Raw genomic sequence first — 57,671 nt, 5'->3', positions numbered from 1 at the left:
TAAAAGTGGTCACATGGAAAACAGACATTTCCGTGATATTCTGGAGTACTACGATGACAAAGACGTATTTGTAGTGAATAACACCAAAGTATTCCCTGCACGTATGTATGGTCGCAAAGAAAAGACCGGCGCCAAGATCGAAGTATTTTTGCTGCGTGAACTGAACAAACCCAATCGTCTTTGGGATGTGATCGTTGATCCCGCAAGAAAGATTCGCGTGGGCAACAAACTGTATTTCGGAGATAACGAAGAACTCGTTGCCGAAGTCATCGATAATACCACCAGTCGTGGACGAACCATTCGTTTCCTGTGGGATGATGATGATGAGAGCTTCAAAAAGATGCTGGAATTTTTAGGAGAAACCCCACTCCCGAAATATATCAAGCGCAAGCCTGATGAAGAAGATAAAGAACGCTATCAGACCGTTTATGCCAAGCATGAAGGTGCCGTAGCAGCTCCTACAGCTGGCTTACACTTCAGTAAAGAACTGATCAAGCGTTGTGAGATCCTGGGTATTCGCTTTGCAGAAGTGACCTTACATACCGGATTGGGAACTTTCCGTCCGATCGAAGTAGAGGATCTTAGCAAACACAAAATGGATGCTGAGTATTATGCTATTTCAGAAGAAGCATGTAAGATCGTAAACAAAGCAAAAGAAGGCGGACATCGTATCTGTTCTATCGGAACAACAACCATGCGTGCGATGGAAAGCAGCTTCACTGCTCAGAAATTATTGAAACCAAGCGAAGGTTGGACCAATCACTTTATCCATCCTCCTTACAATTTCAATGTTGCTGATAGTTTGGTTACTAATTTCCATTTACCAAAAACCAGTCTGCTGATCATGACCTGTGCATTTGCCGGTTATGACCTTGCGATGGAAGCATATAAAAAAGCAATAAAAGATAAATATCGATTCTTTAGTTATGGTGATGCATTACTGATCATCTAACAGTAAGGTCCATTTAAAGAGAAAGCCATCCCGCTAAAACGGAATGGCTTTTTTCATTTAACAACCAACAACTCCCATATACCCTAAATAAGAAGTTGTTTAACTGAATCTTGAACTCGCCTAAAACTAACAAACATTAGTTGTAACCCTTGTATAAAACTGCAACTTTTTTTCTAAAGACGCAAATAAACGCAAATAAAATTTGAAAATTGGGGATAAATCAGCAAAAAAATTCTACAAGCTGCGATTTTTTGCCTCTATTAGCTGTTTGAGTTGATCCAAATTCTTTTCCATCATCGGACCCATGATCTTATCGTTCATCATAGAGCCCAATCTTTCCCAGGGAAGCCAGCCAATAGATTGTTCAAACTGCCATTGCACGATGGTAACGTTTTGTTGAGGTTGATAGATGACACGTATGGTACTGATCTGTGGTTTGCCTTTAGCAGTGATCCAGGTACTAACAACCGTACTATCATTGTTTTCGATGATCGTTACTTCACTCTTACCGATATGAGCACTCACAGCAGACTCAATACGAACAGAAGGATCATTCATTCCTTCAACCCAATTCGGCCATTGTTGAATATCTTTTATTTGAGCAAGTACTGAATCTACCGGAGCGGATATATTCACGGCCCTTGATACCAATACTTTTGAAGGGAGCGCAATACCCATGATCGTTGCTAACAAAAACAAGATCACCAAACTTATCAATCCTAATTTTAGCAGTTTCATATTATTCCCATTTAAAGGTCTTGAACGCAACGGCATATACAACAACTGTCCATGCACCCAAAATCAACAGCTCTTGTCCACATGCAGCCAACCCGGCTCCTTCAAACGCAATGTTACGCATGGCATTATTGAAATGTGTCAGTGGCAATATTTTACACAATGGTTGTAACCAGGAAGGGAACGCATCGATAGAGAAAAATGTACCGGCCAACAAGAACTGGGGAAGCGTGATCAGGTTGGCAAATGGTGGAATACTACTTTCATTCTTAGCCAAGCTGCTCACAATAAAGCCAAATCCCATGAACAGGATAAGAGCAATAAAACTCAGTAACATGATCGTCAAAAAGGTTTCCATTCCATTGACGAGCGTGAATTTAAAAGCAAAATGTCCGACCCCGATAATGATCACAGCAGTCATCATTTGAAAGATGACCCTGCTCAAAGCCTCTCCTAACACTATATAGGGTCTTCTGATCGGCGTGGCGTAAAAGCGCTTCAAAACCAACTGTTGACGCAAATTGAAGAAGAGAAATGCTACCCCAAATACACCGGCACTCAACAATGAAAATCCCAATTGTCCGGGTAAAATAAAATCAATGGTGCGATACACCCTACCCGGGATCTTTTCTACTTCACTATTGACCATTGCAATGGTAGGCGTGTTGGAAAAAGTTTGTTGATTGATACCAGCGATCACCGCATTCAATATGGAGCGAAGCACTTGTAGATTCTGAGGATTGACCGCTTCTGAACTGGACAGTTGTATGGTGTAGGGCGGATTTTCCAAACCCGATTTCTGTATATTGACGATCGCAGTAAGCCTGCCTTTTTCAAGATCTTCCTTTAATTCCTGCGCTGATTTTTCAATGATACGGATACCGGATATCTTTTTCAATGAAGGATAAATCGGGTTGAGTGTATCGGTATTCTGCGCGAAAGCAATACTCAGCGAGACCTTTCCCCCGCCTCCTACAAATCCAAATACAAGAATGAATATCAAAGGGAATGCAATACTGAAGATAACGGCCGACGGACTCCTGAAGACCGCTTTCAGGCTAGCCCGTGTAATGGCAAACATGGCTTTGAACTGACTGTATTTAGCTGACATATCCGACTATTGACCACAAATCTATCCTTTTCTAGAGGAATCCAAAAAAAGAGCCGAGAAGATCATCTAAAAGACAAATGTCGTATATTTGTAAGACAAATGTTACCAAATGGCAAAAGCTAAAAAAATTAACCCGATCGGTACACCTAACCGCGTGGTGGAAGAATTTGCCATGCCCTATATTCCTGTACCCAAACAAGGATTACCCCAGGTTGCTGAGTTCACTTATCGCAAATTCAAAAAAATTGCAGATAAGGTTCCTTTCACCCAAACTGAATGGGCAGGTATTTTACACTTATCGGAACGCACTTTACAGCGGTATGCAAAAAACAATAGTTCTTTTGAAGGTATTTACACAGATCGTATTCTTCAATTACAAGAACTAATTGATATTGGCCTTGCCACTTTTACTTCTTCGGATAGTTTTTATCAATGGCTGAAAAAAGATAAAACCGTTATGGGGCAGGTACTGAATTTTCATTCGCTGTCTTCTGCACGTGGTATTCAAGAAACCATTCATCAATTGGCTCGTATCCAGCAAGGTATTTACGCATGATCGTTTATCGTTTTGCTCATTACCTATTTGCCGATGATCTAACTGGCACCGGTGCTAAGTTACATGGCGGACGATGGAATGCTATCGGCACGAACGTATTGTATACCAGTGGTACCATTTCTCTGTCTTTGTTGGAGATATTAGTGAACGCAGGAAGCTTTGAAGCACTTCAGCCATTCAGATTGATTCAATTAACCATTCCTGATACTGCCATCAAATATCAGATCAACACAAAGAATCTGAAAAAGAACTGGCACCAAGATATTGGTTATACCCAATGGATGGGCAGTGAAATTCTTCAGGAAAAAAAAGCATTGGTAATCGAATGCCCATCAGTGATCATTCCGCAAGAATCTAATTTTCTATTGAATCCTTTACACAAAGATTTCAATAAAATACGCATGAAAGAAGTGAGTGATTTTTCTTTTGATGAAAGACTTTTCCCTTTAGTGAACCGTTAAGAAATAAGGCATTCTTGTTTGGGGCTCTCCTACCATTTGTTTTACTTGTTTCAACTGTTTCAGGAAGTTCCATTGTTCCAGCCCAATTTCTTCACTGATCAGAGAAGACCTGATCGATTTTTTATAGCCCCCCATGATCTGTTGAAACAGATCTTTTTTCTCCGGATATTCTCTGACCCGATAATCATCCAGTTTAGCCAGCGCTGCGGCATGGTCAACCGCATCTTGCAATGTTCCTATTTTGTCTACCAAACCGATTTGTAAAGCCCGTGTACCGGTCCATACCCGGCCTTGTGCTATACTGTCTACATATTCCATACTTCTTTCACGACCTTCTGAAACCCTTGTTTTAAAGGTGGTGTAGATAGAATCGGTAGCGGATTGAAAAAATCTTTTTTCTGCTTCGGTGAGTGGACGATCACCCGCTCCCATATCAGCAAAGGGAGCTGTGCGTACGCGATCTGTAGTAATACCCAGTTTATTTTTCAGGAAAGATTCAAAATTGGGAACAATACTAAATACGCCAATAGAACCGGTGATTGTTGTTTCATTGGCAAATACAGCATCAGCATTACATGCAATATAATAACCACCTGATGCTGCCACATCACCCATACTTACTACTACGGGTTTTACTTTTTTAGCCAATGATATTTCACGCCATATCACATCACTGGCCAACGCACTACCGCCTGGTGAGTTCACACGAAGTACAATGGCTTTTACGTCTTTATCCAATCTTGCTTTACGCAATACATTTTTAAAGACATCACTACCCACTTGCTCCTCATCACCTTCGCCACTGACAATATCTCCTTGTGCAAAGATCACTGCTATCTTTCCTCCACTAGTATAGTTGCCCAATGAGGTTGCTTGTGCATATTCATTAATGGTCACAAAATTGATAGACGATTTGGGATCTTTTTTTAACCATTTCAGCATCTCACCTTTTACTTCGTCATCATATTTTAATCCATCTACCAGTTTGTATTGCAATGCATCTGCTGCTGTCTGAATTTTTCCATTGATGGCCAATTCATGTAAGGTAGCAGAGTCAATATTTCTGGATGTTGTAGTTGAACGTAAGAATGAAGCATACAGATCTCCCAGCCATACTGCAGTTTGTAAACGATTGGCTTCTGTCATTTTAGTTTCTCGAAGAGGCTCAGTTGCACTTTTGAATTTACCTGCATAGAATATTTGTGGTTCAATTTGCAACTTATCCAACATGCCTTTCAGAAAAAATAGATTAGACGAAAAACCTGACCACTCGAGTCCGCCTTGCGGGTGTACATATACTCTTTCCGCAGCATTGGCCACATAATAGGCTTTCTGTGTCATGGTTTCTCCGTATGCGAGAACAAACTTTCCTGACTTTTTGAAATCCAATACCGCTTTACGTATTTCTTCGCTGGAAGAAAATCCATTGGCATTATCGGCTGCTAAAATGTATAAACCTTTCACGGATGAATCCGACTTGGCTTCTTCCAATAATCTTACAACATCAAACAATGAAGGAACTTCAGATTCTGCATTGGAAATAAAAGACCCGAATGGATTTTCCTGAGCCTGTTCTTTGAAATTCACAGAAAGATCCAATACCAACACTGCTTTTGAGCCAACAACTGGTACTTCAGGTGAGGCAGCACTAGAGATAAACCCGATCAATAAAAAAATCCCAATTACTGTAAAAACGATCAATGCCAGTAATGATGCAAAGAATATTTTAAAAAAATTACGCATAATTCCGTTGTTTAATCACTGTCCACAGATACACCTATCATTTTACCGAAATAATCCTGTGCGACTTTGTGAATTTAAAGATATTTGGAGCTGTAAATATCTCCAATTTATGAATACAGCGTATTTGCTGACAGGCGGTAATATGGGAAACCGATTGAATAATCTGCAGCAAGCGGCTGAATTGATTCAACAGAACTGCGGAAAGATCGTTGCCCGTTCCTCGATCTATGAAACGGAAGCCTGGGGTAAGACAGATCAACCCGCCTTTTTGAATCAGGCACTTCAAATAACAACCAGCCTGTCTCCTGATGTGCTGATGCAGACACTGCTGGATATCGAAAGTACCATGGGACGTATCAGAACCGTTAAAATGGGACCGCGCATCATTGATTTGGATATTTTATTGATCAATGACCTGATACAGCATTCACCAATTTTGACCATCCCGCATCCCGCTCTCCCTTTACGCAGATTTGCATTATTGCCTTTGGCAGAAATCGCTCCTGAGTTGATACATCCTACCGAAAAGAAATCGATCCTTGAATTACTGCAAACTTGTCCGGACACCTTAAATGTGCAAAAAAAATAAGTGATCACTACTGTAGCACGGTTAATTTTGGGCGCTATTGCTTATAGGACATGAAGTATCAATACATTACAGTAGAAGGAAATATTGGCGCAGGCAAAACCACTTTGGCTCATTTGTTGTCGAAAAAACTAAATGCGAGACTGATCCTTGAAGAATTTGCGGATAACCCCTTTCTTCCGAAGTTTTATGATAACCCTCAACAATACGCTTTCCCATTGGAATTGTTTTTTATGGCTGAGCGTTATAAACAGTTGAAAGATCTTTTGCAGACCAAGGATATGTTTCAACATGTTACAGTCTCCGACTATCTCTTCACCAAATGTTTGTTGTTTGCCAAAGTGAATTTACCCGAAGAAGAGTTCAGGTTATATCAAAAGCTATTTGACATCATTCATCAACAGTTGGTGTTTCCGGATATACTCATTTATCTTCATGCACCTGTCAATAAATTACAGCAGAATATCAGGAAAAGAAATCGCGAGTATGAACAATCTATTCCTGATGAGTATTTGTTCAATATTCAAGAAACGTATACCAGTTATATCAAACAACACAATATCAAAACCATTTTCATTGATGCGAGTAATGCAGATTTTTTAGGCAATGAGAAACATTTGGATATTGTTTTAGATGCACTGGAGAAAGACTATGAAGGCGGACAACATTATTTCAGTTTACCCTGAGAACGTATAAAAGCATTACATGGACAAACCAGCATATGATCCATTCGCGGCCATGCGAATTCGTGAGTACAGGAATCTCATGATGGGCAGGTTTCTCTTTATCATGGGATTGCGAATGATGGGAACATTGGTTGGTTGGTGGATCTATGAACTCACGAATGACCCCTTTGCCATTGGATTGATCGGTCTTTCAGAAGTGATTCCCGCTGTATCACTTTCTTTATATGCGGGGCATATCATCGATATCAGTGAAAAAAGAAAACTCCTACTCAGAGGAGTCACCCTTTATCTGGTTTGTGCTTTATTTCTTTTACTATTATCAACCTCCTACACAACAGAGCAGTTGAGTAAACACTGGATCGCTTTTTCAATTTATATCATCATATTTTTTACAGGTATCATACGTGCATTCACCGGACCTACTTTTGGTACGATGGTAGCATCGATTGTACCGAGGGATCTATTACAAAATGCCACTACCTGGAACCAAGGTATTTGGTTATCGGCCTCGGTTACAGGACATGCTACCGTAGGATTTCTAATTGCTTTGATCGGAAATACCGGTTCGCTTGCTGTGATATCGACCCTTGTATTCATCGGATTTATGTTCATGTTTCAGATCAAGCCCAAACCATCACTCAATGAAAAGGGTGAGAAAAAAACAATGGAAAGTGTGAAGGAAGGGTTGAGTTTTGTTTTTAAAACAAAAGAATTACTAGGCGCATTAAGCCTTGACCTATTTGCTGTTTTATTTGGCGGTGCTGTTGCAATGATTCCGGTTTTTGCGAAAGACATTCTCAAAACAGGACCTATCGGATTTGGATGGTTAAATGCCGCATCAGATATCGGTTCCATACTCATTGTCATTTTGCTGACAGCATTCCCATTAAAAAGACAACAAGGCAAAAAACTATTACTTGCTGTAGCTGGCTTTGGGGTTTGCATCATCATTTTTGCTTTTTCAAGATTATTCTGGTTATCGTTTGCTGTATTGATGTTAAGCGGGATGCTGGATGGCATCAGTATGATCATACGAGGCACCATCGTTCAGTTGAAAACTCCTGACCAGATGAGAGGAAGAGTGATGAGCGTGAACTCTATGTTCATCAACAGCAGTAATGAATTAGGGCAATTTGAAAGTGGTGTGGCGGCGAAATTATTGGGTGTGATTCCTTCAGTGGTTTTTGGTGGATGTATGACCCTACTGGTTGTTGCTACAACATGGTTCAAAGCACCTAGCCTTCGGAAGATGGAATATTAAAAAAGCATCCCGAAGGATGCTTTCTGTAATTTCGATTAATCTGGTATTACCAATTTATTGTTGTTTCGATTGATATCCGCCATTCGCATCGATGGATCGATCTCTATGGATTTGATATCTTGTATTCCTCTGCTGATCGTGAATTTGTATTCTGGATGAGTCCAGCGCCATGGCTTTTCTACGATGCGTTCTGTTGCATCTTCCGCAGGCTTTGTTCCATACATCAGATCGAGTGGTATATTATGCATTTCCTGTTTACCATCTTTATACGTAATCAGAACATCTAATGGCATTGGCATTTTACCAACACGTTTTACGGCCAATGTTGCTTTTCCATCTACAACATTGATATCACCTACTGCATAATCAATTGTTTTTGTTGAGTTGATAAAATACTCTTTATACCAATCCAACTCCATCCCACTTCTTTTTTCTGCCACACGAATAAAATCATTGGGATTAGGATGTTTAAAGCGCCACTGATAATAATAATCCAATAAGATCTGATCACGCACTTTAGCACCAACAATGTATCCTAGTTGTTCCATGAATACAGCGCCCTTGCTATATGATGCTGCACCATATGCAAAATTGGTATTGTAGTGGTCTGCATGTGTACTTGCCGGTTCTTCAAAACCACTTCTTGCCAAATTGAAATAACTGCGATAAGATCCTTCAGCTGCAAATCCTTTACTACCACGCATTTCAGCCATAACTCTAGATGTTGCATAATCTGTGAATCCTTCATCCATCCAAGGATACAATGCTTCATTGGAACCCATCATCATTTGATACCAGCTGTGCATCCACTCATGTATGGCAGTACCGATGCTTGCATTTTTCATCAATGTTGCCATAGGATATTCCATACCGCCATCTCCTCCCTGTACAAATGTGTAGGTCTTATAAGGATAAGGTCCAAATGTTCTGGCAATGATCGGATATGCCACTACAGCTGTATCTAACACACGTTGCCAGCGAGCGTCATTCACTTCAGCTGCCGAGTCAGTACCTTTATATACCACACGCAATAATGGTCCATTGGCAGTTGCTTTTGTGATCATTTTATATTTAGGGTCAGCAGCCCACATGAAATCATGTACGTTATACGCCTGCCATTTCCAAGTAATGGTATTTTGTGTAGGAGCAACAGGCTTACTACCGGGAGTTTCATAACCACGACCAATTTCATTTCCGTTGATCAGATCACCACCCGCTGTAACAAAATAGTTTTTATCGATGGTGATATTCACATCAAAATCTCCCCATACGCCATAAAATTCGCGAGCGATATAAGGATTGGCATTCCATCCCTGATAATCATACTCAACCAATTTAGGATACCACTGACTCATGCTATAGCGAACTCCTTCTGCATTGTCTCTTCCACTTCTACGGATCTGCAATGGCACTTGTGCTTCAAATTGTACATCCATCTGGATCTTTGATTTGGGCATGATTGGCTTTGCCAATACAACTTCTAAAATGGTTTCATGTTCTTTGAGTTCCTGTGCTACACCATTGATCTTAACAGAAGCCACTCGCTGAAATCCGATTTGTTCAGGATTCAGTTTGCTGATCCTGTCTTTTACTCTTGCATCCCAGTCTAATCCATCACTTCCCCTGGATGGCTCACGTAACACTGTTTTTCCGAGTTCACGACTACGAACATCCATACTGCTATTCGGTTGAAAGGCATTCCAGTACAGGTGAAAGAAGATCCTTGTTAACGTATCCGGAGAATTATTCCAATAATCAATTTTTTCGACCCCTGTAAAACGGTTGGTATTTACATCCATGTTCACATTGATCTGGTATTTGATCTTTTGTTGCCAACGGTCAGATTGTGCAATCGTATCGGTTGATACAAGACAGATGACAGTTGACAGGAAGAAAATTTTCAAGAGTGATTGTTTCATGTCGTGCTAATCGTTTATGAGTGGCTAATTTCAGAAAAAAAAGTGAGCTGTGGCGCTATTTTATGGTTGAATTGAACACAGCGATGAGATTTATTAAAATAAAAGGGGATACAGGATCAAACAAAATGAGCCCTTGATCAGGAAGCGCCTGCAACCACGATCACGATCTCTCCTTTTACAGACTTCGATCTAAAATAATCAGCGACTTGCTGTAAAGTACCCCGATAATTTTCTTCAAACATTTTGGTAAGCTCCCTACTCACGCTGCAATATCTTTCAGCACCAAAGTAGCCTGCCATTTCATCCAACGTTTTTACCAGCCGCATTGGACTTTCATAGAATACCATTGTTCGCTCTTCTGTAGCTAGTTGTTTAAAAAGCGTTTGTCTTCCTTTTTTGATTGGCAAAAAGCCTTCAAATACGAAACGGTTGGAAGGTATGCCACTATTGACCAATGCAGGAACAAAAGCTGTAGTTCCCGGCAAGCATTCTACTTTGATACCTTCTTGAATACAAGCCCTTACCAATAAAAAAGCGGGATCAGAGATTCCCGGTGTACCTGCATCTGTGATCAATGCAAAGGTTTTCCCTGCTTTCATCTGATCGGTAAGATGTGCAACTACTTTATGTTCATTATGCTGGTGATAAGGAGAAAGTGGTTTCTGTATCTGGTAATGATTCAGGAATTTGGATGAAGTGCGTGTGTCCTCACATAAGATCACATCGACTTGCTGTAAAACTTCCAAAGAACGGAGTGTTACATCTTTTAGGTTACCGATGGGTGTGGGAACAAGATACAGCATGTAATGTCAGATGGTAGATATCAGATGTCAGATCTAGTAAATGATATAAGCACTCAAATTACTTTCTTCCTTACATCTGACATCTGCGATCTGAGATAATTAATTTATCATTTCAATCTCATAAAACTCCATCACCGGATTGGCAAGTAGTTTTTTGGATGCGTCTTCAGCTATTTGTTTGGCTTCTGCTTCAGAAGCCGCTTCGATCTGCAGTGTAATGTGTTTACCAACTCTAACATCACTCACAGCCCCTAAACCAAGGTTTTGGAGTCCGCCCAATACTGCTTTCCCTTGAGGATCGAGAAGGTCTTTTAATGGCATTACTTTGATCTGCACGTTATAGGTCATGATTCTTTTTGTTTAAGGAGCAAAGATAGAACTACATAAGCAATAAAAGTGACAGGAACTGATAACCATCCCCATAAGAAAGCAGTAATCACTGCAATGACGGCCATCAGCAGGAAAGGGAACAATTTCCGAAATGTCAGGTGCGTGAATTTTAGCGCCATCATGGGTAATGTAGATACCATCAGGTAACTGACCAATAAGATGATGCCATACCAAACCCATTTATTGAGTAATAATGAGATCACCCATGTCTCTTGCGTATTCCAATATATCAACGGAAAAGAAGCCAGCAACAAGCCTGCCGCGGGTATTGGCACCCCTTTGAACCCGTAGTGCTGAGTAGTATCAATATTGAATCTTGCGAGTCTGAATGCGCCTGCACATGGTAAAATGAATGCCGGTAATAACCATCCGATGGAGGCGTCCAATCCGTCGGCATCCTGAGCTACAGACAATCGGAGGAACTGCCAGGCAATCAACCCCGGAACCACACCAAAACTTACCAGATCCGCCAAAGAATCCAGTTGTTTTCCCATGTCTGAGGGCACTTTCAATAATCGCGCAAAAAAGCCGTCACAAAAATCGATAATCGCAGCACCGGCAAGTAGTACACTTGCCCATTGCATTTGTTCCGGTATTTCTACAATTGTTTCTCCATTTGATGAATAAGCCATGGTCAATCCTGTTTGCATCACCATCACAATAGCAATACAACCACACAACAAATTCAGAAGGGTAAAGAGATTGGGGATTTGTTTCATGTAATATTTTTAAGGTCAATAGACCATGGTCCATGGACCATGGTCTATTGACTACTTATTTATTTTTCTTCATCAACGCCTCGATGTCTTCCACTGTGATGGGAATGTTTTTCATGAGGTCTATATTTCCATTTTTAGTGATCCAGAAATTATTTTCGATACGGACACCCATTTGTTCTTCTTCAATATAAATACCGGGTTCTACCGTAAAGACCATTCCTGCTTGAATGGGCTCTGTTCTTGTTCCAAGATCATGTACATCAATCCCCAGATGATGGGATATGCCATGGTAAAGATATTTGCGATATGCCCTATTCTCCGGGTCTTCATTCTTTACTTGAGACTTTCGCAACAATCCGATTTTTAAAAATTGTTGTGTTGCTTCCTCTCCTACTTTTTCGGTATAGTCAACAATAGAAATGCCTGGCTTTAAAATGCTCTTCGCATAGTTGTGTAAATGTAGACAAGCATTATAAACAGTTTTTTGTCTGCGTGTGAATTTACCGTTAACAGGGACTGTTCTGGTAAGATCAGCGCAATAACCGCCGTACTCTGCTCCAAAATCCATCAATACCATTTCTCCATCTTTACATTCCTGATTGTTGGAAACATAATGAAGGGTTCTGGCTCTGTCGCCACTTGCAATAATGCTTCCGTAGGCAGTCCCGGTAGCGCGTTGACTATAAAAACTGTGAAAGATCTCTGCTTCGATCTCGTATTCAAAAACGCCGGGTTTAATAAATCCTAATAATCTGCGGAAAGTATTATCGGTAATATTGATGGCCTGTTGTATCACTGCCACTTCTTCTTTGGTCTTGATTGCCCGAAGTGATTTCATGATCTTGGCAGCGCGATGGTATTGATGTAATGGATAACGTTCTTTCATTTCATCAACAAAACGATAATCCCTGCTTCTGATCAGCGATGCTTTACGATCATTTTCATTGGTATCGAGGTAGATATTATCGGCTAAATGTACCCATGTTTGCAAAAAAGCATCCAGTGTATCGAGCCAAACGATGGTTTCTATTCCGGATATCGCTGTTGCCTCGTTTCTGCGTAGTCTTTTTCCATCCCATTTTTCTTTCAATTCATTTGGACGCACAAGTACCAATACTTCTTTATACTTCGGATCGGGACAGTCAGGAAAAAGAATTACCATGGAATCTTCCTGGGTGATACCGCTCAACCAATACAAATTGCTATTCTGTTTGAACTTGTGTAAGGCATCCCCATTCATAGGCCATTCATCATTGCTAACAAAAATGGCAATGCTGTTGGGCTGCATGGCTTTGGTAAAACGCTTACGATTGATTATGAATAGATTGGGATCGAGCGGCAAGTATTTCATCGGTTCATATTTGGAGTTTGCAATATAAAACTTTATGGTTCAGCTGACCCCAAAACTTGCGCATATCTGATGGACAATTGTTAAAAAAGAATCAATATCCACGAAATATTTCTTATTTACGAATTCACTCGTATATTTACTACGAAATCATTCGTTCAATAATAAAACAAACAGCATGAAAACGTTTATCAACAGCAGATGGATCGGCGCAGCCGTATTAGCATTATCAGTCATTGGTTTTAGTGCCTGGAAAGCAGCCGGCGAATCAGTGAATCCGCCCAAACCCTTTTCCTTCACATATGAAAATGAGGATACCACTAAAAGCAAAAAGAAATTCAAAGTATACTCAGATAACGACAGAGAATACAAAGTGGGTGATCTGGACAAAGCTTTGAAAGATCTTGATAAAGCCACACTTGAACTGGACCGTGAACTGAAAATGGATTTCAGCAAAATGGAAAAGGACATGAAGAAAGCGATGGAGGAAATGAAAAAGATCGATGTAGAAGGAATCAAACGTGAAATTGAAAGCGCTATGAAAGAAGTACAAGCTGCTTTACGTGAGATCGATTTTAAAGATATTCATAAAGAGGTTGAAAAAGAGATGGTCAAAGTGAAAGAAGAACTAAAGAGTGAAAAGATCAAACACAATATTGATGTTGAAGGCATCAGAAAAGAAGTAGAGAAAGGAATGGCAGAGGCTAAAGAAGGTATCCGCGAAGCTAAAAAGCAAATTGCAGAACTAAAAGCGTTTGTAGATGAACTGGATAAAGACGGATTGATCGACAAGGATAAATCTTACAAGATCCAGATCAAGAACAAAAAAATGTTCATCAATGGAAAAGAACAATCAGCTGAGGTGAATAAAAAGTATAGCAAATACTTAGACAAAGAAGACTATTCGATCGAGAGAGAGGAAGATTAATGAATAGTGAGTAGTGAGTATATTCTTGACTCACTACTCACAATTCACAATTCACTAAAATCTCACCGTAGGACATTTCACTGCATTACTGCTATTGGAGAAAATGCCGCTTTTGATGATGGATATTTCATAAGCACCACGTGCTCCATTGATACTACCTAAATTAGAGATTGTAGCATCGTAGTTGAATGTAAATCTTGTATCGTTTACCTGATACCCCACCATTGGAATAACCGCATCTTTGTGTCTGTAATACAAGCCTAAAATCATTTGTTGCTCGCCGTCACCAATAAGGTTACGATTTGCATTAAAGCCTACTACGGTTTCCCAGGCATTCCCCATTTTGCTGACATAAATATTGGGGTTGACGATCCACAGATCCTCAAATTTGATACTGGCATTCACAAAGCCGGTATAACGTCTATTCAATCTGGCATCCACTGCTGTAGGTGAAAAAAAACTTTCCCGTGGACGATTTACATGCTGTGCACTCACGCCTAAGTTGAAATAAAAATTATCGGATGCGAAATATGCATAGTTCATTCCCACCTGTAGATCTGCATATGTGGTTTGTGTAAAAGCAAAAGGCTCATTGGAAGGAACATTGATATCAAAGAATTGTCCATTCCACTGGTTATCAAAATTAAGCTTGCTAATATCAATGCGCTTATTGATGAATCCAACTGAGAAACCTCCGCTCAATAAACTATTGTATCCTAACATTTGATGATAGGCTATGCTGGCATAACCATTTGTAGATACAAGATTGCCACTACCTGCTCTGTCACTGTACAAAGAAGCCCCCACACCCATCCAGCCATTTTCAAATCGGTTACCGAATAATTTGGTATCGCCCCACAAACTCATGGTTCGAAAAGGATTGCCAACGCTTGCCCACTGATTACGATAATTACCTCCGATCCTATAATCAAAATCTGGATTGAACCCGGTATTCGCAGGATTCACCAGCATTGGTGTATTGAAATATTGAGAAAAATTCAAGCCCTGACCACTTGCATTCACAGCAAGCAGACAAAACGCAAAACCGACCAAAAAAACCTGTACACTACTTCTCATACGCGCTTTTATCTAAGTAAAGTAATATCTCCCTTCTTTGAAAGTTTATCACCATTCGTGAACTCGATTTGTAATGTATAATGATATACTTCCTGTGGTTGTAATTTTCCTTTGTAAGTTCCATCCCACCCTTCGGCCGGATTGTTGCTGATATATACCTGCACACCCCATCTGTTATAAATACGCCAGGTCATTTTTCCGATTCCGAATCCGCGTACAAATATTCGATCATTGTTGCCATCTCCATTTGGTGAAAACGCATTGGGTACATTTGCGGCTACATTGATCGTTACACTGATCGACTGACAGGTAGTATCGCTACAGCCTGCTGCATTGAACGCGATCAAACAAGCATTATAGGTTCCTGTTTGATTGTAGAGATGTCTCACAGGTGCATCAATATTATTTCCAACTGTACTATCGCCATCTCCAAATAACCACTTGAAAGAAGTAGCTCTGATAGAATTATTGGTAAAACTGATCGCTGTATTTGGCTCTGTCGGATTTGGAGAGTACGTGAATGCTGCGGTCGGACTTCCACTCACAGTAATGGTTTGAAATGCGGTATCACTGATATTACAGGTCGCATTATCGATCGCGATCAAACGAACGGTATACGTTCCCGGATTGGCATAGAGATGTGTTGGATTGGTAGCTGTTGAAGTACCACCATCACCGAAATCCCATTGAAATTGTTGTCCGGCCAAAGATGTGTTATTGAATACTGCATTATAAGGTGCACAACCCACTGCAGGTGTTACAAAACGAGCATCTACATTCGGTGCAATTCTAATTTGTTGTACCAAACTATCCGGATGATTACAATAATTTGTATCCAGTAATACCAACTTCACATCATAAGTTCCTCCTGCTGCATAAGTATGTGTCACAATTCCCGGGCCCGCTATTCGTGTATTTCCATCCCCAAAATCCCATCGGAAACTCTGATTGGTGAATGGTTTTCCCGCAGGCGCAATAGATGTATTGTTGAATTGAAAGGCTAACGATTCACAAGGTGGTAATTTAGTAGAAGTGAAAGCCAATGTTGCCTGATCGCCTCTCACGCGTAAAGTAATATAAGCTGTATCAGTTTGGTTACAGGTAGTAGAATCAACGGAAACCAAACGAACACGATAGATACCAATATTATTAAAAGTATGAGAGATGGTTGGTGTTGTAGTTCTTACTTCAGGTGAACCATCATTAAAGTTCCAATAGTAAGCAGTACCCTGTGCCAATGTATCGGTGAACTGAACCGTCATGGGAACACAACCTGCAGTATCTCTTACTCCGTTGATGGATGCGCTCAAACCAGCACCTACACCTGCAAGATTAAAGGCAATTTTTATTGCCATCAGATTACAACTGCCGCCCACGCTGGCAGGATTGGTAGGATTGGTAGGAGACCAAACACCTGCAGTACCTCTCAAATATCCAGCAGGTGGAGCACTCGAATTACCCTTACAGGAACAGATCGATTGATAGATCGTTCCATTGGCATCAAATCGACTGGTGCCTCCATCAACATGGTCTCCGAAGGGTTCACCTCCGGCACCTGTTGTTGCACCAAAGAATGAAGCGAATAAAATATTGGTAGCATCTCTTTCTAAAACATAGAAATAAAGATCTGCACCATCAGTTCCATTTTTCAATTGATCGCCGGTTGTAATCAATCCTCTTGTTCCGGAGCTAGGAAATCCATCTGCGATGGTTCCACCCCATCCTGATACATACACATTCTGACATCGATCGACCAAAAAAGCAGTCGGAGAAATATTGGGTGTATTACCCGTAGTGGTACCAAAATTTGTTGAGTAAATAAAAGCTGAAAGATCAGGTCTTAATTTCGAAATGAATTGTTTTCCTGTTACCTGACTCCCATTTGCATTTACCGGAGCATTGATCACAGGCCAGGCAACAGTAGTAGTTCCCATGATGTATGGAAATCCAAAACGATCAAATTGTATTCCATAAATCACATCCACTCCATTCGTACCAAAGTAACTGGTTCGAATGATTTGTGTACCATCGGGACTGATCTGGCTCACAAAGCCATCAACATTTCCCTGATTGGTTCCAAAAAGAACACCTGTTTTATTACCGGGAAAATCAGTACTAGCAGTAGCTCCTGCAACATAGATATTTCCATTTTGCGGATGCGTTGCCACAACAAAAGCTGCGTCATCACCATTGCCTCCTAAATAGCTGCTGAATAACATCCTATCGAGGTTGGGTGTCAGTTTCATGACCACGCCATCCTGAAAACGATTATTAGAGGCAGCTCCTGCTGTTGATTGAAAAACACCGGCAGTCACCGGAAAGTCTATGGATTGTGTAACAGATGCAAGAATGGGGTTACCACCGGCATCTAAGATGATCTCACTGCGGGCATCATCTCCATAATTTCTTCGTGTAGTTTCTGCAGATTGCGGAAGGATATAATTCGCTCTCACATTCACACCGTCATTACCCGATCCTCCTATTCGAACAGAGTTGAGTAATGTACTACCATTGGCGCTTAATTTCGAAATGATGATATCAAACAGTCCGCCACCCGGACCATATGAACCAGGACCACGAACCGGATATGTTGCTCCGGATGAAGTTCTACCGGCAATGAATAAATTACCCGATGCATCTGCAACCAGACTATGCGGCTGTTCATTTCCTGCTCCTCCTAAATACGTACCATATATCCGGTTAGCGCCGCTTGGATCAAATTTTATGATCACGATATCTGTTCCTGAAATCTGTCCTTCTGTAACACCACCCTGAAAAGTTGTTTGAAAAGCTCCATTATTGGCAGGGAATTGTCCGGACCGAAATACGATCCCTCCTCCATAAAAATTTCCCTGACCATCATAGGTAGCTGTAAAACCCCAGTTATCAGCAGTACTTCCTGTGTATCCATAGAAGACGATCGATGGATCTACGACCAACATCGCATCTTTATTATAAGCACCATTCAATTTGAAGCGAACGATATTTCCGCGCACTTCAAAATTACAGGGGATCTCATTTTTTGTATTTCGAAGTAATTGATACGTATAAGGTGATTCTTCCTGTACTTCTACAACAGAAGTTTTGATACTCAGCTTGCCTTCTTTGATCTTTAATCCATCTACTCCATCAAAGTAAAGTGCAACATTATTGATATCACCACCTGGGTGCACGATCACATCATACTTTAATTTTCCGTCGGCAGTGTAGTATCGAATATCAATGTTCGGATACACATTTTTAAAAGTGATACCCTGATAGATTTTGACATTCGTCGCCCATTTGCTTGAATCATTTCCTAAAAAATAATTATTGTAAGTGGGTAATGCTTTATCTGGAACGATCTGTGGATTGGGATTGGCATTCAAGAAACGTACCTGATACGCATGTGATCTCAGTATCAGGTTCTCATCTGCACCGCTACCTCCTTCTCCACCGCGAGAAGGATCAATGGCTGCTGTTTGCTTAGTGGCTTCCGTTTTATGTTGGTGAACTCCCGGATGAGGATGCGGATTGATCTTTTGAAGATCTTGTTCATTGTGCACTAAAACACGATATCCATCTGATTGTAAGGCTACAGAACCGATACCTGTATTGGTAAGATAGAGGATCTTTTTATCCCACTGTCCCTTATTCTCCACAAATTCCAAATAGTTCTGAGCCATCACCTGGAATCCTGTCATCAGTATCAAAACCAATCCTATTATTTTCTTCAGTGCTGCCAAGCCGTTAAATTTTTAATAAGTTACTATAATATACGTTTCCGTCGCTGTTAAAGTTGTCATTAGGATATGCGACTCCAGGCATTTTTACCTTTCTGTGACCTTAGGTATTTTTTTAATAGCAAATTCTTTGCCATATCCAGTGTCGGGTCCTCTTCACAGCATTGCTCAGCAGTAGTTTTAGCAAGTTCTAGCAGATCTTTATCGTTAACAATACTGGCCACTTTAAAGTTCAGTTCTCCACTCTGCCGGGTACCCTCAATATCACCCGGACCTCGTAATTCCAAGTCTTTCTCCGCGATCTTGAAACCATCATTGGTAGCGCACATGGTATTGATCCGCTCTTTGGCATCTTTGCTTACTTTAGACCCCGTTAATAAAATGCAAAAACTTTTTTCGCTTCCTCTTCCTACCCTTCCACGCAACTGATGCAACTGTGATAATCCAAATTTTTCAGAGCTTTCGATCACCATTACAGTAGCATTGGGAACATTCACACCAACTTCGATCACTGTTGTGCTCACCATGATATGTGTATCATGTTGAACAAAGCGTTGCATATTGGTCTCCTTTTCTTCCGCAGATTGTCTTCCATGAACCATACTGATTCGGTAAGTGGGCTCAGGAAAAAAACTTTTCACTTGCTCATAACCTTGCATCAGGTCTTCATAACTCAGCTTCTCACTTTCCTCGATCAAGGGATAGATAAAATATGCCTGTCTTCCTTTATTGATCTCAGTACGCACAAATTCCATCACACTGGCCCTCGCCATTTCATTACGATGAACTGTGGTAATAGGTTGTCTGCCCGGTGGTAATTCATCCATTACACTATAATCCAGATCACCATAAGCGGTCATCGCCAATGTTCTTGGGATCGGTGTGGCTGTCATCACCAGTACATGGGGTGGTACCGCTGCTTTCTCCCATAATCTCGCCCGCTGAGCTACCCCGAAACGATGTTGTTCATCTACAATAACCAATCCAAGATTTTTAAACTGAACCACATCTTCAATTACCGCATGGGTACCTACTACAAAATGGATACTATCATCCAACAATCCATTCAATATTCGCTTTCTTTCCTTCCCTTTGATACTTCCGGTTAGTAATGCGATCTCAACCGGCATATCCTTGAGTAATTGTTTCAATCCATTGTAATGCTGTTGTGCCAATATTTCTGTTGGCGCCATCATACAACTTTGATACCCATTATCAGCTGCCAATAACATACTTAAGAGCGCTACAATGGTCTTGCCGCTGCCTACATCACCCTGTAACAACCGATTCATTTGATGCCCTCTGCCAGTGTCAGTTCTGATTTCCCGAATCACTCTTTTTTGGGCACCCGTTAATTCAAACGGCAGGTGATGATTGTAAAAGTCATTGAAGAGATCCCCCACTTTTTCAAACACCACTCCTTTACTACTATGGTGTCTTTGCAACCGAACCAGATTTAAACGAATCTGAGCAATAAAGAACTCCTCAAATTTCAATCGCCGCAACGCCAACTGATACGCTTCTTGTGATACCGGAAAATGCAGGTTTGAAAAAGCCTCATACCGATTCATCAGTTGTAGCTTTTTGAAAATAGCATCTGGTATATTCTCAGGGATATCGGTGGGTTTGATCTGTGAGAAAAGTTGGAAGGTCAACTTGGCTAGTTGTCTGCCATTTAATCCTCTTGCCTTGAGTTTTTCTGTTGCAGGATAAACAGGCTCCAAATAATCTTTTCCATCTGCTTTCGCCAGCACAAAAGGTTCGATCTCAGGATGCACCATTTGTGGCCTTCCATTAAAAAAACCGGTACGCCCAAAGACCAGGTATTTTTGTCCGGGCACCAGGTTTTTCTGTACCCAATTGATTCCCTGAAACCAGGTCAATTCCACGGCTCCGGTATCATCTTTCAGATATGCCACCAACCTCTTCGCTCTTTTCTCACCCACAATATCAAACTGTTGTAAAACACCGGCTATCTGAATAAAGTCGGTTTGATAGTTGATCATATTGATCTTACTGACTTTGGTTTTATCAATATGCCGATGTGGAAAATGATGCAATAGGTCTTCGAAAGTGAAGATCTCTAATTCCTTTTTCAATAAGTCACCCCTTAATGGCCCAACGCCTTTAAGGTATTCAATGGGTGAGGATAATATGGTGGGTGAATCTTTGATTTGTTGATCTTTGATTTGTTAATCAGAAGAAGAGCTCTCTCTTGGGTCTTGTATTACAAATATCCTTTCTGGGAACCATATAGAAAATTCAATCTTAGCAGAGCTGCAAGCCAAAAGCTTTGGGTGAGATAAACCGAACCCACTTAATTAAGTGCCTAAAAGCTTGCACCCTGCAGCTTGCAGCTTGTAGCTTCTCTTTCTTATCTTCGCCCCATGAATAAAGAGGTTGTTTTAAGTGGAATCCGTCCGACCGGATTCCTGCATCTGGGAAACTATTTTGGTGCCATGCGAAATTATGTGCGCATGCAAGACGAATTCAATTGCTATTTTTTTGTTGCGAACTGGCATAGTCTGACTACACATCCTGATACAAAAGAATTAAAGAATAGTGTACATAGAGTGATCGCAGAGAATATTGCCTGTGGATTAGATCCTGATAAAGTTGCATTATACATACAGAGTGATGTTCCGGAAATTGCAGAGTTATATCTCTACCTGAACATGATGGCTTACAAGGGAGAGTTGGAAAAAACGGTCACTTTCAAAGAGAAGGTAAGACTACAACCCGACAATGTAAATGCCGGTTTATTAACGTATCCGGTGTTACAAGCTGCGGATATCCTTATTCATCGAGCAGTCAAAGTACCGGTAGGAAAAGACCAGGAACAACACCTTGAAATGGCACGTAATTATGCGGAGCGATTTAATCATAGGTATGGTGATGTACTTCCTCTGCCTTATGCATTCAACTACGGCGGAGAATTGGTGAAAATCTTGAGTCTGGATGGTGTTGGAAAAATGAGTAAGAGTGAAAACCAAATGAACACGTTGTATTTAGCTGATGAAGATGAAAGCATCCGTAAAAAGATCATGAAAGCAAAGACTGACCAAGGTCCGGCCGAGCCCAACTCAGTAAAACCGGATTATATCGAAAATCTCTTTACCCTGATGAAATTGGTGAGCACAGCGGATACCGTTCAGAAGTTTGAAGACGATTTTAATAACAGTAGTGCAGGTAACTGTATCATTCGTTATGGGGATATGAAAAAACAACTGGCAGAAGATATGATTCGTTTCATCCAACCGATCAGATCCAAAGCTGCAGATATTCAGCAAAATCACGATTTATTAAAAAAAATCATCCAACAAGGAGCAGATAAAGCCCGAGCCAGTGCCAGTAAGACCCTTACCTTGGTACGGACAGCAGTGGGGATGGATTATTAGTCCATAGACCATGGTCCATGGACTATGGTCTATCGTTTCCAAAATTCTCCCTTCAATTCTCTCAACTTTCGTATTTTCATTTTTATGGCGAAACCTAAGAAACCAAAACATGTAGCCGTTGCCGGCAATATCGGCGCGGGTAAAACAACGCTTACTGAGATGTTAAGTAAGCACTACCGCTGGATTCCTCAGTTTGAAGATGTTGATCACAACCCTTATCTGATGGATTTTTACGAGGATATGCCTCGCTGGAGTTTTAATCTGCAGATTTACTTTTTGAATAGTCGACTGAACCAGCTTTTGGATATTCATCATGGAACTGAAACAGTAATACAGGACAGAACCATTTATGAAGATGCGAACATTTTCGCTCCCAATTTGCATGAAATGGGTTTGATGAGTAAACGTGATTTTGATAACTACTATCAATTCTTCCAAACATTAAAAACCATGGTACAACCTCCGGATCTGTTGATCTACTTGAAAGCATCTGTACCTACCTTGGTTGCGCAGATTCAAAAAAGAGGGAGGGAATATGAAGAAAATATCCGTCTGGATTATTTGAAACGCCTGAATGAATATTACAATAAATGGATCGATGGTTATAAAGAAGGTCAATTGCTGGTGATCGATTGTGATAAAAACAAATTCGCTGAAAGTGAAGAACATTTTGGAGAGATCATTAGCAAAGTAGACGGTATGTTATTTGGCTTATTTTAAAAGCTGATTTTTTTATACGGCCACAAATGCGCTTGCCCTCGGCAAATGTATCTGTGGCTTTTTCTTTTGTGGGATGCAGCACTTCCATTGATTGAATGTCTATCTGATACCCACCCATTGAAACCCCACTTTAAACTTATTGTTTCAATCATTCAATTTTTATGAAATCCATCTATCTATTCATGACACTCTGTTTGATGAGTGTTGTATGTTTTGCACAAAAAAATACGCTCCCTAAAAGAGCTCTTCGTTTCAACATTGGAGAAAGTACGCATGGTACCGGTGATTTAAAGGGTCTTAGCTTTGGTACTGCTTACACACATTATTTGAAGAAAAAATTATCACTTGAATATCATTTCAAGGGAACAATACATGATGATCAGGACAGGTACTTACTTTTTATCAATGGTAATTTAGAACAGGATGGTTCTGTGCGTACCACAACAGCAGGTTTCCAACTTGGATCATTGATCAGGTACAGTCCATTAAGAACTTCAAATCATGAATTCACGCTTGCAGCAGGTCCTTATGGGAGATATGAATCCTCTTCATTAGGAAGTAACGGATATGCAGCGAGATATCCATCACCGGCAAGTCCTATACCTAGAATATTGATAGAATATGATCATAGCTTTCCGCAACGTATTTATAATATCGGATACATGGCAGAACTGTCTTACAATTACACGTTTAAAAAACAGTTATTTGTAGGTGTGAATGCTGCTTTTCAAAATGATACTAATGGGGATGCTATTACACATTTAGGATTCCTGATCGGGAAAAGATTTTAGTGGATAAAAATGCCACTGGAGGCACTGACATGCACGGAATAATTCTGTGTATTTCAGTGATCGCTGTGGTAATTAATAAATAACTTAGGAAGTAAAACCAAAGAGATGAAACGCCTCCTTCCTTTTTTGTTCATCATTGCCTGCCAATCGCCCTCCAGTAAACTCCCTGAGTTTACGTTGACAGTTACAGACACTTTTCACTTCAATAATTTTGTGGATTGCAATATGGCAGAAGCCTGGATCGGCGATACACTGCGCATATTCCCCGGCAAATATGGAGAAGATCCTGTATGGGGTGAAGCGCATGATTTGAAATTCGCTTCAGGAAAAAATGCAGATGAGGTTTTTAGAAGTCCGGCATCTGCATACATCGCACCCACGATGCCTTTGAATGCGATAAAAGGCGCACCCGGATTACACGGAGCTGTCTGGTTTGAAACTGTGTATCAGGATCAAAAAGATCCATCAGGAAAAACATTATATGCCGTTTATCACAATGAAAATTATCCCGAAACATTGCCCTATGACAGTGTTACCAAAGAGGGATATATTGATCATAAATGGCCATTGGGTTTAACGGATCGCATCACACCTGCAGCCGTTTGTAGGATTGGCATCATGAAGTCAACGAATGGTGGATGGAGTTGGGAGAATAAAGGTTTGTTTCTGGAAGATAAACAACCGCGCATGATCCTGAAACCACATAATACATCCAAAACATTTGCGGGTGGCGTAGGTGATCCATCAGCAGTGGCAGTGGGGGATCATCTTTATTTGTTTTATGGTGAATATGGTTATCCTGATCAATATGATTCATCTAAGTATGATGCAAAGAAAGAATGGAGCGCGCAATGTATCAGCATTGCCAGGATCGCACTTGCTGATCTGGATGATCCACAAGGCAAAGCCAAACGCTGGGATGGCAAAGGTTTTAATGCTCCATGGGATGGAACGGGTAAACCCATCGCATCTCTACAAATACCCATAGAAAAAGGAGGTGGCGCTGCTTCTTCACCCAAAGGAGGTTTTCATTGGGGACCATCTGTCAGCTGGAATGAATACTTGGAATGTTGGGTGATGTTGATGGGAAGGGTTGAAGGGCAATCATGGGTCGGTGATAAACTGTATATATCATTCAATTCAAACAAAGATCTCGGAAAAGCAGATCAATCACAGCAGTGGAGTACACCTCAACTATTGGTACAAAAACCCGGACATGTATTATGGTATCCATCATTACAACCTTTGAATACACCGGAGGATATTGCTGCAAAACGAACCAGTATGAGCTTAGGAAAAAAAGCAAGATTATTTTACAAATATTCTGATCTCGGAAAGTATATGTCTGAATATACCATTGAATTCAAAAAGTAGTGTTGACCTGGCACGATCTTGAACAACGGATTACACAATAAAAATGGTATAATCATTAAGCGCTAATTTTGTGAATACCTGCATGAAAAAACTATTCCTTGTTTTGTTCCTTTTTATCACAGTTGTAGCTCTAAGAGCACAAGGTGTAGACATTGGCACATGGAATATCTTGAATCTTCGTTATCAGATCAATCAAAAATGGAGTGCATTTGGCGAAGGGCAGATCCGTTCTTTGAAACTGTATGATCAGTTTCATTATTACGAATACAAAGGTGGAATCAATTATCGTGCAAACAATAATTTAATGATCTCACTCGCCGCAGGTTCCTATCAAACTTATAAAGAGGGTGGAAATTTTCTGAAACCTAAGAACAATGATGAATTCAGGATATGGCCGCAGATCTTACTGACACAATCCTTAGGCAGATTCAGAATAGAACAACGTTATCGAGCTGAGTTGAGATTTACGTCCAATGGCTATCGAAACAGGTTTCGGTATCGCGTAGGACTCTCTTATCCATTGGGAGCCCCATCATCAGCGAACAAACCATGGCAACTGTATCTCAACAATGAGCTTTTCTTCACAGATGGCGAACCATTTTTTGAAAGAAACAGAATGGCTTTTGGTGTGCAATACAAAACCTCTGCAACCACTACTCTTCAGCTGGGTTTTCTCCATCAATTTGATTACAAGATCAATGACGAAACCGGAAGAGATTTTATTCAGATCGGTTATTTCTTCGAATTACAGAGAAGAGGGCATTGACTATTGACTATAGACTATGGACCATGGACCATGGTCCATAGTCAATGGGGTGTAGCGAGTGGTGCTTGGTAAAACTTATTTATCATTATTGATCGTCTATTCGCCATGAACCATTTGCTATTAACAATGGTCCATGGACTATGGACTATCCCCAAAACAGAAATCCCGCCACGAGGACGGGATTTCACTCAAACAGACAAAGCAATCGAAGAGACCGAGTTTAGTGTTTTTATAGTTTTCTCATTAGCAGTTAACATTAGGAGCGGCCTTTAAAATTTCATCGCTAACGCCTGCAGCATATTTTGAAAAATTATTGATAAACTGTTGTGCCAGATCTTTTGCTTTAGCATCATATGCATTTACATCAGCCCAAGTATTACGTGGATTCAGAATTTCTGAAGGAACGTTTGGACATGTAACAGGCATCATCATACCAAATACCGGATGTGCTTCAAATTGAACATGATCCAGATCTCCATTCAATGCAGCAGTGATCATCGCTCTGGTATAGCTAAGCTTCATTCGGCTTCCGACACCATATGAACCACCGCTCCAGCCGGTATTGATCATCCACACATTTACTTTGTTTTCTCTCATTTTGTTACCCAACATCTCTGCATATTTACCGGGATGTAAAGGCAGGAAAGGAGCTCCAAAACATGCGCTGAAAGTAGACTTAGGTTCAGTAACCCCCGCTTCTGTTCCCGCAACTTTAGCAGTATAGCCGCTGATGAATTGGTACATGGCCTGACCAGGCGTTAATTTGCTGATCGGAGGCAATACGCCATATGCATCACATGTAAGGAAGAAAATATTTTTTGGTAATCCACCGATACTTGGCTCAGCTGCATTACTGATAAAATGAAGCGGATAACTTACACGTGTATTTTCAGTGATCTTTTTACTTGCAAAATCAATTTTAGAACTACCATTCTCAAAACCAACATTCTCAACCAATGCACCCGGACGAATTGCGTGATAGATCTCAGGTTCTTTATCCTCACTCAAGTCAATGGTTTTCGCATAACAGCCACCTTCAAAATTGAAGACACTGTTGGCTGTCCATCCATGTTCATCATCACCAATCAATTTACGATTCGGATCAGCACTCAATGTTGTCTTTCCGGTTCCACTCAATCCAAAGAAAATAGCAACATCACCATCTTTACCCATATTGGCACTGCAATGCATGCTCAATACATTTTTTTGCTGGGGTAATACATAATTGAGAATGGTGAAAATACCTTTCTTCATTTCACCCGTATATCCTGTACCACCAATAAGAATGGTTTTATGTGTAAAAGAAACGATCGCGAAATTATGTTGACGCGTTCCATCTACGGCAGGATCTGCTTTGAAACCAGGTGCCTGAATAATATGCCACTCAGGTTGAAAGTTCTCCAATTCCTGTTCTGTTGGACGCAGGAACATGTTGTAAGCAAATAAATTACTCCATGGATTTTCATTGATCACACGGATATTCATACGATAAGCAGGATCTGCACAAGCATACGCATCACGAACCCATATCTCATCTTTTCCATTGAGATAATGGAGCATTTTTTCTTTTAACTGAAAAAAGTATTTCTCCTCGATGGCGATATTGAAATTATTCCAATGAACAGTATCTGCTGTAATACTGTCTTTCACAATGAACTTATCCTGAGGAGAACGACCGGTGAACTCGCCGGTATTGATACAGAGGGCACCAGTATCATTCAATATTCCCTGGTTTCTCAGTACCGTTTGCTCAGTCAATACTTCCGGACTTAGCTGATAATGAAGCTGATGGGCGCCGGTTAAACCTAATGCTGTGATTTGTTGCAGATTCAATTGGGTCATAGATTCAGTCATATACGAACAATCGTTAGTTAGTTGGGCAAAATTAACCGTTTAATCATTTCACCAATTTTTTTATGTAATATCTACACGTTATAGTTCATCAATCGTTTGCAGAAATCATTGTAGGATATTCAAAAAATCCAACAGACTCTGGCGAATTTTATGGCCCGTTGATCGAAAAATTGAAGTTTTTATAAAAAAATCAGCGTAAAAGCGCAGATTCCTGCATACTTGTGCCTGACAGGAATTATTTTTACTAAAATTATTCAGATATGGAGGTTCTTGACGGAAAAGGATTGATTACAGCCGCACATTTAGAAAAATTCAAATCTATCATTGGAGATGCTTATGTATTGGCAGACGAAGAAAATCTGAATCATTATGGGCATGATGAAACTGAACGACTTCTGTATTTACCGGAAGTGGTATTAAAACCCAGAACAGCAGAAGAGATCGCTGCGATCATGTGTATCTGTAACCAAGATCGCATTCCCGTTACACCCAGAGGTGCCGGTACCGGTTTAAGTGGTGGCGCATTACCTCATTTGGGCGGGGTTTTATTATCAACAGAAAGAATGAACAGCATTCTATCGATTGATGAAAGAAACCTGCAAGTAATGACCGAACCCGGTGTGATCACCGAAGTATTACAAAATGCAGTGAAGGAAAAAGGTTTATTCTATCCTCCCGATCCCAGCAGCCGAGGCAGTTGTTTTATCGGTGGTAATATCGCAGAAAACAGTGGCGGACCAAAAGCCGTAAAATATGGAGTGGTTAAAGATTATGTATTGAATCTGGAAGTGGTGCTTCCGAATGGCGAGATCATCTGGACAGGGGCCAATGTTTTAAAAAATTCAACCGGTTATAATCTCACCCAATTAATGGTAGGTAGTGAAGGCACATTGGGCATTGTTACAAAAATTGTATTGAAGCTCATCCCCTTCCCTAAATATGACCTGCTGATGCTGGTACCATTTGCCTCTTTGGAAAAAGCAAGTGAAGCCGTGAGTGCCATTTTCCGTGCGGGTTTTGTACCAAGTGCGCTGGAGTTAGTTGAGATAGATGCATTAAAGATCGTGAGTCAAATGGTGGATAGTACCGCTGTTCCTGTTGATGATTCTATTGCTGCACATCTCATTATAGAAGTAGATGGAAATAACATGGATGTTTTGATGAGTGAAATGGAATCCATCGCAGAACTATTGACTCAATTTGATGCAGGTGAAATATTTTTTGCTGATGACGCACAACAAAAGGCTGAGCTCTGGAAACTTCGTCGTCGTGTAGCAGAAGCTGTAAAGACCAGTGGATATACCATTGAAGAAGATACCGTTGTTCCACGTGCTGAATTACCTGCATTGATCAAAGGTGTGAAAGAACTTGGCAAACAGTATGGCTTCCATGCTGTTTGTTATGGACATGCCGGGGATGGTAATTTACACATCAGGATCAATCACCCGACCATCAAAAATAGTCATGGTAATGAAGAAATGACCACTGCCCTTCGAGCGCTTTTTGAACTGGTACAACGTTTAGGAGGTACGATCAGTGGAGAGCATGGTATCGGACTTATTCAAAAGCCATACCTGTCAACCGTTTTCCGTGATGCAAATATGCACCTGATGAGAGAGATCAAAAAGGCATTTGATCCTAACAATATTTTAAATGCCGGAAAGATTTTTGACCTCAACTAGTGCCGTATTTTTGTTGAAACACCTGCAACTATGAAAAACAGTATACTCTATACATCTTTATGTCTGCTTCTTTGTGTCTCTTCCATCGCACAAAGCAATGATGCAGATGAAAAAAAAGGGAAATTTAAAAGAGAAAATACATTTTTAGGTGCCGCTGTGAATCTCTCACTCGGTAATCGTTTTTTTAACGTAGGTGTTAATCCGGAAGTCGGATATAGCTTCAATAACTGGCTGGATGCAGGCGTGGCACTCAACGTCAATTATTTTTCACAAAATGCATCAGACTTTAGCAGCACACGCTTTCGCAATTTCAACTATGGTGCCGGTACTTTTCTGCGTATTTGGCCGGTGAATTTTTTACATCTGCAAGTTCAACCTGAATATAACTGGATCAACTCCTCACAAAAGAATGTGATATCAGGACAAACCTTCAAATACAACTACAGTTCAGAAAGCTTACTGGTAGGAATAGGTTATGGATCCAGAATGATCGGCTCACAATATTCTTATGTAACACTGATGATCGACGTATTGCAGAATATCAATTCTCCTTATCGTGATCAGTTCAATGATCCGCTGCCGGTATTCAGAGCAGGATTTGGAATGTACCTTAATCGAAAGAAGTAAGAGCTTCATCAACGCTGTCGGCCACGATCAAACGTTTCCGCCAGTCTTCATACAGAAAACCTTCTTCGGTCATTTTCTCAATATGATTGATCAATGATGCATAATAGCCTGCTGAATTCAGCAGGATAATTTTTTTATTGTGGATGTTCAGTGTATTCCAGGTAAGCATTTCAAACAATTCATCCAATGTACCATTACCACCGGGTAGTACAATAGCGGCATCACACAGTTCATACATCATCTTTTTTCGGATATGCATATCCTTCACCACATGAAGCTCTGTAATTCCTTCATGCTGATGTTCCCATTCCAGTAATACTTCGGGAATCACACCAATGGCTTTACCGCCATGCTCCATCACCGCATTGGCGATCGCACCCATCAATCCTTTATTCCCTCCACCATAGATCAATGTCAATCCACTCTCTGCCATCAATTTTCCCAAACGGGATGCATCTGCAATAAAGACCGGATTGTTCCCATTTTTTGAACCGCAAAAAACTGCAACATGTTTAAACTGCATCAAACTAATTTTACGTTGCAATGTAAGCAGGATTATGATTACACTGATTGAGACCCTATTTTTTATTTATGAATTTTAGTTCCTGATTCCTGCAATAAACCGCAAACAACCCCTATCTTTATCGGGAACGATCGTATTAACGCCATAAACCCTTTGGATATGTCCCCACTCCTGTTGTTCTCTTTTGTTATCATTTACTTCTTGATCTTATTGGTAGTTGCCTGGTATACCGGAAGAAACAGTAACAACGATTCTTTCTTTATCGGTAACAGAAATAGTAATTGGATGCTGGTGGCATTTGGTATGATCGGCACCTCTTTGAGTGGTGTCACTTTTGTTAGTGTACCCGGTGCTGTTGCCAAAGAATCCTTTGCCTATATGCAGATCACACTCGGCTATTTGATCGGTTATATGGTCATTGCTTTTGTATTACTACCGCTGTATTATAAGCTGAATCTAACTTCCATATACAACTACCTGAGTACAAGACTGGGTGTTAATTCGTACAAAACAGGTGCATCATTTTTTATTCTTTCGAGAACACTCGGTGCTACAGCAAGATTGTATCTGGTCGTTCGCATTTTGCAAGATGCGATTCTTGAAAGTTTTCATGTGCCTTTTTGGGTAACTACACTCATCATTCTGGCCATGATCTTATTGTACACTTATGAGGGAGGTGTTAAAACCATTGTCTGGACCGATACCTTACAAACATCATGCATGCTCATTGGTCTGGTGATCTGCGTGGTCTATATCTTAAGTCAATTGGATATGGGTATCTCTGAAAGCTTTGCTGCCATGGGGGATAAAGGCTATTCAAAAATCTTCTTCACAGAACCCGAAAGCCGCTTCTTTTTCCTCAAACAAATTCTTGCAGGTGCTTTCGTAACCATTACCATGACGGGCATGGATCAGGAAATGATGCAAAAGAATATTTCGGTAAAGACCTTAAAAGATTCACAGAAAAATGTGGTGACATTAGGATTTATCATGTTGGCTGTAATTGGTCTGTTTCTGTTTTTAGGTGGACTCTTACACTTGTATGCAGATGCACAGGGAATTGCTGCTACCGGCGATAAACTCTTCCCTACGATCGCGTTAAACCACATGCCAAGCTTGGTTTCAGTGATATTCATCATTGCATTGATCTCTGCATTGTTTCCAAGTGCTGATGGAGCCATCACTGCATTAACTTCATCTTTCTGTATTGATATCATTGGCTTACAAAGAAGGGATGACTGGACAGATGCACAAAAGAAAAAGATCAGACAAAGGGTACACTTAGTATTTGCAGGGATCTTCCTGTTATTTGTAATGGTTTATAAATGGATCGATAGCAGCAGTATGATCGGCGTGATCTTGAAAGTAGCTGCTTATACTTACGGCCCCCTATTAGGACTTTTTACTTTCGGCATTTTAATGAAGCGATCCGTAAACGACAAATTAGTCCCCCTCATCTGTATAGCATCTCCTTTGATCTGTCTGATGTTGGACAAATTCCAAAAACAGATTTTCGGTTCATTCGAGATCGGTCTTGAACTCCTGATCATCAATGGCGCGATCACTTTCGTAGGACTGATGCTGATTTCGAAGAAAAAGTAGGTAGTCGATAGACCATAGTCCATGGTCCATGGTCTATGGTCTATGGACTATCGACTATCCTTATCTTTGCAGCATGTCTGCCCCCCTCATCATTTCCCCTCAAGCGGAAGCATATGCACAGCTGTTTACCTCGGCTGATCATGCGCTTTTGATGGAGATCGAGGAGTATACAAATGCTCATCACCCTCATGCACATATGTTAAGCGGACAGGTACAGGGAAAATTCCTGGCCTTCTTAAGTACTATTCTACGCCCTAAATACGTTTTAGAGATAGGAACTTTTACCGGTTATAGTGCACTTTGTCTGGCAGAAGGCCTGCAAAACGAGGGAGAGTTACATACCATAGAGTGCAGAGAGGAAGATGCCCAAACAGCCAGGAACTATTTTAGCAAAAGCTACAGAAAGGATCAAATACATTTGCACGTCGGAAATGCAGGAGAAATCATTCCCACGCTCAATCATACATGGGATCTGATTTTTATTGATGCAGATAAGACCGGTTATATTGGTTATTATGAACAACTAATACCTCGCTTGGCTGAGAATGGTATCATTCTTGCAGACAATGTGCTGTTTCACGGACAGGTATTAGAAGAGCCCATCAATGGTAAGAATGCCAAAGCAATACATGCATTCAATGAACACGTGAAACAAGACAATCGAACTGAACAGGTTTTACTCACCATCAGAGATGGATTACTGATGGTCAAAAAGAAAACGATATGAAGAAAATCATATTACTGATCACATTCTTAGGTACTGTAATGCTAGCAGCAGTTGCACAGACCATTAGTGTGAAAGAAAGAACCGAAGCTTATATCAATAGCTATAAAGATCTTGCTATTCAGGAGATGCTACGTACAGGTGTGCCCGCTTCCATTAAACTGGCACAAGGCATTCTGGAATCACAGTTTGGTGAAAGCCCGTTAGCGAAAACTGCAAATAATCATTTTGGTATCAAATGTAAAACAGAATGGACCGGCGAGAAGACATACCAGGATGATGATGCAAAAGGTGAATGTTTCCGAGTGTATAAATCTCCGGAAGAGTCTTACCGCGATCATTCTGATTTCTTAAAGACACGTCCGCATTATTCCTTTCTTTTCAAATTAGAACCTACGGATATCACAGGTTGGGCTTATGGATTGAAAAGAGCCGGCTATGCAACAAATAAAACTTATCCGGAAAGATTATTACGTGTGATCGAAGATTACCAGTTGAATCAATATACCATTCAGGGTATTGCCATGATGGAAAATAAAACTGCTCCAGTCACAACGCCTACACAGAATGTAACAGCAGCTAATACAGTCACAGAACAACCTTTAACAGTTGCCACTAAAAATGAACCTGCAGTAAAAAATGAGATCCTGAAATCAACTACTGTAAAAGAAGAAACAGATACGCCTCAAACCGAATTACAGACTGCTAATACAAGTATTGAAAAAGTAAAATCGACAGAAGAGGCGGAGAAAAAAACTACCCCTGTTACTGAAGAAAAGAAAACAGCTGCTTATCCAGAAGGTGTCTTTACGATCAATCATACAAAAGCCATACACGCCAAAGCGGGAACTTCTTTATTGGCATTGGCACATCAATACGATATCAGTTTAAGCAAACTTTTTGAGTTCAATGAATTGTCTGAATTGGATATCCTCGACATAGACCGTGTACTCTTCATCGAGAAAAAACAAAAGAAAGGTGCTTCTGATTATCACGAAGTAACTGCAGGTGAAAACATACATGAGATTTGTCAGAAAGAAGGCATCCGAATGGAAAGTTTATTGGAGTATAATAAATTGAAAAAAGATAGTCAGCTTTCTGCGGGACAAAAATTATTTTTACGCTCCCCTGCAGAGATCAATAAAGCGGCAGGAAACAATAAAAGAAAATCTACAAAATAGCAGATCCATGCAGGTAATAAAAGTTCACGACAAAGAGTTTGTTCCCTATTTACCAGAAACATTGATCCGCGAAAAGATCAAAGAACTGGCGGCTCAATTAGACCAGGATTATCAGGGTAAAAAACCTTTGTTCATTTCTATTCTGAACGGATCTTTTATGTTCTCCGCAGATTTGTTCAAGGAGTTATCCATTGAAGCTGAGATCTGCTTTATTAAATTAGCCTCATATAAAGGAACCAAATCAACCGGACATGTTATTACTGCAATAGGACTAGATACCGAGATCAATAACAGACATGTGGTGATATTGGAAGATATCATTGATACCGGAAAAACACTGAGTGAATTCCTTCCACAGCTGATCAATCAACAACCACTCTCTTTGAAAGTCGCTGTATTATTACATAAGCCGGATGCTATGAAATATCCGGTGCAGATCGACTATTGTTGCTTTACCATCCCTAATCGTTTTGTACTTGGCTATGGACTGGATTATGATGGTTTAGGAAGAAATATTCGTGAGATCTATCAGCTTAAAGACGAAGCATAACAAGGCTTTAACGGACTAAGTTTAGACAACAGCAGCATTTATATTAACTTGTAGTGTAAACCCCTAGCCAAATGCGCTTATTCATTTGGATATTGCTGCTATTGCTTGTCAGTCAATCTACGTTCAGTCAATATTATTTACGTGGAGAGATCAGAAATGAGCAAGGCACGCTATTGAGTGGTGTCAAGATAAAACTCAGCACTAAACCAGGTCTCATTTTTTATTCCGGCAGCACAGGTTCTTTTGGAATTCCTGTCCCTTTTGAAAAAGATAGTATCCTCTTGAGCTTTGATGGATATGAACCACTAAGTCTATATGCAGACAGCCGGCAGTTTCAAATGATTCAGATGAAATCAAGTTCCGGCGCCGCAAAACTGTACAAGAACTATAAAGCTTCTGTTGTAAAAGATCTAACACAAGGCGCGGGAATATATAGTGTAGGACCAGGTGAAAGCTATACAAGTATCATAGAAAATGAATTCATCAAAACCTCAACATTTCCCGAAACAGGATTTTCGTTGAACATTGATAATGCTTCTTACAGCAATATCAGAAGATTCATAAACAATGGAATGATGATTCCACAAGATGCAGTACGTATTGAAGAAATGTTGAACTATTTTAGTTTATCACTTCCCTCCAATAAGATACAGTCTGATAGCCATTTCTCTTATGCGTATGAGCATAGTACTTGCCCGTGGAATCCTAAACATCAGTTACTATTCTTACAATTGCAAGCACCTACCATCCCACTTCATGAAGTACCTCCTTCCAATCTGGTTTTCTTGATAGACGTATCCGGCTCAATGGATAAGCCCAATCGATTACCGCTATTACAATCAGCCTTTCGGTTACTCATCAATAATCTCAGATCCGTTGATACCGTTTCTGTGATAACGTATGGTGGTGGAGTAGCGATGGTGTTGGCGCCTACCGGAGGACAACATAAAGAACTGATCAAAAAAGCCATTGACTCTTTATCTGCCGGCGGAGATACCCCTGGCTCAGGAGCAATTCAGTTAGCTTATGAAACAGCCAAGAAAAACTTTATTAAAGGAGGGAACAATCGAGTAATCATTGCGACGGATGGAGATTTTAATGTCGGTCAATCTTCTGAAAAAGAATTGGAAGAGTTGATCAGCCGTTATCAAATGAGTGGGATCTATCTGACCTGTTTGGGTGTGGGTATGGGTAATTATAAAGACAGCAAACTGGAAACCTTATCAAAAAAAGGCAATGGCAACTTTGCCTACATTGATCAAATCAGAGAAGCTGAAAAGGTATTGGTAACAGAGTTTACAAAAAATATTTTCACTGTTGCCAATGACGCATCGATCACACTTCAGTTCGATCCGCAAACAGTTGCTGCATATCGCCTTATCGGATTCGATAATAAAAGAACTGCATTAGCTGACAGCACGAGCAGTCTGGAAGGTGGAGAAATAGGAAGTGGGCATGCGGTAATGGCCATTGCAGAAATCATTCCAGCGAAAGACAGTATCAGCTCTGTCAATAAACCATTAGCAAAAGTATCATTACATTATAAAGACCCTACGAGTGGTACTCGGCGTGAACAAAGTTTTACGGCTACCTATCACGGACAAAAGATCGAACAATCGGATAGTACCTATCGGTTTGCCGCTGCAGTTGCGATGTTTGGCAATATCTTGCGTCAATCAAAATTCACACATGGATTTCAGCTGGAAGATGTAGCCCTTCTCATCAAAAATGCTGTTTCACCGAATAATATGCTCCAACAAGAATTTCAACAACTATTGGAGAAAGCCATACGGCTGTATGATCCACCAAAGAAAAAAAGAAAATCAGATTAACTGAACGCCTCTTTTACCCGATCAAAGAAACTCTTATCGCTTTTGGTAGGTTGTGGTTTGAAGTTTGGACTTTCTCCCAACTTTTCCAGCATTTGACGTTCTTCATCACTTACTTGTTGTGGTGTCCAAACATTTACATAGATCAATTGATCTCCTTTATTGTAGCCTTGCACCTCAGGAAATCCTTTTCCTTTCAGTCTGAATATTTTACCACTTTGTGTACCGGCCGGAATTTTGATCTTTGCTCTTCCGTCAATGGTAGGTACTTCTACCTGTGTTCCGAAAACAGCATCCGAAAAAGAGATGTGAAGATCATAAGCAACATTCAACCCATCGCGCTGTAACTCAGGATGTGTTTCTTCTTCTATTTGGATGATCAGATCCCCGGCAAAACCACCACGCTCTCCTGCATTTCCTTTTCCACTCATGCTCAGTTGCATGCCTTCTGAAACACCTGCCGGTATATCAATACTGATGGTTTCTTCACCATACACTCTTCCTTCACCTTTACAACTACCACATTTGGATGTAACAGTAGAACCTTCTCCATTACAGGTTGGACAAGTACTTACAGTCTGCATTTGTCCAAGGAAAGTATTTGTCACCCTTCTCACTTGTCCACTACCGCCGCAAGTGCCACAATTCTGGACACTGTTTTTATCTTTAGCACCATTACCGCCACAGGTATTACACAAGACATGTTTTTTCACTTTCACATTCTTGGTAACTCCTTTTGCGATCTCTTCAAAATTCAGTTTCAGTTTGATTCGCAGGTTACTCCCTTTTTGTCCACGAGCTCTTCCGGCGCCACCACTACTTCTTCTGCCACCTCCAAAGAAACTACCGAACATATCATCACCGAAAATATCTCCAAACTGGCTGAAGATATCATCCATATTGCTGTACCCACCGGCGCCACCACCAGTGCCCGGACCGAAAGCAGCATGTCCATAACGATCATACTTGGCTTTCTTATCCGCATCACTCAATACTTCATATGCTTCTGCAGCTTCCTTGAATTTTTCTTCTGCTTCTTTATCATTCGGATTACGATCAGGATGATATTGCATAGCGACTTTGCGATAAGCTTTTTTGATCTCATCTGCAGATGCCGATTTACTCACTCCTAATATTTCGTAAAAATCTCTTTTAGCCATTTTGATCTTTGATTTTTTGATCTTTGATTTTTTGATTCGTATTTCTTGATCTACCAGATTGCATCGAAAAATCAAGAAATCAAAAAATCATAGTTTATTTCCCTACCACCACCTTTGCAAAACGAATGATCTTATCATTGAGATAATAGCCTTTCATGACTTCATCCAATACTTTGCCTTTTAACTCCTCACTTGGAGCAGGAATTTCTGTAATGGCTTCATGCTTTTCTACATCAAACTCTGCATGAATACTTTCCATGGCTTTAACGCCTTTTGATTGCAGATTAGAACGCAGTTTATTGAAGACCAGTTGAATACCTTCTTTCTGAACCGCAATATCATCATTGCTTTGCAATTGTTTTTCAGCACGATCACAATCATCCAACACATCCAGTAACGAAACAATTACATCCTTACCAGCAGTTTGAATTAAATCAATGCGCTCTTTTGCAGTACGACGTCTGAAATTGTCGAACTCCGCCATCAAACGCAGGTACTTATCTTTCTGCTCCTGTAATTCTGCCTGCAGCTTTTCCAATTGATCCTCTTCCGCTACGGGTTCATTCAAATGAGAGGTGCCCGCAGCATTCTCATCGGCATTGATATCAATATTGGCTTGTGTTTCCTCTTGCGCTTGTGTCTGTGTTGTTGCCTGCTCTTCCATAATAGATTTATTGAATACTTTTCGGGACAAACCTGTCAAAAATTTTGCCGATGCAAAGAAACGGGAAAAATTGACAGTCCACCCTATGAATCGGGGCTTCCTGTCAGTCAACAGGCCTGTTTTTCAGGTTTTTAGCTGCCAAAAAACAGGGCTTGGGGGGTGATAGACTATCTTCGCGGCATGACGAAAGTATATCTCAGAAAAAAAATCGCTCAGCGTATTGCCAATGGGCATCCCTGGATATTTGGAAACGAGGTGGACAGAGTAACCGGTCCCGTTGAAGCCGGAGATATTGTAGATGTATATTATGCCGATGGGAAATTAGCAGGCCGGGGATATGTAAACCCAAAGTCGCAGATCATGGTGAGACTCCTCACCCGCAAACAGGAAGAGATCAATGAGCAGTTTTTTCATGATCGTATTGCCGGTGCATGGCAATACAGACAAAAGATCGGTTATACGGAGAATTGTAGATTGATCTTTGGAGAAGCCGATCAAATGCCAGCACTCATCATTGATAAATTCAATGACTATTTTGTTCTGCAAACCCTGGCTTTTGGTATGGATAAATGGAAGCCTGCGATTGTAAAAGCATTGGAATCTATCTTCTCTCCTAAAGGCATCTATGAAAGAAATGACGTTCCGGTTCGTGAGCTCGAAGGATTGCCACAGCAAAAAGGATTTTTATCTGCTCCTTTTAATACCAATATCATCATCCATGAAAATGGATTGAAATTTCATGTTGATATTGAAAACGGTCAGAAAACAGGATATTTTTTAGATCAACAAGATAACAGAAGAGCTATTCAGCATATTGTAAAAGATGCAGAAGTATTAGGCGCTTTCACTTATACCGGAACATTCGAAATACATGCTGCACACTATGGCGCTAAATCTGTTTTAGGATTGGATATATCTGAGAATGCAGTTGCACAAGCCAACAGAAATGCGGCTCTGAATGGGCTCGATAAAATATGCAAGTTTGAAGCGATGAATGCTTTTGATGTGTTAAAACAATGGGGTAAAGATGGCAGACAATACGATGTGGTTATGCTTGATCCGCCTGCATTTACAAAGAGCAGAGAAAATATTCAAAAAGCGATCACGGGATATAAAGAGATCAATCTGAGAGGCATGAAATTAATTCGCAACGGAGGTTTTCTGGTGACTTCCAGTTGTACTAACCTTGTTCAACCGGATCTGTTTTTACAAACCATCGAAATGGCTGCAAAAGATGCGCGTAAAAAGATCAGACAAGTAACTTTTCAGGCTCAGGCCAGCGACCACCCTATTATATGGGGAATGGAGAACACTAATTATTTGAAATTTTTGATCGTAGAAGTAACAGATAGATAGAACAGATAGCAGATGTCTAATTTCTGATGTAGGAGTGATAAAAAAAGTGTGTGAAGCGCTATGGCAAATTAGCCACAGAGTTCCACACACTTTTTATTTTCACTTCCTCCTTACCACTCAGGCCATCTACCCGGTGTATACGGCGCTTTATTGATATCCAATTCTTTTTCCAATGCCGTGATCGCAGTATCCAGCTTGCGCATCGCTGCGATAATCGCTGTCAACCCTTTAGAAGCAATTGCATAATCGTTTTTATGTGTTTCCGTAATTGCAGAAGTAGAATTCCATACACCACCCTCTACATCTCCAATTCTACCAGTAACAGATGGAGCTGTTTCAAATTCTCTTCTCGCACGTGATTGATCACCGTTGAGTTGTATACCGATTGCATTTAACTCCTGCATCAATGCATAAGATTTTTCCAATATCGATTTGGGTGCTGCAAGCATATCTTGTGTAGCAGCATTGATATTGTTCAATCGACTGCGCATGTTTCCATAAAGATCTGTAGTTGCACTTGCTGCTTTTCTCAATGCAGATACCTGCTTATAGAATTTTACATTCTCTTCCATATTTACAGGTAAACTACTTTGCTGTAACAATTTGCAGCTAAAGGTTACCGGACCCGCAAGCTCTGTGAGTTTACCATCTGCATATCTAGATAATGAAACAGTATATTCACCCGGCATTGCCAGATGTCCTTTCTCTTCGCCACCAAATAATTGATCCGGAGCAAGTGTCACTCTACCTAATACAGGAGCAGGTGTTGCGTATCGGAAATCCCAGACAATAGTTTGTAAGCCTTTCTTCGCTGGCGCTTTTAAATGACGAACCACCTCTCCTGCTTTATCCCGGATCGTGAATAACAAATATGGATCAGGCTGGTTATCTTCCATGCGTAAACTATCCAAAGAAGGATAATAAACTTTCTCACCTTTTTCTCCTTTTGCTTTCTCTTGTTCCAATCGAAGGTCACGTAGTTTTTTGCTGTCATCTTTGATATAGTAAGTAAACACTGCACCTACCGGCGGATTAGGCGTACTAAAATAGCTGCTGCCTAAATGCCCCTTATCACGCAAGCCTAATGGATACCTTTCAATGAACATCAAACTCTCTTTCACAGGAAAGATCACAGCATCTTTATTGAGTGTTTCTTTTTTAAAATTTCGTAGAACGCTGTAATCATCCAGAATGTAAAATCCGCGGCCAAATGTTGCAATTACCAGATCGTTTTCTCTACGCTGAATTTCCATATCACGTACCGCTGCTACCGGTAAACCACCCTTCAAGGCTATCCATTCCTGTCCACCATTATTTGAAAAAAATACACCGAATTCAGTACCAACAAATAACAGATCACGATCTATATGATCCTCAGCAATGGTATATACACTTCCACGTTGTGGCAAATTGGAATGAATGGGTTTCCATGTTTTACCTGCATCTGTTGTCTTTAGAACATAAGGCTTGAAATCACCATTACGATGCTGATTAAAACATATATAAGCCGTGTTCACATCGTGTAATGAAGCAATAACCTGATGAACATAACTCATAGATGGCACACCTGGAAGATTATCAAATTTTGTCCAGTTCTTTCCTCCATCGATGGTCAGTTGAATCAGACCATCATCTGTACCTACCCAGATCATATCCGGATTTAATTTTGATTCCGCAATACTGGTAAGTTGTCCGAATATATCTGTACTACCATTTTTTGCGATAGCATCTACTGACCATACTTTACCCATCACTTCAAATTTATTCCTATCCACCTGTCGTGTAAGATCAGGACTGATCACTTTCCAGCTATTCCCTCTGTCATCTGTTCTGAATAATTTATTGGCACCAAAATATAATCTGGCATTATCATGCTGACTGATCAGCAATGGCGCATCCCAGTTCCAACGATAGGCTGGCTCATTTTCACCTTCAGAAGGTTTGATGGACAGATATTCACCACTCTTTCGATCAAAACGAACAATGCCTCCATATTGGCTTTGTGCATAGATGATATCAGGATTGGATTGATCTACCTGTGTTTCAAAACCATCACCGATAGAAGTGATATACCAATCTGCATTTACAATACCATTTGCAGATGTGGTACGACTAGGACCGCCTAAGCTCAGGTTATCTTGCGTGCCACCATGTACGCTATAAAATGGATACGCATTATCCGTAGCTACTTTATAAAACTGCGTTACCGGTAAGTTGGATTTAAAATCCCAACTTCTGGCAAAATCCCATGTTTCATAAATTCCGCCATCACAACCTACCATTAAATGATCGGTGTCATTTGGATCGATCCAAATGGCGTGATTATCGATATGTTTATTGATCTCACCAAGATTGTATACAGACTTACCAGCATCATCACTCACTTTATAATATACATCCGTAATGAAAATGCGATTCACATCAACAGGATCGCAAACAATCTCCTGATAGTAGTTACCTGAGGTAGCATAACCACTTCTTTTTTCCCAACTCACTCCTTTATCTTTTGATAAATAAATTCCTGCTTTATTATCCTTTGCCTCTATAACGGTATACAACACATCTGGGTTTACCGGACTGATCGCTAACCCGATTCTTCCCAATTCACCTCCCGGGAAACCACCTTCTACTTTTTTCCAAGTTGTGCCACCATCTGTTGTTTTATACAATGCAGACTCAGGACCACCACCGATATAAGTAAATACCTTTCTCATGCGCTGATGAAAAGAAGCATACAAGACATTGGGGTTACGTGGATCCATCACCAGATCATTACAACCGGTATACGCACTGATTGATTTTACAACATTCCATGTTTGTCCACCATCAGTAGATTTATATACACCTCTCTCACCTCCTTCACTCCAAACAGGACCATAAGCGGCTACATAAATTATATTAGAGTTGGTAGGATCTACAATGATCTCAGCAATATGCTCGGAGTTTTTTAAACCCATATTCTTCCAAGTCTTACCACCATCTTCCGACTTATAGACACCATCACCATAAGAAACAGATCGTTGGTTATTGTTCTCTCCTGAACCAACCCACACAACATTACTATTATTAGGATCGATGGTGACGCAACCTATCGAATAAGAGCCCTGCGCATCAAATACTGGTTGGAATGTAACACCATGATTGGTTGTTTTCCAAACACCTCCTGCCGCGGTGGCTACATAGTACTCACTAGTATTAGCAGGGTTAACCGCAAAATCTGCGATACGACCAGAAGTTACTGCAGGACCGATCGATCTGAATTTCAGACTGGAAAATGTTCCTGCATTCCACTCAACTCCTGCAGTCTTGTTTTGAGCAGAGACTGTCGTGAAAAGAAAAGAAATAAACAATAGCGATAAGCTACGGATAAGCAGTTTCATATGGCTTTGGTATTGATAAAAAAAATAACCCGAAGGTTAGATTAAATATAAGAAAAATAAAAAGAGGAATGCCCCAACAACAGCTTATTTGACTACCTGAAACCTTCCGGATTCCACGATGCGATTGCTTTGATCTCTTAATTGATAGATGTATAAGCCACGATAATACTGATCGTCAAGTGATATGGTGATCTTTGACTCATTGATCCTTACTTCTGTCATGCGCTTACCCAAAAAATTCGTGATCAGTAGTGTATAGGTCTTATCAACAGTTTTATCAAACTCAAAATTAATGACTGTAGTAGCCGGGTTGGGATAATAACGGGTGACTTTTGAGGAGGTCTCACCAAACGTTATTTCTGTATTTTTTGTAAAGGGAATTGGGTCGGGAGCAAAGCTGCTTCCGAGAATCATACAAATCAGTAAGATGATTGTGTAACGATTTCCCATAGGTTAATATTACTCTAAATTAGTCAATGAAGCTCATTTTTACAAAAAGCACTGTTAAAATGACCCCATAAATGACAAATCCGCTGTCTGGAAGCAGCTTTTTTAAGCTAAACTGCATCGACAGCGGACTCATCTTAGGGTCAGAATATCTTAATTCAGACTATTGAGCGTTTGTTGGATGGCTTCAAAGTTAGGGAGGTCACCCGGAGTCGGACATACTTCTGCATAACGAACCACACCTTCTTTATCGATCACAAATGCTGCGCGCTTGCTTACACCTTGCATTTCAAAAGCAGGGAAAGTTTCGTACAGAACGCCATAAGCACTAGCTGCTTCTTTATTGAAATCACTCAACAATTGAAAATTCAATTTTTGCTCTTCACGGAATTTACCCAGAGAGAATAATGAATCAACAGATACGCCAAATACAACAGCATTGGCATTATTATACAAAGAGATATTATCCCTTACATTACAAAGTTCGGTTGTACACACACCGGTAAATGCCAATGGGAAAAACAGTACTACTACATTTTTTCCTTTTTGATCAGCTAGTGATACTTTGTTTTTATCGGTATCAAAAAGAGAGAACTGAGGTGCTACTGCACCAGCCTGAATACTCATACGTTGAATTTTTATTGATGATGATTAGATAGTTAACTAAACAAGATTCTTTGAAAAAAGTTGCAGTGATGCTTTATTTATAATTGCATTTCCGGTACATGATTCGGAACGATGAGTTTTCCTGCAGTTTTTGCAATGATCTCTTCTACCGAAACACCGGGTGCTCTTTCGAGCAATACAAAACCTTGATCCGTGATGTCCAATACTGCGAGTTCTGTAACAACTTTTTTAACGCATCCAACACCTGTCAAAGGAAGTGTGCAAGCCGGTAACAACTTACTTTCTCCTTTAGGGTTGGTATGCATCATGGCTACAATGATATTTCTGGCACTTGCTACAAGATCCATCGCTCCACCCATTCCTTTCACCATCTTACCAGGTATTTTCCAGTTGGCGATATCTCCTTTCTCACTTACCTCCATAGCACCTAATACCGTCAAATCTATTTTTCCGGCACGGATCATTCCAAAACTTTCTGCACTATCAAAAAATGCCCCGCCGGGTATCACGGTTACTGTTTCTTTACCAGCATTGATCAGATCTGCATCTACCTGTTCTTCTGTAGGATAAGGTCCCATCCCCAGAATACCATTTTCACTCTGAAAAATAACGGTCATCCCTTCGGGTATGAAATTAGATACCAAGGTAGGAATACCGATCCCCAGATTTACATACATACCATCCCGCAATTCCTGCGCGATCCTTTTTGCAATTCCGAATTTATCTAGAGCCATAAGAGATTTTTTATGATTACGTTTTTTGGTCCATGGACCATGGTCTATGAACTATAATCCCTACAACAACTTCACTGTTTTTCTTTCCACTCTTTTTTCATAGCCATTCCCTTCGAATATTCGATGTACATATACACCTGCTACATGAATTTCATCAGGATCCAATTCGCCGGGTTGAACCAGGTGTTCTACTTCTGCGATCGTGATATTTCCGGCTTTAGCCATAGAGGTAGAAAAATTACGTGTCGTTTTCCTGAATACGAGATTCCCTAAAGCATCTCCTTTCCATGCTTTTACAATTGCAAAATCTGCGTGCAATGCCATTTCCATCAGATGCGGTTTACCATTGAAGACCCTTATTTCTTTTCCTTCCGCGATCTCGGTTCCATATCCTGCCGGTGTAAAAAATGCGGGAATACCCATTCCTGCCATTTGAATACGTGTAGCCAGTGTTCCTTGTGGTATCAGATCCACCTCAAGTTCTCCACTTAACAATTGTCTTTCAAACTCTGCATTCTCTCCTACATAACTGCTCATCATTTTTTTGATCTGCCTAGTTTTTAATAATAAACCCAGACCAAAATCATCTACACCCGCATTATTAGAAATGCAGGTAAGATTCTTCACCCCTTTTTTTACTAATGCAGCAATGGTGTTCTCCGGAATACCATTTAAACCAAAACCACCCAGCATCAACGTTGCACCATCTTGTATATCTTGTATAGCTGCTTCTGCACTTGCAAATACTTTATTCATAGCCTGCAATATTAAGGTTTGTTTCTTTTACCACTATAACGCTCAATACGTTCACGATTTGATTTGGAATCGATCGAATCAATGATCTCTTTGAGTAAGATCGGATGCGCTTCATAATAACGGTAACTTTCAAAAAAACGATCCTTATTTATTTTATGGATCCTAAAAACTGTTTCATACAGTTTCACATCTTCTTTATTCTTGGCTGCATTCGAATCCGCTACCAATTTTCTGATGAAGACCTCATCTGCTTTCATCATATCCCACATGATCGCCTGCATACTATCTTTTGGAATGATATGAGCATCTGTATCATTCGAACAAGCTGCTATCATACCAATAAAATAACAAAGCAATAATTTCTTCATCATCTCAATTCCTCTTTATATTTTGCTGCATTGATCACATCCAACTCACTCAGTAACTCCGCTGCTTTTGCCTTTTCTGCAGGCGGCGCTTTCTTGAAGATCCCTACCAACTCCTGGTATTTTCCCTGCATGAAAAACTGCTGGATCATGGTATTGGGATTCTCTTTTCCGAAAGCCTGTAATTGAACCAACGCATCTAAAATTCCGGCTCTGGCTTCTGCTTCTTTATCGTACAAATTATCTAGTCCATTTCTGTAATAACTATAGATCACATCGTGTATCCTGTTATAGCGGGTATTGATCAGGTTTTCATTCAACCAATAACGATTACGCAATCCATCAAAGATTCTCCATCCTGAAATGCCTCTTCCTTCCGGTGAATTCACTACAATATTTTGTGCTTTCCTGAAATAAGGATCACCGGCTTTAGGAGCAAATGAATCATAATCCAACCCTAGTATTGTATATACATAAAAAGCAAAGACAGCCGTTAAATTAGCCACTGTTGCATCTGTACCCTGAACACGATTCTCATTGAATTCTACGGGCTGAAATTCGAGATACTTGAATGTTACGTCAGGGTCCTGAAAATTTACCAATGCAGCCTGATAAGAAGAATGATACACCGGACGAGCCGCCTGAATGTTCAAAGCCGCTTTATAAATGTTAGGCTCTACCACACTTTCAATATTCAGGATAAAACTACATTCTATCTTTTCATTTTGTTTATAGGCATCATTTGTCCACTTGCGATTATTCAGCAGATTGGTCAATTGATTTTGAAGTGTTGTGAATATTTTACGATCGATATTTGTTGTTACCCTGTTTGATAACACCGTAACCCTCGCCTGTAACTCCTGTGCTTTAACACCCAGACCAATACAGGAAAACAAGACCGCTATCATCCAATTTTTAAGCATGCAAATGTTTTATGATGAATGAAACTATATCTGTCGCTACTTCCTTTTTAGATTTCACACCGGTCGTTACTTCTGCTCCATTGCTATGAAAAATAGTTACGGCATTGGTATCGATACTAAATCCAGCATCCTTATCATTTAAAGAATTCAGAACGATCGCATCTGCATTTTTCGATTGAAGCTTGATCAGTGCATTTTCCTTTTCATTATTTGTCTCCAATGCAAAGCCTACCAAAAACTGTCCTTTCTTTTTATCTTTTCCTAATTGTAATAAAATGTCTTTGTTCTTGATCAATGTAATCTCCCATTCATCTAGTTTCTTTTTGATCTTATCGGTTGCAGCGCTGATCGGTTTATAATCAGCCACTGCGGCAGACATAACTGCAATATCCGCATCATTGAATTCGCGGGTAGCGATATCATACATCTGATCGCCGGAAACAACAGCTCTTACCTGTATGCCATTATAATTTGTCTTTTGATGAGTAGGTCCAGTGATCAATACCACATCTGCACCACGCAAATACAGTTCTTCTGCAATGGCAAAACCCATTTTCCCGGAAGAGTGGTTACCAATAAAACGAACCGGATCAATGGCTTCATAAGTGGGCCCGGCAGTTACAATTGCTTTTTTTCCTTTCAACTCACTTGAGCGAAAAAAATGTTCGATGAGGTATTGGCAAATTTCTTCAGGCTCTGCCATTCTTCCTTCGCCAAACAAACCACTTGCTAATTCTCCATTCCCAACTTTGATCAAATGATTCCCATCTTTTACTAATTGTTCTAAGTTTCGTTGTGTAGATGGGTGATGCCACATGTCTTCATCCATGGCAGGAGCGATCACAACCGGACAAGTAGCAGATAAATACACCGCTAATAAAACATTATCACATAATCCATTTGCCATTTTAGCCATGGTATTGCAGCTAAGTGGAGCAATGACGAATACATCTGCCCAGCGTCCGAGCATGACATGGTTAGACCAATCGTCGCCTTCTACAAGATCATAAGTGACTTTATTTTTGGATAGGGTTGAGAGCACAACCGGTGAAGCAAATTCTTTAGCGGCATTCGTCATCACCACTTTGACTTCTGCACCTGCCTTGATAAGCAAACGCACCAGTGTTATGGTTTTATATGCAGCGATACTGCCTGTAATGCCAACGAGTATTTTTTTTCCTTTAAGCATGGGGTGATAGTGAATAGTGAGTAGTCGGTAGTGAGTAATATGAAAGTTGACGGCATTTATTTGTCATCCTTACATTCATAAAGTCAGTCCCACTCACTACTCTTCCTCAAAGTAACAAAAAACGACAGTTAAATAACTGTCGCTTTTCATAAAATTATAGTCGGATACGATCTTATCTAAACAGATCGTTATCGTTGTTCTTTCTGTGGTAGATTTTGTCTTCCATGAATTCCTGCGTTGCAAGAATAGCCGGGTTTGGCATTTTCTCATAGGCTCTAGAGATCTCGATCTGCTCCTTGTTCTCATGGATCTCTTCCAGACTGTCTGTATGACTAGCAAACTCTTCCAGTTTATTGTGCAACTCTTCTCTCAATGAAACATTGATCTGATTAGCTCTGCGCGCAATAATGGCGATTGATTCATACAGATTACCTGTTTTTCCTTTGATAGAAATCAGGCTTTTGGTTTCAACCACACTAGCGGTATTAGCGCTCATTTGCCTTCTTAGCTTGCTCATTTTTCTGGTTTTTAATATAGTTTGTTGATTGTAATTTATACTTGTTGACCTCTTCCAGATACTTACTATCTGCATAACGGTCTGAAAAATCCTGACATTCTTCGATCACTTTCTGAAAACGCTCTATCTGCTTTTCTTCATAACTCATTTCAGCATAACGGAAATAAGACTTGATCACCTGGAGTTTGTATTCATCTGCTTTTTTAGAATCCGGAAAATTATCGGATACATTTCCAAAAGCGATAGCGGCAGCTTTATAAAAACCAAGGTTATAATATAACTGTGCGCTTTTGAATTCTTTTGCTTCCAGTTTCTCTCTGCACTTATCAATGATATCGGTTGCTTCCTGTACGCGACTGGAAGTAGGATGTGTATTAATAAACGCCTGCATCAACTGCATGGTCTTATTCGTACTGGTCTGATCCAAATCGATCTTTGGCGATTGTCTGAAATAACAATACGCACGCATGTAATCACACTCCTCACCTTTTGTACTGTTCGGGAAATTCTCTACAAAACTCTTGAACAGATTTTCAGCATTCATGAAATCGTTCTGGTAATAATAAGAGTATGCGAACTTATAGTACATATCCTCATAACGAGCAGTACCTTTTACGTAAGGAAAAATGTCTTCAAAGAGCACTTGTGCTTTCGTGTAATCTTTCTTGGCATAATACTGTTCTGCCATTTTGTATTTGTACTCGTAGTCCTTGCTCTTCAAAACTTTGGAGAACTTATTAGAACACGATACCAGTAAAACAGACGCCAATAAAAAGATTCCGATCCTATTCATACAAGTTGGCAAAATTAGTTAATTATAAGCAATTTAGAAACTTGAATTGGAGAATTGATTATCAGGGAGTTAAGAAAAGCATAAAACAGAGAAATAAGGAATAAGAAACAGGAAATAGGAAATGAAGAGAATTGAAACTATAAAAAGTTTCAAGAATACGTATAAATAGCCGGTATAAATACCTGATTGTTAGGTGATTGCAAGGTTTTAATTTGTAGCATAAAGAAATGACATGGAGCCTAAACAAAAATTTTATCTAGAAGAAAGACTGATACTATTTGCAGTGAACTGTATTCAGATAGCTGAGAAACTTCCCAGAACATTTGCCGGAACCCATTTAGGAGGTCAATTAACAAGAAGCGGGTCTTCACCAGCTTTATAATATGGTGAAGCTCAATCAGCAGAATCCAGAACAGATTTTATCCATAAAATGAAAATAGCACTTAAAGAGTTACGTGAAACAAGGAATTGTCTAGCTATTATTGAAAAATTGAATTGGGATATTTCTATCAACCTATCAGAAATTAGAAAAGAGTGTACAGAGCTTATTTATATTTTCCTCAAAAGCATCGATACTGCCAGAAAAAACAATAATCGCCCCTCATCCTCTAACTAATCCATCCTAACCACTACTCCCCCCTCATTTCTTATTTCTCATTTTTTATTTCTTATTTCTTATTTCCTATTTCTTATTCCTCTGTTAAAAGAAAAAGCTGCTCTGCTTAGCAGAACAGCTTTTTTCTTTACCTATTCAAACGAAGGCGTTATTAGTTCTCGCCTTCTCCTTCCTTCAGTTTAGCTTTGATCTCAGCTAAAGCTCCCAGGTCACCCAGGGTTGCTTTTTCTACCTTGCTCTGGATATTCTTCACTGCTTTCTTGGTACTGTCAGCTTCCGCTTTCGCTTCTTTCTTGGCAATTTCCTTTTCTTCAGCTACTACTTTCTCCCAGATACGGGCATGGCTCAGAACGATGCGTTTTTCATTACGATCGAATTCGATCACGATGAATTGTGCAGTTTCATCAGCTTTCACCTGTGTGCCATCTTCCTTGTTCAGGTGACGGTTAGGTGCAAAACCTTCTAAACCATAAGGCAATTGTACGAGGGCACCTTTGTCATCCTTACGGGTAACAGTTCCTTCGTGCTGACTACCCACAGCGAAAGTTTCTTCCAGGGCATTCCAAGGATCTTCTTCCAACTGTTTGTGTCCTAATTGCAGTTTGCGGTTTTCTTTATCGATGCTGAGGATGATGATATCGATGTGCTCACCAACTTTGGTATAATCAGTTGGGTGATTGAAACGCTTCAACCAGCTCAGATCGCTGATGTGGATCATACCACCGATACCTGGCTCCAATTCAACGAATACGCCATATGGAGTGATGTTTTTCACCAATCCTTTGTGCTTACTGTTTTCAGGGAACTTGTTCTCGATTGTGCTCCATGGGTCTTCGCTCATTTGTTTGATGCTCAGACTCATCTTACGAGCATCTTTATCTAAGGTTACCACTTTTGCTTCGTACTCATCGCCCAACTTGAAGAATTCCTTCGCGTTGATCGGAGTATTTGCCCAAGTGATCTCAGATACGTGTACCAGTCCTTCAACACCCGGCTGAATTTCCAGGAATGCACCGTAATCTTCAATATTTACTACTTTACCTTTCACAACTGAACCTTCAGATAAACCTTCAGGCAGCACATCCCATGGATGTGGCGTCAGTTGCTTCAGACCTAAGCTGATACGCTTCTTGTCGTCGTCGAAATCCAATACCACCACTTGTAATTTCTGATCCATCTTCACCACTTCGCTTGGGTGAGAGATGCGACCCCATGAAATATCGGTGATGTACAACAGGCCATCCAAACCACCAAGGTCCATGAAAGCACCGAAATCTGTGATGTTTTTCACCACACCTTCCAATACCTGACCTTTTTCGAGTTTGCTCATGATCTCTGCACGCTGTGCTTCGATATCGCTTTCGATCAGTGCTTTGTGAGATACTACAGCATTCTTAATTGCTTCGTTGATCTTCACAACTTTAAATTCCATGGTCTTACCTACGAACTGATCGTAATCAGTTACAGGCTTCACGTCGATTTGAGAACCCGGTAAGAAAGTTTCCATACCGAATACATCAACGATCAAACCACCTTTTGTTTTGCTGGTAACAGTACCGGTGATTACTTCACCAGTCTTGTGTACTTCCACGATACGCTCCCATGCACGGAAGATGCGGGCAGACTTACGGCTGAGGTGCAGATTACCATTGCGGTCTTCTTTCTCAACAACCATTACTTCTACTTCGTCACCTACTTTCAATCCCTGTACATCACGGAATTCGTTCAGTGAAACCAGACCATCGCTTTTGAAACCGATGTTAACTACTACATCTGTTTTGGTGAGGGCAACCACACCACCACGAACGATCTCGCCGTCTTCGATCTGTACGAAAGTGTTATCATACACTTTGTCATACTTCACTCTTTCAGCTTCAGCATAGTGACTCACATTACGCTTGTCAATGCTCCAGTCAAAATCATCATGCGCAGTTTCTACAACCGGCGCTGCTTCAGGTGCTTTTGTTGTCGCAGTAGCAACTTCGGGTGTACCCGCGTTGTCCTGAGCATCTGCGTTTAATTGTTTACGAAAAATGTTCATAAAATGATCCCGATGGTTTAATAAATCGGGGGTGCAAAAGTAGGGAAAAAGTACGGTAGATCGGTGGTTTTAGGGGTGGAAAATTGAGGCTACGAACAGAAAAAAGCCGCTTTTAGAGGAATTAATCCTAGATACATGTACATATTTTATTATATCTATTAATCCAAGCGCTTTTACAACCCTGTATCAGCAGGTTTAATCGATAAAAAAACTTTTTGAATCTTCCCAAGACGCAAAAGGACTTCACCTTTTCTTCCCCGCAGAGTCTTACAAATAAAAAGTTCTTCGCGGATGTCTCCAGAGGTACGAGAGGACTCTGCGTTTTACACAGCTAAGGTGTAACATTTAGTTTTGCTTCTCTCCTATTGCCATAAAACAACCATAATGATCAGATCCTTCGTCGCAGATGATCACTTGCGTGATCAATGCTCCTCAGGATGACGGTTCAGTGTTGTGTGTTAATGCTGCGTTGGCTTCGCCAGCACAGCCGGGTGATCTTTCTTATCACTTCACTTGAAACATATTCAACCAACTAATCATCAAATTTGCGGGAAATACGATGGGGTGTATCACTATTTTCGGCTCTACTGATTGTTTCGAGTTACAATCAATACTATGCAACACATACCTTTTTCAAAGTATACACCAAAAGTATATACCTTTATAAAAAGTAAGGGTATGAAAACTTTATCACTCAAACTGGATGATCAAACATTCGAAGAAGCAGAAGCTATCACTGCAAAATTGAATATAGCTCGTAATCGCTATATCAACGAAGCGGTAGATCTCTACAATCGTTATCATCACAGAAAGTTATTGAAGCATACATTGGCAAAAGAATCTGCGCTTGGCAGAAAAGAGTCTATGAACATCTTACGTGAGTTTGAAAAACTGGCTGATGAAGATTAAGCAATATGATATATGGCTAGCCAATCTAAATCCGGGTAAAGGAACAGAACCAGGTAAAACCAGACCTGTTGTAATTATACAAACAGATCTATTGAATGATACTCATCTATCAACAATCGTTTGTCCTATTACCACCAATATTCAACCTGATATACATATTCTTCGTGTGCATTTAAAAAAATCGCAACTGGATCAACTGAGTGATGTGCTTATTGATCAAATTAGGGCTATTGATAATAAAAGATTGATACAAAGAATCGGTAAACTCAACCAAGATCAAATCCAACAACTAAAAAAGAATTTACTGATCGTACTAGATCTGTAAAATTCTATAAAGCAACAAGGTTACTTTTTCAAGTTTTCAGCATCAATAGAAAAAGAACCATGTCGCTTTTTTATCGACATAAAGTTTCCAGCTTTTTTCTTTTACCCTATCTGCTGTGGTGGATCTATATGATCTATTATATGTTTAAAACGGCCGGGGAACCTGTCTGTGATCTTTCACCGGTGGCATTTATCATCATCACCCCCATTTGGGCTTTCATTTATACTTGTGTATGGCTGGGTAAATATTTAACAACTCAGCCCGCTTATCAACAAGATTATCTACTTTTTATTTTTCTATGTATTTGTCCATTGTTGGTAAGCTTCTTATGGCTTATCTAAATATTTAAGAAGCTGATTAGTGCAAATGATATAGAGACACTCTTTCCTTCTCCGTAGAGTCTGATAAATAAAAAGTTCCACACAGATGTCTCCAGAGGTACGAGGGGACTCTTCGTGTTACACAGCTAAGGTGTAACATTTCATTTTACATCGCTCCTACAACCATCAAAATCCTCATAATGATCAGATCCTTCGTCGCAGATGATCACTTGCGTGATCAATGCTCCTCAGGATGACGGTTCAGTGTTGCGTGTTAACGCTGTGCATTGGTTTGTACTTTGATCAATTGATGATATAATAAAAGGGATAAAAGCAAAAGTTTTTAATACTATTTACAAAATATCAAATTATCTAAATGAAGACTGTGATTAGTTTTTAGCGTTAGGCGCCATACTATCAGTGGATATATCAATGTTTCTAATCTCCTTGAGTTTTTGCAAATAAAGATTTTGATATTGATTAGCCATTAATGGGTCCTTTGGTTGATGCACAAGAACCATATAAGAATAAATATTCAAATTCTTAGGATCCATATCCTTACACTTAAAGAACAAAGCCTTGGCTTGTTCTACATTCTTAGCATAAGCATACGCTTTCAGTAATCCAATATAATAGTCTACATTAAATGAATTTCGCTTAATGGCTTCTTTGAAGTAAAATACAGCAGTATCTGGATTTGATTTCATTTTTTTTTCATTACCATTATATTCATCCAATAAGATGTTTCCATAATTATAGAAAGCATTAGCCCCAGCATGATTGGATAACATAGATCGCTTATACCAAATTTTTGCTGAGTCATACACTTTTTTGTTGTGATAAACAGCCCCCATACTATTATAACTAAGCCAAGGTGATTTAAAAGTATTGGTGGCAATTGCGCTATCAAAAATATTTTTTGCATAATTCAGGTATTCATCGCCTAACCAGTGATTTACTGAATCCTTATTGTGTAAAAACTGGTCTCCCATACTTATGTAAACATTTCCGCGTATATGAAAAGCAAGATACTTATACCTAGTATTGCTGCTATTGAGTAGCTTCTGTACTAGACTTAAGCACTTATCAAACTCCTTCGTCTTAAAATAATAAGCACTTAAATAATAAGGATTCATTTCTTCCATTATATATTCAGCAGCGGCATAAATAAGACTATCTGTAGTGCCCTTTTCAACAACAATAGGAGTTTTGTTTCCAATGCGATACGTAATTTGCACTCTGTCATTGAGATCTCTTACTTTACCTGTCACTTTTTCCTGATTCCGATTGACAAAATCGATAAACATACTTTTAAATCCTTCTAATGGGGTATTATCAAGTAATGTATTAACTATTTCAATTTTATCATCTTCCATCATTAGTTCCACATCATTGTTACTATAATAATCGGATGCACTATTTTTAATGAACTCAATTCTTTCTACAATCTTCTGCGTAAAGAATTCAGGGGAATAACCCTCTTTCTTTAGCTTATCCGGAATATCTACCGGCAATACCAATAACTTTTTCTGAAAAGAGGTTGCTATTAAAAATACAATCAGGTATAGTACCAATACCATTACAAAAAAATTCAATAGTATTTTTCTGTATGCCGCAACCTTATCTGAAAAAATTTCTATTCGAGTGACCAATGACTTATTTAAATTTCCTGCCTGCTTTTGCATTGAATCCTCCATACTATATTTCTTTTATTATATTCATTTATTGCTAAAAATCATATACGCATTAATGAGCTACTAGACATATTTTCATAAAATTAGTAACCCGATTTTCTAAGGCAGTATTCAATTTTTTCTTCAAATTTATTTAATAGATCTCTATCCTTACGCAGCATTGTATAATTATCAACTAGATATAATAAATAAAAATGTAACGCATTCCGATAACGTTGAGCTGCAAATTCTATATTTCCGAATTCGACATTTTCATACCCGACCTGCTGATTCGCAGGGATAGATAATGTGTAAAGTTCATCTTCAGCAGGATTAAAATCTTCCGCTTCGTCAAGACTTGCTTTACTAGATAAACATTCATTAATATTTTTTATTAAATCTTGATCTTGGTAATCAACACCAAGGAAAGAATAAGAGGCTTTTGCAGCATTACATAAACTTAGTGAATAGAAAGCCTTTGCATCAGCTAGGTATTGTTTTTGTGTTTTCAGTTGAGGTCGTGGTGCAACTTTCTTAGGGCTTGAAGCTTGACGATTGACTCCTTGTTGCGAATAAGCGCTAGCGAATAAGCATAAACTTATCATTGATAGAAGTAGTGTTTTCATAATTGGGCTTAGTTTAATAGGTCTAAAAAAAAATGACTCTAGGACTGTATATAACTCTGCAACTGATTAATCGTTTCAGCCTGCGTTAAGATCGTTTCTGTGACCAGATCATTGATAGAAATAATACCTACCAATTGTTCATCTTCAATCACGGGTAAGTATCTCAATCGGTGAGAAGTCATTAACTGCATGCAAGATTCCACCGTATCATTCATCGCCACATACGGAAAATCTGTGGTCATGATCTCTCCTACTTTTGTTTCACTGGAATGACGCCCTTTCAATATTACTTTACGGGAATAGTCACGTTCCGTCATGATACCGGCAAATTTTCCCTCCTTCATCACCACTACTGATCCTATATTCTGTTCAGCCATTAGTTTCAATGCATCGATCACTGTCATTTCGGGAGGAACTGTGGTTACTCTGTTTCCTTTACGTTGTAATACGTTACTTACTTTTCTCATGGCAGGCGTTTTAGTTCCTTAATATAGTAAACGGATTTGAATTATGCAAGAGGAGGAGAATAAGAAATATGGAATAAAAAATAAGGAATAAGAAAGTAGTTGATTTTCACAATTACTTTCTTATTCCTTATTCCTCTGTTTCTTATTTCTCTGTTTCCCTTCCCTAGTCTGTCTTCAGTGCTTTATCGATCAGGAAGATCAGATTGGACCTGTGTGCCTTGGTTTCTTCGTTGGTTGAAACAGCAGCTGCCAATTTGGTTCTTAACTTTCTGATGGTATATAAAGCCGCAGCTTTTGATACATCATCGATCGGTGCTTGTGGATTTAACAAACTGGCTGCTCCTTTTACAAAGGTAGTTTGCAGGTATTGTCTGTGAACATTCACATTACCATTGATATCCGCATCAAAAATTCCTTTTACCAGATCACCCATTACATCAGCAACACTGTATTGATTACCGTACAAACGAGTATTGGTAATACGCTGCAAAGTGATAGGACTCAGGATATGTGCCAATGCACCACCTGCCTGTAAGCCCAATACATTATTGGTGATTTTGAAATCTTCTCCATTACCAGGCTGATTAAATCCTCTACGCTGGAATGCGAGGTATGGATATACTTGTGCATCTGCATCAAAAGCGTTGGGTGCAAACACGTATTTATTCAATACCTCCATTGCTTTCTTTTGTGTAGCCAGTGGTACAGGTGTATAGGGCTTGTTTCCTGAATTTTGTTCCGGATTACTTCTGTCAATATACACACCACCTACATAACGGCTCACAGCATTGATCATACTGTTACGTTGTCCGTTCAGCACACCATAACGCGCACGTACTTCTACATATGATTGTCCGGGCTTGGTATATTTCTGTACCAGTTTACCCATCAGGTTATTCACTAGTTTGAAACGATCTTCGGCATAAGCTACTGCATCATTGGTAAGATCATTCACATTCACACGAGGATCGATCGCTTTGCCGGGAGCGCGCATATCATCACCATCATTACCGAAGGCCAATTTAGGATCGGTGCTGCGGGATAATATTTTGGTAAGCCCTGCTTCTTCCTGTGCTTCTGAGAATGGTGTGTAACCATATTCAATTGCCCAGAGATCATAAGGACCCGCTTTCGTTGTATAATAATCACCTTGCTTACTTCTGTC

Annotated in this window: 53 protein-coding genes and 1 pseudogene (2 of these 54 running past the window's edge); 24 read left to right on the top strand and 30 right to left on the bottom strand. The window is 40.0% G+C overall.

Translation table 11 applies throughout. From position 1 onward, the window contains the following. On the top strand, positions 1 to 952 hold the 3' portion of the coding sequence (gene queA / locus ABXG83_RS00840) for a tRNA preQ1(34) S-adenosylmethionine ribosyltransferase-isomerase QueA (RefSeq protein WP_178888048.1). It extends 98 nt beyond the left edge of the window; 952 of the gene's 1,050 nt are visible here — the last part of the coding sequence; the start codon falls outside the window, past its left edge; its stop codon occupies positions 950 to 952. A gap of 234 nt (positions 953 to 1,186) precedes the next feature. Here queA and ABXG83_RS00835 read toward each other — a convergent pair whose 3' ends face one another. Next, positions 1,187 to 1,690, bottom strand: coding sequence for an SRPBCC family protein (locus ABXG83_RS00835; RefSeq protein ID WP_353549611.1), 504 nt, complete (start codon positions 1,688 to 1,690; stop codon positions 1,187 to 1,189). A 1-nt stretch (position 1,691) separates the two neighbouring features. After that, on the bottom strand, positions 1,692 to 2,798 hold the full coding sequence (locus ABXG83_RS00830) for an ABC transporter permease (RefSeq protein WP_353549610.1): 1,107 nt from the start codon (positions 2,796 to 2,798) through the stop codon (positions 1,692 to 1,694). Between the two features lie 109 nt (positions 2,799 to 2,907). Here ABXG83_RS00830 and ABXG83_RS00825 point away from each other — a divergent pair, with 109 nt between their 5' ends. Together ABXG83_RS00825 and ABXG83_RS00820 are read left to right on the top strand one after the other, a co-directional pair. Continuing rightward, complete coding sequence (locus ABXG83_RS00825; protein WP_353549609.1) at positions 2,908 to 3,354, top strand: antitoxin Xre-like helix-turn-helix domain-containing protein; 447 nt, start codon at positions 2,908 to 2,910, stop codon at positions 3,352 to 3,354. After that, positions 3,351 to 3,815 (top strand): RES family NAD+ phosphorylase, encoded by a 465-nt coding sequence (locus ABXG83_RS00820; protein WP_353549608.1) that lies wholly within the window; start codon positions 3,351 to 3,353, stop codon positions 3,813 to 3,815. Before ABXG83_RS00825 ends, ABXG83_RS00820 begins: the two co-directional genes overlap by 4 nt. Here the strand turns inward: ABXG83_RS00820 and sppA are convergent. Then, positions 3,801 to 5,558 carry a signal peptide peptidase SppA gene (sppA, locus tag ABXG83_RS00815; protein ID WP_353549607.1) on the bottom strand — a complete coding sequence of 586 codons (1,758 nt, stop codon included), beginning with the start codon at positions 5,556 to 5,558 and terminating at the stop codon, positions 3,801 to 3,803. The genes ABXG83_RS00820 and sppA overlap by 15 nt on opposite strands. Positions 5,559 to 5,667: 109 nt before the next feature. Between sppA and folK the strand changes: the two genes are divergently transcribed. From folK to ABXG83_RS00800, 3 genes are read left to right on the top strand one after another with little or no spacing between them, the layout of a single operon-like run. Next, positions 5,668 to 6,147, top strand: coding sequence for a 2-amino-4-hydroxy-6-hydroxymethyldihydropteridine diphosphokinase (gene folK / locus ABXG83_RS00810; RefSeq protein WP_353549606.1), 480 nt, complete (start codon positions 5,668 to 5,670; stop codon positions 6,145 to 6,147). Positions 6,148 to 6,197: 50 nt separating this feature from the next. Then, positions 6,198 to 6,830: a deoxynucleoside kinase gene (locus ABXG83_RS00805; protein WP_353549605.1), complete on the top strand. Its 633-nt coding sequence runs from the start codon at positions 6,198 to 6,200 to the stop codon at positions 6,828 to 6,830. A gap of 19 nt (positions 6,831 to 6,849) precedes the next feature. Next, positions 6,850 to 8,091: an MFS transporter gene (locus ABXG83_RS00800; protein ID WP_353549604.1), complete on the top strand. Its 1,242-nt coding sequence runs from the start codon at positions 6,850 to 6,852 to the stop codon at positions 8,089 to 8,091. 35 nt (positions 8,092 to 8,126) lie between these two features. Here ABXG83_RS00800 and ABXG83_RS00795 read toward each other — a convergent pair whose 3' ends face one another. The 5 genes from ABXG83_RS00795 to ABXG83_RS00775 all read right to left on the bottom strand — a co-directional run bounded on the left by ABXG83_RS00795 (position 8,127) and on the right by ABXG83_RS00775 (position 13,273). After that, positions 8,127 to 10,010 (bottom strand): M1 family metallopeptidase, encoded by a 1,884-nt coding sequence (locus ABXG83_RS00795; protein WP_353549603.1) that lies wholly within the window; start codon positions 10,008 to 10,010, stop codon positions 8,127 to 8,129. Between the two features lie 137 nt (positions 10,011 to 10,147). Then, a complete protein-coding gene (rsmI, locus tag ABXG83_RS00790; RefSeq protein WP_353549602.1) occupies positions 10,148 to 10,813 on the bottom strand; it encodes a 16S rRNA (cytidine(1402)-2'-O)-methyltransferase in 666 nt (221 codons plus the stop codon). Between the two features lie 99 nt (positions 10,814 to 10,912). Next, entirely contained in the window at positions 10,913 to 11,161 is a 249-nt protein-coding gene (gene purS, locus ABXG83_RS00785) for a phosphoribosylformylglycinamidine synthase subunit PurS (protein WP_353549601.1), read from the bottom strand. Further along, positions 11,158 to 11,922: a CDP-alcohol phosphatidyltransferase family protein gene (locus ABXG83_RS00780; RefSeq protein WP_353549600.1), complete on the bottom strand. Its 765-nt coding sequence runs from the start codon at positions 11,920 to 11,922 to the stop codon at positions 11,158 to 11,160. Before ABXG83_RS00780 ends, purS begins: the two co-directional genes overlap by 4 nt. A 55-nt stretch (positions 11,923 to 11,977) precedes the next feature. Continuing rightward, complete coding sequence (locus tag ABXG83_RS00775; RefSeq protein WP_353549599.1) at positions 11,978 to 13,273, bottom strand: aminopeptidase P family protein; 1,296 nt, start codon at positions 13,271 to 13,273, stop codon at positions 11,978 to 11,980. A 175-nt stretch (positions 13,274 to 13,448) separates the two neighbouring features. Here ABXG83_RS00775 and ABXG83_RS00770 point away from each other — a divergent pair, with 175 nt between their 5' ends. Beyond that, the gene (locus ABXG83_RS00770) at positions 13,449 to 14,198 is read left to right on the top strand and encodes a hypothetical protein (protein WP_353549598.1); all 750 of its coding nucleotides are present in this window, start codon (positions 13,449 to 13,451) and stop codon (positions 14,196 to 14,198) included. Positions 14,199 to 14,252: 54 nt separating this feature from the next. Here the strand turns inward: ABXG83_RS00770 and ABXG83_RS00765 are convergent, their stop codons facing one another. The 3 genes from ABXG83_RS00765 to recG are packed head-to-tail and all read right to left on the bottom strand — an operon-like array spanning position 14,253 to position 21,171. Beyond that, a complete protein-coding gene (locus ABXG83_RS00765) occupies positions 14,253 to 15,275 on the bottom strand; it encodes a PorP/SprF family type IX secretion system membrane protein (protein ID WP_353549597.1) in 1,023 nt (340 codons plus the stop codon). An 8-nt stretch (positions 15,276 to 15,283) separates the two neighbouring features. Continuing rightward, positions 15,284 to 19,000, bottom strand: coding sequence for a PKD domain-containing protein (locus ABXG83_RS00760; protein WP_353549596.1), 3,717 nt, complete (start codon positions 18,998 to 19,000; stop codon positions 15,284 to 15,286). Positions 19,001 to 19,059: 59 nt separating this feature from the next. Next, on the bottom strand, positions 19,060 to 21,171 hold the full coding sequence (gene recG, locus ABXG83_RS00755; RefSeq protein ID WP_353550749.1) for an ATP-dependent DNA helicase RecG: 2,112 nt from the start codon (positions 21,169 to 21,171) through the stop codon (positions 19,060 to 19,062). 213 nt (positions 21,172 to 21,384) lie between these two features. Between recG and trpS the strand changes: the two genes are divergently transcribed. The 5 genes from trpS (at position 21,385) to ABXG83_RS00730 (ending at position 26,046) form a co-directional block, all read left to right on the top strand. Next, on the top strand, positions 21,385 to 22,395 hold the full coding sequence (trpS, locus tag ABXG83_RS00750) for a tryptophan--tRNA ligase (RefSeq protein WP_353549595.1): 1,011 nt from the start codon (positions 21,385 to 21,387) through the stop codon (positions 22,393 to 22,395). 84 nt (positions 22,396 to 22,479) lie between these two features. After that, entirely contained in the window at positions 22,480 to 23,115 is a 636-nt protein-coding gene (locus tag ABXG83_RS00745) for a deoxynucleoside kinase (protein ID WP_178888031.1), read from the top strand. Between the two features lie 161 nt (positions 23,116 to 23,276). Then, complete coding sequence (locus ABXG83_RS00740; protein ID WP_353549594.1) at positions 23,277 to 23,906, top strand: hypothetical protein; 630 nt, start codon at positions 23,277 to 23,279, stop codon at positions 23,904 to 23,906. A 105-nt stretch (positions 23,907 to 24,011) separates the two neighbouring features. Continuing rightward, complete coding sequence (locus tag ABXG83_RS00735) at positions 24,012 to 25,280, top strand: hypothetical protein (RefSeq protein WP_353549593.1); 1,269 nt, start codon at positions 24,012 to 24,014, stop codon at positions 25,278 to 25,280. 82 nt (positions 25,281 to 25,362) lie between these two features. Next, entirely contained in the window at positions 25,363 to 26,046 is a 684-nt protein-coding gene (locus ABXG83_RS00730; protein WP_353549592.1) for a DUF2490 domain-containing protein, read from the top strand. Positions 26,047 to 26,289: 243 nt separating this feature from the next. Here the strand turns inward: ABXG83_RS00730 and pckA are convergent, their stop codons facing one another. After that, the gene (pckA, locus tag ABXG83_RS00725; RefSeq protein WP_353549591.1) at positions 26,290 to 27,900 is read right to left on the bottom strand and encodes a phosphoenolpyruvate carboxykinase (ATP); all 1,611 of its coding nucleotides are present in this window, start codon (positions 27,898 to 27,900) and stop codon (positions 26,290 to 26,292) included. A 260-nt stretch (positions 27,901 to 28,160) separates the two neighbouring features. Between pckA and ABXG83_RS00720 the strand changes: the two genes are divergently transcribed. Together ABXG83_RS00720 and ABXG83_RS00715 are read left to right on the top strand one after the other, a co-directional pair. Then, a complete protein-coding gene (locus ABXG83_RS00720) occupies positions 28,161 to 29,582 on the top strand; it encodes an FAD-linked oxidase C-terminal domain-containing protein (protein ID WP_353549590.1) in 1,422 nt (473 codons plus the stop codon). Between the two features lie 30 nt (positions 29,583 to 29,612). Further along, positions 29,613 to 30,209, top strand: a complete 597-nt coding sequence (locus ABXG83_RS00715; protein ID WP_353549589.1) for a hypothetical protein — start codon at positions 29,613 to 29,615, stop codon at positions 30,207 to 30,209. Here ABXG83_RS00715 and ABXG83_RS00710 read toward each other — a convergent pair. After that, positions 30,193 to 30,732 (bottom strand): TIGR00730 family Rossman fold protein, encoded by a 540-nt coding sequence (locus ABXG83_RS00710; protein ID WP_353549588.1) that lies wholly within the window; start codon positions 30,730 to 30,732, stop codon positions 30,193 to 30,195. The genes ABXG83_RS00715 and ABXG83_RS00710 overlap by 17 nt on opposite strands. 159 nt (positions 30,733 to 30,891) lie before the next feature. Between ABXG83_RS00710 and ABXG83_RS00705 the strand changes: the two genes are divergently transcribed. The 5 genes from ABXG83_RS00705 to ABXG83_RS00685 all read left to right on the top strand — a co-directional run bounded on the left by ABXG83_RS00705 (position 30,892) and on the right by ABXG83_RS00685 (position 36,621). After that, positions 30,892 to 32,334, top strand: coding sequence for a sodium:solute symporter (locus ABXG83_RS00705; RefSeq protein ID WP_353549587.1), 1,443 nt, complete (start codon positions 30,892 to 30,894; stop codon positions 32,332 to 32,334). 73 nt (positions 32,335 to 32,407) lie between these two features. Next, on the top strand, positions 32,408 to 33,061 hold the full coding sequence (locus tag ABXG83_RS00700; RefSeq protein WP_353549586.1) for an O-methyltransferase: 654 nt from the start codon (positions 32,408 to 32,410) through the stop codon (positions 33,059 to 33,061). Then, on the top strand, positions 33,058 to 34,239 hold the full coding sequence (locus ABXG83_RS00695) for a glucosaminidase domain-containing protein (RefSeq protein WP_353549585.1): 1,182 nt from the start codon (positions 33,058 to 33,060) through the stop codon (positions 34,237 to 34,239). Before ABXG83_RS00700 ends, ABXG83_RS00695 begins: the two co-directional genes overlap by 4 nt. 7 nt (positions 34,240 to 34,246) lie before the next feature. Beyond that, positions 34,247 to 34,789: a hypoxanthine phosphoribosyltransferase gene (hpt, locus tag ABXG83_RS00690; RefSeq protein WP_353549584.1), complete on the top strand. Its 543-nt coding sequence runs from the start codon at positions 34,247 to 34,249 to the stop codon at positions 34,787 to 34,789. Between the two features lie 71 nt (positions 34,790 to 34,860). After that, entirely contained in the window at positions 34,861 to 36,621 is a 1,761-nt protein-coding gene (locus tag ABXG83_RS00685) for a von Willebrand factor type A domain-containing protein (RefSeq protein WP_353549583.1), read from the top strand. On the opposite strand, the gene dnaJ is transcribed toward ABXG83_RS00685, so the two are convergent. Beyond that, the gene (dnaJ, locus tag ABXG83_RS00680) at positions 36,618 to 37,778 is read right to left on the bottom strand and encodes a molecular chaperone DnaJ (RefSeq protein ID WP_353549582.1); all 1,161 of its coding nucleotides are present in this window, start codon (positions 37,776 to 37,778) and stop codon (positions 36,618 to 36,620) included. The genes ABXG83_RS00685 and dnaJ overlap by 4 nt on opposite strands. A 94-nt stretch (positions 37,779 to 37,872) precedes the next feature. Next, positions 37,873 to 38,442 (bottom strand): nucleotide exchange factor GrpE, encoded by a 570-nt coding sequence (locus tag ABXG83_RS00675; RefSeq protein WP_353549581.1) that lies wholly within the window; start codon positions 38,440 to 38,442, stop codon positions 37,873 to 37,875. Positions 38,443 to 38,622: 180 nt separating this feature from the next. On the opposite strand from ABXG83_RS00675, the gene ABXG83_RS00670 reads away from it, so the two are divergent. Further along, the gene (locus ABXG83_RS00670) at positions 38,623 to 39,798 is read left to right on the top strand and encodes a class I SAM-dependent rRNA methyltransferase (protein ID WP_353549580.1); all 1,176 of its coding nucleotides are present in this window, start codon (positions 38,623 to 38,625) and stop codon (positions 39,796 to 39,798) included. Positions 39,799 to 39,908: 110 nt separating this feature from the next. Here ABXG83_RS00670 and ABXG83_RS00665 read toward each other — a convergent pair whose 3' ends face one another. The 10 genes from ABXG83_RS00665 to bamD all read right to left on the bottom strand — a co-directional run bounded on the left by ABXG83_RS00665 (position 39,909) and on the right by bamD (position 49,529). Continuing rightward, complete coding sequence (locus ABXG83_RS00665) at positions 39,909 to 43,178, bottom strand: hypothetical protein (protein WP_353549579.1); 3,270 nt, start codon at positions 43,176 to 43,178, stop codon at positions 39,909 to 39,911. Positions 43,179 to 43,262: 84 nt separating this feature from the next. After that, positions 43,263 to 43,628, bottom strand: coding sequence for a T9SS type A sorting domain-containing protein (locus ABXG83_RS00660; protein WP_353549578.1), 366 nt, complete (start codon positions 43,626 to 43,628; stop codon positions 43,263 to 43,265). Positions 43,629 to 43,778: 150 nt separating this feature from the next. After that, the gene (locus ABXG83_RS00655; RefSeq protein ID WP_353549577.1) at positions 43,779 to 44,252 is read right to left on the bottom strand and encodes a peroxiredoxin; all 474 of its coding nucleotides are present in this window, start codon (positions 44,250 to 44,252) and stop codon (positions 43,779 to 43,781) included. Positions 44,253 to 44,329: 77 nt separating this feature from the next. Then, positions 44,330 to 44,986 (bottom strand): 3-oxoacid CoA-transferase subunit B, encoded by a 657-nt coding sequence (locus ABXG83_RS00650; protein ID WP_353549576.1) that lies wholly within the window; start codon positions 44,984 to 44,986, stop codon positions 44,330 to 44,332. A gap of 60 nt (positions 44,987 to 45,046) precedes the next feature. Further along, positions 45,047 to 45,742: a CoA transferase subunit A gene (locus tag ABXG83_RS00645; protein WP_353549575.1), complete on the bottom strand. Its 696-nt coding sequence runs from the start codon at positions 45,740 to 45,742 to the stop codon at positions 45,047 to 45,049. 11 nt (positions 45,743 to 45,753) lie between these two features. Continuing rightward, positions 45,754 to 46,113 (bottom strand): DUF4296 domain-containing protein, encoded by a 360-nt coding sequence (locus ABXG83_RS00640; protein WP_353549574.1) that lies wholly within the window; start codon positions 46,111 to 46,113, stop codon positions 45,754 to 45,756. Further along, positions 46,110 to 47,030, bottom strand: coding sequence for a DUF4835 family protein (locus ABXG83_RS00635; RefSeq protein WP_353549573.1), 921 nt, complete (start codon positions 47,028 to 47,030; stop codon positions 46,110 to 46,112). Before ABXG83_RS00635 ends, ABXG83_RS00640 begins: the two co-directional genes overlap by 4 nt. Further along, complete coding sequence (coaBC, locus tag ABXG83_RS00630) at positions 47,023 to 48,219, bottom strand: bifunctional phosphopantothenoylcysteine decarboxylase/phosphopantothenate--cysteine ligase CoaBC (protein ID WP_353549572.1); 1,197 nt, start codon at positions 48,217 to 48,219, stop codon at positions 47,023 to 47,025. The genes ABXG83_RS00635 and coaBC overlap by 8 nt, the downstream gene beginning before the upstream one ends. A 172-nt stretch (positions 48,220 to 48,391) precedes the next feature. Further along, the gene (locus ABXG83_RS00625) at positions 48,392 to 48,736 is read right to left on the bottom strand and encodes a DNA-directed RNA polymerase subunit omega (protein ID WP_322195730.1); all 345 of its coding nucleotides are present in this window, start codon (positions 48,734 to 48,736) and stop codon (positions 48,392 to 48,394) included. Then, entirely contained in the window at positions 48,705 to 49,529 is an 825-nt protein-coding gene (gene bamD / locus ABXG83_RS00620; RefSeq protein ID WP_353549571.1) for an outer membrane protein assembly factor BamD, read from the bottom strand. The genes ABXG83_RS00625 and bamD overlap by 32 nt, the downstream gene beginning before the upstream one ends. A 232-nt stretch (positions 49,530 to 49,761) precedes the next feature. Here bamD and ABXG83_RS00615 point away from each other — a divergent pair, with 232 nt between their 5' ends. Both ABXG83_RS00615 and ABXG83_RS00610 read left to right on the top strand, forming a co-directional pair. Beyond that, complete coding sequence (locus ABXG83_RS00615) at positions 49,762 to 49,911, top strand: hypothetical protein (RefSeq protein ID WP_353549570.1); 150 nt, start codon at positions 49,762 to 49,764, stop codon at positions 49,909 to 49,911. 15 nt (positions 49,912 to 49,926) lie between these two features. Further along, positions 49,927 to 50,145 (top strand): annotated as a pseudogene (locus tag ABXG83_RS00610) (four helix bundle protein); the annotation flags it as partial. Between the two features lie 151 nt (positions 50,146 to 50,296). Here ABXG83_RS00610 and rpsA read toward each other — a convergent pair. Next, entirely contained in the window at positions 50,297 to 52,186 is a 1,890-nt protein-coding gene (gene rpsA / locus ABXG83_RS00605) for a 30S ribosomal protein S1 (RefSeq protein WP_353549569.1), read from the bottom strand. 678 nt (positions 52,187 to 52,864) lie between these two features. On the opposite strand from rpsA, the gene ABXG83_RS00600 reads away from it, so the two are divergent. Continuing rightward, positions 52,865 to 53,095, top strand: a complete 231-nt coding sequence (locus ABXG83_RS00600) for a hypothetical protein (protein WP_353549568.1) — start codon at positions 52,865 to 52,867, stop codon at positions 53,093 to 53,095. Then, positions 53,085 to 53,420, top strand: a complete 336-nt coding sequence (locus ABXG83_RS00595; protein WP_353549567.1) for a type II toxin-antitoxin system PemK/MazF family toxin — start codon at positions 53,085 to 53,087, stop codon at positions 53,418 to 53,420. The genes ABXG83_RS00600 and ABXG83_RS00595 overlap by 11 nt, the downstream gene beginning before the upstream one ends. A 709-nt stretch (positions 53,421 to 54,129) precedes the next feature. Here ABXG83_RS00595 and ABXG83_RS00590 read toward each other — a convergent pair. The 4 genes from ABXG83_RS00590 to ABXG83_RS00575 form a co-directional block, all read right to left on the bottom strand. Continuing rightward, positions 54,130 to 55,437 carry a hypothetical protein gene (locus ABXG83_RS00590; RefSeq protein ID WP_353549566.1) on the bottom strand — a complete coding sequence of 436 codons (1,308 nt, stop codon included), beginning with the start codon at positions 55,435 to 55,437 and terminating at the stop codon, positions 54,130 to 54,132. A gap of 80 nt (positions 55,438 to 55,517) precedes the next feature. Then, complete coding sequence (locus tag ABXG83_RS00585) at positions 55,518 to 56,039, bottom strand: hypothetical protein (RefSeq protein WP_353549565.1); 522 nt, start codon at positions 56,037 to 56,039, stop codon at positions 55,518 to 55,520. Positions 56,040 to 56,077: 38 nt separating this feature from the next. Beyond that, positions 56,078 to 56,506: a CBS domain-containing protein gene (locus tag ABXG83_RS00580; protein ID WP_353549564.1), complete on the bottom strand. Its 429-nt coding sequence runs from the start codon at positions 56,504 to 56,506 to the stop codon at positions 56,078 to 56,080. 163 nt (positions 56,507 to 56,669) lie between these two features. Next, positions 56,670 to 57,671 carry the 3' end of a zinc-dependent metalloprotease gene (locus ABXG83_RS00575; protein ID WP_353549563.1) on the bottom strand. Its footprint extends 1,590 nt past the window's final position, so only the last 1,002 of its 2,592 coding nucleotides appear in the window; its start codon lies off the right edge, out of view — the gene reads right to left on this strand; the stop codon is at positions 56,670 to 56,672.

The organism is Sediminibacterium sp. KACHI17 (assembly GCF_040362915.1).
Lineage (GTDB): Bacteria > Bacteroidota > Bacteroidia > Chitinophagales > Chitinophagaceae > Sediminibacterium.
Note: the sequence above shows the minus strand (reverse complement) of the source record. Positions and strands in the feature narration are given on the sequence as shown.

Coding starts and splice junctions, on each gene's coding strand:
- ABXG83_RS00765 (WP_353549597.1), bottom strand. CDS start 15,275: ATGAGAAGTAGTGTACAGGTTTTTTTGGTCGGTTTTGCGTTTTGTCTG.
- ABXG83_RS00795 (WP_353549603.1), bottom strand. CDS start 10,010: ATGAAACAATCACTCTTGAAAATTTTCTTCCTGTCAACTGTCATCTGT.
- ABXG83_RS00655 (WP_353549577.1), bottom strand. CDS start 44,252: ATGAGTATTCAGGCTGGTGCAGTAGCACCTCAGTTCTCTCTTTTTGAT.
- ABXG83_RS00720 (WP_353549590.1), top strand. CDS start 28,161: ATGGAGGTTCTTGACGGAAAAGGATTGATTACAGCCGCACATTTAGAA.
- trpS (WP_353549595.1), top strand. CDS start 21,385: ATGAATAAAGAGGTTGTTTTAAGTGGAATCCGTCCGACCGGATTCCTG.
- dnaJ (WP_353549582.1), bottom strand. CDS start 37,778: ATGGCTAAAAGAGATTTTTACGAAATATTAGGAGTGAGTAAATCGGCA.
- ABXG83_RS00805 (WP_353549605.1), top strand. CDS start 6,198: ATGAAGTATCAATACATTACAGTAGAAGGAAATATTGGCGCAGGCAAA.
- ABXG83_RS00830 (WP_353549610.1), bottom strand. CDS start 2,798: ATGTCAGCTAAATACAGTCAGTTCAAAGCCATGTTTGCCATTACACGG.
- ABXG83_RS00580 (WP_353549564.1), bottom strand. CDS start 56,506: ATGAGAAAAGTAAGTAACGTATTACAACGTAAAGGAAACAGAGTAACC.
- ABXG83_RS00585 (WP_353549565.1), bottom strand. CDS start 56,039: ATGAAAACACTACTTCTATCAATGATAAGTTTATGCTTATTCGCTAGC.
- ABXG83_RS00685 (WP_353549583.1), top strand. CDS start 34,861: ATGCGCTTATTCATTTGGATATTGCTGCTATTGCTTGTCAGTCAATCT.
- ABXG83_RS00820 (WP_353549608.1), top strand. CDS start 3,351: ATGATCGTTTATCGTTTTGCTCATTACCTATTTGCCGATGATCTAACT.
- pckA (WP_353549591.1), bottom strand. CDS start 27,900: ATGACTGAATCTATGACCCAATTGAATCTGCAACAAATCACAGCATTA.
- ABXG83_RS00640 (WP_353549574.1), bottom strand. CDS start 46,113: ATGATGAAGAAATTATTGCTTTGTTATTTTATTGGTATGATAGCAGCT.
- ABXG83_RS00825 (WP_353549609.1), top strand. CDS start 2,908: ATGGCAAAAGCTAAAAAAATTAACCCGATCGGTACACCTAACCGCGTG.
- ABXG83_RS00625 (WP_322195730.1), bottom strand. CDS start 48,736: ATGAGCAAGCTAAGAAGGCAAATGAGCGCTAATACCGCTAGTGTGGTT.
- ABXG83_RS00800 (WP_353549604.1), top strand. CDS start 6,850: ATGGACAAACCAGCATATGATCCATTCGCGGCCATGCGAATTCGTGAG.
- rsmI (WP_353549602.1), bottom strand. CDS start 10,813: ATGCTGTATCTTGTTCCCACACCCATCGGTAACCTAAAAGATGTAACA.
- ABXG83_RS00740 (WP_353549594.1), top strand. CDS start 23,277: ATGAAATCCATCTATCTATTCATGACACTCTGTTTGATGAGTGTTGTA.
- folK (WP_353549606.1), top strand. CDS start 5,668: ATGAATACAGCGTATTTGCTGACAGGCGGTAATATGGGAAACCGATTG.
- ABXG83_RS00675 (WP_353549581.1), bottom strand. CDS start 38,442: ATGGAAGAGCAGGCAACAACACAGACACAAGCGCAAGAGGAAACACAA.
- ABXG83_RS00670 (WP_353549580.1), top strand. CDS start 38,623: ATGACGAAAGTATATCTCAGAAAAAAAATCGCTCAGCGTATTGCCAAT.
- ABXG83_RS00665 (WP_353549579.1), bottom strand. CDS start 43,178: ATGAAACTGCTTATCCGTAGCTTATCGCTATTGTTTATTTCTTTTCTT.
- ABXG83_RS00770 (WP_353549598.1), top strand. CDS start 13,449: ATGAAAACGTTTATCAACAGCAGATGGATCGGCGCAGCCGTATTAGCA.
- ABXG83_RS00650 (WP_353549576.1), bottom strand. CDS start 44,986: ATGGCTCTAGATAAATTCGGAATTGCAAAAAGGATCGCGCAGGAATTG.
- ABXG83_RS00700 (WP_353549586.1), top strand. CDS start 32,408: ATGTCTGCCCCCCTCATCATTTCCCCTCAAGCGGAAGCATATGCACAG.
- ABXG83_RS00715 (WP_353549589.1), top strand. CDS start 29,613: ATGAAAAACAGTATACTCTATACATCTTTATGTCTGCTTCTTTGTGTC.
- ABXG83_RS00695 (WP_353549585.1), top strand. CDS start 33,058: ATGAAGAAAATCATATTACTGATCACATTCTTAGGTACTGTAATGCTA.
- ABXG83_RS00660 (WP_353549578.1), bottom strand. CDS start 43,628: ATGGGAAATCGTTACACAATCATCTTACTGATTTGTATGATTCTCGGA.
- ABXG83_RS00780 (WP_353549600.1), bottom strand. CDS start 11,922: ATGAAACAAATCCCCAATCTCTTTACCCTTCTGAATTTGTTGTGTGGT.
- ABXG83_RS00595 (WP_353549567.1), top strand. CDS start 53,085: ATGAAGATTAAGCAATATGATATATGGCTAGCCAATCTAAATCCGGGT.
- coaBC (WP_353549572.1), bottom strand. CDS start 48,219: ATGCTTAAAGGAAAAAAAATACTCGTTGGCATTACAGGCAGTATCGCT.
- ABXG83_RS00635 (WP_353549573.1), bottom strand. CDS start 47,030: ATGCTTAAAAATTGGATGATAGCGGTCTTGTTTTCCTGTATTGGTCTG.
- ABXG83_RS00730 (WP_353549592.1), top strand. CDS start 25,363: ATGAAAAAACTATTCCTTGTTTTGTTCCTTTTTATCACAGTTGTAGCT.
- ABXG83_RS00590 (WP_353549566.1), bottom strand. CDS start 55,437: ATGGAGGATTCAATGCAAAAGCAGGCAGGAAATTTAAATAAGTCATTG.
- ABXG83_RS00645 (WP_353549575.1), bottom strand. CDS start 45,742: ATGAATAAAGTATTTGCAAGTGCAGAAGCAGCTATACAAGATATACAA.
- ABXG83_RS00705 (WP_353549587.1), top strand. CDS start 30,892: ATGTCCCCACTCCTGTTGTTCTCTTTTGTTATCATTTACTTCTTGATC.
- sppA (WP_353549607.1), bottom strand. CDS start 5,558: ATGCGTAATTTTTTTAAAATATTCTTTGCATCATTACTGGCATTGATC.
- purS (WP_353549601.1), bottom strand. CDS start 11,161: ATGACCTATAACGTGCAGATCAAAGTAATGCCATTAAAAGACCTTCTC.
- ABXG83_RS00710 (WP_353549588.1), bottom strand. CDS start 30,732: ATGCAGTTTAAACATGTTGCAGTTTTTTGCGGTTCAAAAAATGGGAAC.
- ABXG83_RS00600 (WP_353549568.1), top strand. CDS start 52,865: ATGAAAACTTTATCACTCAAACTGGATGATCAAACATTCGAAGAAGCA.
- ABXG83_RS00775 (WP_353549599.1), bottom strand. CDS start 13,273: ATGAAATACTTGCCGCTCGATCCCAATCTATTCATAATCAATCGTAAG.
- ABXG83_RS00615 (WP_353549570.1), top strand. CDS start 49,762: ATGGAGCCTAAACAAAAATTTTATCTAGAAGAAAGACTGATACTATTT.
- ABXG83_RS00735 (WP_353549593.1), top strand. CDS start 24,012: ATGAAACGCCTCCTTCCTTTTTTGTTCATCATTGCCTGCCAATCGCCC.
- ABXG83_RS00745 (WP_178888031.1), top strand. CDS start 22,480: ATGGCGAAACCTAAGAAACCAAAACATGTAGCCGTTGCCGGCAATATC.
- rpsA (WP_353549569.1), bottom strand. CDS start 52,186: ATGAACATTTTTCGTAAACAATTAAACGCAGATGCTCAGGACAACGCG.
- ABXG83_RS00835 (WP_353549611.1), bottom strand. CDS start 1,690: ATGAAACTGCTAAAATTAGGATTGATAAGTTTGGTGATCTTGTTTTTG.
- hpt (WP_353549584.1), top strand. CDS start 34,247: ATGCAGGTAATAAAAGTTCACGACAAAGAGTTTGTTCCCTATTTACCA.
- bamD (WP_353549571.1), bottom strand. CDS start 49,529: ATGAATAGGATCGGAATCTTTTTATTGGCGTCTGTTTTACTGGTATCG.